This is a genomic window from Streptomyces sp. NBC_00028 (assembly GCF_045041065.1).
Classification (GTDB): Bacteria; Actinomycetota; Actinomycetes; order Streptomycetales; family Streptomycetaceae; genus Streptomyces.
Genome location: NZ_CP108293.1, coordinates 4969156 through 5025473 on the forward strand (window position 1 = coordinate 4969156; position 56318 = coordinate 5025473).

Sequence of the window (56318 nt, forward strand, 5' to 3'; positions counted from 1 at the left end):
GCTACACCGACGAGGCCGCCGCCCGCCGCCTCGGCATCTCACTGCGCAGCGAACGGCGCCTGATCTCCGAGCTGATGGAGAAACTGGACGCGCAGAGCCGCTTCCAGCTGGGCCAACGGGCGGTAGAGCACGGCCTGTTGTAATGCCGTCGCTCAGCAGGCGCAGGCGATACCGCTGACCGGAGCCGTCAGCGGGTCGATCGCCTGCTTGCGGACGCCGGCCGCGTCCTCGACCTCGAAGCCCTCGCGGGACCAGTACTCGAAGCCGCCCAGCATCTCCTTGACCGGGTGGCCGAGGCCCGCGAAGGCGTACGCGGCACGGGTGGCCCCGTTGCAGCCCGGCCCCCAGCAGTAGGTGACGACCATCGCCCCGGCCGGCACCAGCTCGGCGGCCCGCTCGGCGATGTCGTCGGTCGGCAGATGGACGGCACCCGGGATGTGCCCCTGCTCCCACGCCTCCGTGCTGCGCGTGTCGATCAGCACGAACCCCTTCGCGCCGGACTCGATGTCGGCGTGCACGTCGGAGGCGTCGGCCTCGAAGGACAGCCGTCCACGGAAGTGGGCGAGCGCCTCGGCGGGGTCAGCGGCGGGAACGCGCAGCACCTTCGAGGGGGCGGTGGTGGCGGTCGTGGTCATGGGACGTCTCCTTGGGTCGGTTCGTGAGGGTGTGGACGGCGGCACAGGCGACGACCGTGAGGATGGCCGCGGTCGCGGTGCCGGGAAGCAGGAGCAGAACGGCGGTGCTGCCGTCCGCGAGATGGGCGACGGTAAGGGTGACGAGGGCGAGGGTGGCGGCAGCCGCGGCGCCCTCCGCCTGCGGACGGCTGGTCAGTTCGTGCCAACGCGCGCCGGTGGCCTGGAGGTTGGTGCGGCAGTAGAGGGCGAGCGTGAGGGCGCTGAGCGCGGCGAGGGGCGCCAGCGGGAGGTCGGCGAGGGGAGCGGGCGGGCGCAGGAGTACGGCGTACAGGGCGGCGGCGCCGGTGACACCGAGCAGGGTGCCGGCGAGGGCGGCGCGCTGCGGTACCGCGCCCGCGGGCACGGCGCTCTCGACGCCGACCCAGCCGAACAGGAGCGGGAGGACCGCCCACCAGGAGGCGGACGTGTCGGGGACGCCGCCCAGCGCCCACCAGCCGCCGGCCGCGGCCAGGACCGCCGCCAGCCGCAGCCGGCGTACCGGCGTGGACAGCGGGCGGGGCCGGTAGGTGGCCCACGTGGCGGCGGCCAGGAGGACCGCGACGGACCACAGGAAGGCGTCCCCCCACAGCCGGGCCGCGAACCGCCCGGCGGTCAGCGCGACCGCCGCCTGCCCGGTGGCGAACCCGGCGAAGTACAGCCCCGTGACGACCCGCGCGGCCCGGAACCCCAGCCGCCGCCGCACGAAGGCCACGGCCCCGCCCTGCGCGGTGCCCCCGGCGCCCGCGACGAGCAGACACCAGATGATCACCACGAGCGCGACCACCACGGACCACCCGACCGGCACGGGAGCAAGAGCGGCGGGCAACAGCAGGGCACCCGCACCGAGAACGGCGACAAGAGCACGGTTCCCGGCGGCGCCGAGGGTTCGCACCCCGGCCGGGGCGACCGCGTGGCCGCCCGTGGCAGGGGCGGTGGGCGGGGTGGTGAGACCCGCATCGGTGGCCGCCGGGCTGCCCGCTCCCGACACGACGCTCGCCGAGGCATTCGCCCCGGCCGCGGCGTCTCCGGCAGCCGACGGGCCGGCCACGGCACGCGATCCGGCACCGGCCGCCCGCACCCCCGTACCCCCACCCCTCATGACAGCTCGTGGAAGAACAGCGGGGCCGCGTCCGGGAGTTGGGTGCCCGCCGGGACCAACCGGCCGTCCAGGGTCTCCCACTTGGGCATCTGCGTCGTCATGTCCACCGGCACGCCCAGCTGTCCCGCGAGGTGGGCGGACCAGCCCGGCATCAGGGGGGCCGAGGTGACCGCGACCGCCGCGAGGAGTTCGAGGTGGGCGACGAGACGGGCGGCGTACTCCTCGCGGGGGCCCGCGGCGCGTACGAGGGACAGCTGGCGCAGGTCGTCCACGGCGCGGTCGACGACCACGGCCAGTTCGGCGGCGGCCTTCTGCGGGGAGAAGGTCTCCGCGCCGAGCGCGGCGGCGATACGGTCCGGGAGTTCGGCGCGGTCCTCGTCGAGGAAGGTGACGGAGAGGGGCGTGGCGGGGACCGTCGACTGGAAGTCCTGGGAGAACAGGTCGAGGACGGTGTCCGTCCAGCGCTCGATGCCACCGGCGAGGACGGTGCTGACGGTGTCGGCGAACTCCTTCATGGAGAAGTTGTTCTGCTCGCGCTCGGGGCCGGTCAGGGCGAGGTGGAAGCGCAGGGCGTCGGCGTTGACGCGGCGCAGGAACTCGCCGCCCCAGATGGCGTGGCCGCGGCTGGTGGAGAACTTGTCGCCCTCCAGCCGGTAGAACTCGTTGATCACGACCTGGGAGGGCAGGGTCAGCGTGCCCTGGGCGAGGAGCAGGGCCGGCCACAGGACGGCGTGGGAGAAGGAGCAGTCGAAGCCGATGAAGTTGATGATCCTCGTGTCGGGGTTGGTCCACAGGCGCTCCCACTCGCCCTTGTCGCCGTGCGCCTCCGAAAGCCGGGCGGTGGCGGCGGCGTAGCCGAAGATGCCGCTGAACCAGGTGTCGAGGATGTGCCCCTCCCAGCCCTCCAGCGGGACCGGGATGCCGTAGTCGGCCTCGCGGGAGATCGGGGTGTCGGGGAGCGCCCGCTCGAACAGGCCGTCCAGGTAGGAGATCAGGCGCGGGCGCCATTCCGCCTTCGACTGGGCTTCCGTGTAATAGGCCTGGAGGCGGTCGCGGTAGTCGTCGAGCGGGAAGACGATCCGGCGCAGGGTGGTCAGGCCCGGCTCCTGCCAGCAGGACGTGCACTTCGGGTTGGCCACGCCGGCCGGGTCCTGGGCGAGACCGCAGGCCTCGCAGTAGATGCCGTCGGAGGGGTCGGCGCAGAACTGGCACTCGCCGCGCACCTCGGCCTCGTACAGATAGCGGTCGCAGGGCTCGCAGCGGAAGACGGGCAGCTCCTCGACCTTCAGCGCGCCCGCGTTCCACAGCTCCAGGAAGAAGCGCTGGACGAACTCGGTATGCGTGGAGTCGGTCAGCGGGCGGGTGAACCAGTCGTGGTGCATCGAGCCCAGCGACAGCGTCTGCTCCATGCGGTCGCCGAACAGCTTGGCCGTCGGGTACGCGGTGGAGCCGATCTCGGCGGCACGACGCGGGACGTAGCAGGAGTGCTCGTCGGAGTAGCCGACGTAACGGACGTCGTTGCCGCGCTGGCGGAGGTGCCGGCTGAGGATGTCGGCGCCGAGGAACGGGCCGGAGAGATGGCCGAGGTGGAGGTCGCCGTTGGGGTTGGGCGGGGCGCTGGTGACGACGTACGAGGTCATGGTCGTGAAGTCCTTAGAAGGCTTAGGAGGCGAGCTGGTTGAGGGCGGGCTCCGGCACGGCGCCGGTGTCGAGCGCCGGGAGCACCTCGCAGGTCGGGGCCACCACGCGGCTGTGCGGCGGGAGGTCGTCCAGGACGATGGCGTGGGCGCCGACGCGGGAGTCGGAGCCGACGGTGACCGGGCCCAGCACGCTGGCGCCGGTGCCGATGATCACGCGGTCGCCGACGACGGGGTGGCGGCGGGACCCGGCCGGGCGGCGCAGGTCCTTCCACCAGCCGACCGAGCCGAGCGTCACCTGGTGGTACAGCATCACGTCGTCGCCGATGCGGACCGTTTCGCCGATGACGACGGCGGTGCCGTGGTCGACGAAGAAGCGGCGCCCGATCCGCGCCCCCGGGTGGATCTCGATGCCGCTCACCGCGCGGGCCAGCAGCGACAGGGCGCGGGCGGTGAAGCGGTGCCCGCGCCGCCACAGGCGGTGCGCGATCCGGTACGTCCACAGGGCGTGGATGTGCGGGTAGAGCAGCACCTCGGCGCGGGAGGAGGCGGCGGGGTCCTTGGCGAGGACGGTGGCGATGTCCTCGGCGAGCAGCGCCCGCAGCCGCGGCCCTGGCTCACATGTGGTCATACGGCGCCTCCGGTCTGACCGGCCGGCCCGCGAGGAACCGCTGCGGCCGGTAGGGCTCCAGGAGTTCCTGGACCGCCTTGCCGGGTACGGCACCGCCGTCGATGATCTCCCGCGCGGCGAGCTCCGCGACGGCGGGCGCCATCTTGAAGCCGCCGCCGCTGAAGCCGAGGGCGAGGTAGAGCCCGTCGGGCCCGGCGGCGCCCACGACGGGCCGCTTGTCCGGCGTGTAGCCGTCGAGCCCGGAGCGCGTGCCGGCCAGCGGAGCCGTGGCGGCCTGCGGGACCCGGACCGCGATCGCGTTGATCGCCGCCTCCAGCTCGGCCTGCGTCAGCGGCTCCACGTCCCGGCCCAGCTCGGTGTCGGGCTTGCTGGGCACACCGAAGTAGAAGCGGTCCAGGCCGTCGGGCCGGAAGTAGGAGCCGGTGGTGTCGTCGATGCAGGTGGGCACCGAGGCCCGCGAGCCGCGTCGCCCGGCACCCGGCAGCTCGGCCTGCGCGAGGCCGATCCGGCGGGCGGTCACCGGGATGTGCACGCCGAGGTACTCGGCGGGAGCGGACCCCCAGGCGCCGCCTGCGAGGACGACCAGCGGGGAGTCGATGCGGCCGATGGAGGTGAGGACACCGGTGACGACACCGGCGTGCTCCAGGACCTTCATCGCCCGGATGCCCTCGGACGGAGAGACCCCGAGCCGGTAGGCGGCGGCCAGCAGCGCCCCGGAGGCCATCATCGGGTCGGCGTAGCCGCCCTCGGGCTCGTAGGCGGCCAGCGCGATGTTCTCGGTGCTGAGCCCGGGATAGATCTCCTTCAGCTCGCCCGGCTCGACGATCTCGACGCGCCGGTGTCCGGCGGCGTCCGTCGTCGCGTCGGCGTTCTGCTTCAGGTCCTCGGCGTGGTTGTCACCGACGATCATCACGAAGCCGGTGCGCCGGTAGCCGCAGTCCCCGCCGATGACATCGGCCCACTGCTCGAAGACCGGCAGGGAGCGTGCGGCCAGCCGCGTGTCGGCGACCGACGTGTGGTGCAGCCGCAGCAGCCCGCCCGAACGGGACGTGGCGCCCTGGGCGTTGACCCGCCCCTGGTCGCACAGCACGATCCGGCCCAGCCCGGCCAGCGCGAGCTGGTGCGCGATGGCCGCGCCGATCACCCCGCCGCCGACGACCACGGCGTCGGCGTGCGCGTGCACGATGGGACTCATCAGACGGACACCCCTGCCACCACACGGGAGTTGACGGGGCCTGACGGGTCGTCGATCTCGAACACCGAGGCCCACTTGGCGCGTTCGCGGGCGATCGCCTCGGCGCCGCCCCACCAGATGGTGACGAACCGCAGCCGGGTCTCGCCGTCGTTGGTCAGGTCGTGGTCCTGGTACGGCGTGATGAACACCGTCTCCCCGGCCCGCACCCGGCGCGTCTCCTCGCCGATGCGCATGACGCCGCTGCCCTCGGTGATGAAGAACATCTCGTTCTCGTCGTGATGGTGGGCGGTGGACGTCTCACCGGGCGCCACGTCCACCCAGGCGCCGCCCCAGAAGGGCTCCTCGACCGCGCCGGGCCACGGGAAGATGCGCCGGCCGCTGACGTTGTACGGCTCCTCGAAGACCATGTCCTCCTCGTGCGCGGTGAACACGTGCATCAAGCTCTTCTTCTGCTCGCTCTGCTGCTCGCTCATGGGGTCCCCCCGGTTCATGCGGCGACGGGCTGCCGCAGTCGGCTGCGCAGGTCGCGGTGGATGGTGTCGGCCTTGGCGGCCATCTGGCTGAAGGAGGTGGCGGAGCCGATGCCGTGCCGCCACTCGGTGAGGCCGTCGAGGTAGAGACCCACCTCGCAGTCGCCGGTGGTCTCGGCGCGATAGGCGCGGGTCACCTCCGGCCGCCCCTGCGCGTCCAGCTTCAAGTAGGGCTTGAACGACTCCAGTTGGCGGGGGAAGGCGGGCTCGCGGTAGCCGGTGCAGACGATGACGGCGTCGGCCTCGATGACGCCGCGCTCCCCGGTGAAGACCTCTTCTGTCTCCAGGCGTACGGCGTCCCCGACGACGGAAACCTCCCGGACATCGGTCCGCCGGTGCATGTGCAGCCGCTGCCGCCCGGTGAGCCGGTCCTGGTAGACGGCCTGGTACAGCCCGGTCGAGACGTCCGGGTCCACGGCGGCGTAGTTGGTGGCCCGAGCCTGGTTCAGGGCACGCTCGCGCTCGTCGTCGCCGAGGGCGTAGAAGTAGTCGGTCTCGTCGGGGAAGTACACCTCGTTGCTGAAGTGGCCCAGCTCGTACATCCGGAAGCCGGCGTGCCGGACCAGGGAGTGGATGTGGGCGTCGGGGTTCTGCCCGGCGAGGTGCAGCACGATCTCACCGGCGGTCTGCCCGGCGCCGATGACGGCGACGCGGTCCAGGGAGCCGAGGGCGGCGAGCTTGGGCAGCAACTGGGAGGCGTGGAAGACACGTTCGCCGAGCGCCCCCTGGAACACCTCGGGGACGTAGGCCACATGTCCGGTGGCGAGGGCGATGTTGCGCCCCTCGACGCGGTGCACGGACCCGTCGCGAGGATCACGCGACACGACCCGCGCACTGAGCACCCGCCCGCCGTCCCCCACCACGGGCTCCACCGCGAGCACCTCACGGTGGTAGTCGACCTGGCCGCGCACCTGCCCGGCCGCCCACTGCACGTAGTCCGACCACTCCAGACGGCTCGGGTAGCCGCCCATCAGCGTGAACGGGTAGAAGCGGCCGGTCTGGTGGATGTAGCTCGGGAACCCGAAGCGGGAGCGCGGGTCGCGGGGCGTGGCGAAGTCGCGCAGGAAGTGGTGCTGGATGTCGGTGCCGGGCAGGACGAGGTTGGGCTGCCAGGCGGAGTCGCCGGCCTTCTCCAGGTAACGGGCGCTGAGCACCCCGCCGTTGGCGTCGTCGTGGTCCTCGACGGCGGCGGCAAGGGCGATCCCGGAGGGCCCGAACCCGGCGACGACCAGGTCATGGACGTCGTGAGCGCTCATCGGAGGGCCTCCTCGGCGGCGGTGAGGGCCTCGCGCAGGATGCGTCCGGCGATGTCGATCTCCTGCTCGGAGCAGTTCAGGGGCGGCAGCATGCGCACGACGCAGTCGTCACGGCCGCCGAGTTCGAGGATCAGCCCGCGGCTGACGGCCTCCCACTGCACCCGCTTGGCGAGCTCGCTGGCGGGCTGCCCGGTGACGGGGTCGTTGAGCTCGACACCGGTCATCAGTCCGAGGCCGCGCACATCGGCGACGTACGGGCTCACGCCTCGCAGCCCCTGCAGATGAACCATCAGCTGTTCGGCCCGGGCGCGGACGTTCTCCAGCACCCGGTCCCGCGCCACGACCTTGAGGGTGGCGACGGCGGCGGCGAAGGCGGGCTGGTTGCCGCGGAAGGTACCGCTGTGGGCGCCCGGCGCCCAGGCGTCCAGCTTCTCGTCGTAGAGGATCACGGAGGCCGGCAGCCCCATGCCGCTGAGTGCCTTGGAGGCACACACCACATCGGGCTCGATGCCGTACTGCTCGAAGGCGAACCAGGTACCGGTACGCCCGCACCCGCTCTGCACTTCATCCACGATCATCGGAATCCCGAGCCGCCTGGTGACCTCACGCACCCGCCGCACGAACTCCACGTCGGCCGGGATGACACCACCCTCGCCCTGGACCAGCTCCATGATCACGGCGGCGGGAAGCGTGATGCCGCCGTTGACGTCGGTGAGGGCGCGCTCCAGGAAGGTGGCGCAGTTGACCTCGCAGTTCTCCCGCTTCAGCCCCAGCGGGCAGCTGTGGCAGTTGGAGTACGGGAAGAAGTGCACGCCCGGCATCCGGCCGCGTACCGGCTCCTTCTGCTCGACGAGCCCGGTGACGCTCATCGCGGCCATGGTGGCGCCGTGGAACCCGCCCTGGAAGGTGATGATCTCCTCACGGCCGGTGGCGGTCTTGCACAGCTTCAGCGCGGCGTCCACGGCGTTGGCGCCGGTCGGCCCACAGAAGTGGATCTTCGTCCGCTCCCGCATCGGCGTCGGCAGCATCCCGATGGTCAGCGAGGTGAACTCGTCCTTGATCGGGGTGGGGAAATCCAGCCCGTGCACGAACTCGTCCAGCTGACGGTGCGCGGCGGCCAGCGGCTCGGGGTGATTGTGCCCGAGCGAGAGCACCCCGGCCCCGGAGAGAAAGTCCAGGAAGACGTTCCCGTCGAGATCCTCCACATAGCTCCCCTTGCCACGTCGTATGGCTATGGGAAGTTTTCGCGGATAAGACCGTGAGTTGGACTCCCGAGCGGCCTGCCGGTCGAGCAGCTCGGCGCTGCGGGGCCCGGGCAGGGTGCCGGAGACGTAGGGACCGGGGGAGGTGGGGGCTGCGTGATCAATGGTTGCGGTCATAGGGGGCAAGCACTCCAATTACGTGGGGACGACGCACCCAGGGGCGCGGGGAACTGCGCGACCAGCCACAACGGACTGGCAGCCGCACTCAGGCCGCAGCCAAGACGGCGCTCCGGTCGTTACTCGAAAGCACCGCACTCAGCGAATCCGTAAGCGTCGCCGCCCGAAGCGACAGCAAGCTGAACGACCCCGCGTCACCGATCCCATGGCTCGACTCGCACAGCCCGTTGAGGAACAGCGGCGGCGTCCCGTCGGCGACAGCCTTGAGCGCGTAATCGACACCCACCTCAAGCCGCCCGTCCGCCTCCTTGGCGAACAGCCCGGCCAGCCCGGCCATCAGCGGCGGGCACAACTCCTCGTGCGCCCCCGGCCCCATGTTCCGGAACCCGGTGGCCAGCACCGCGAAGTCGACCGAGTCCGTCACCGTCTCCCCGGTGTTGCGCTCCAGGAAGTCGATGTTGACCCGCCCGTCCGCCTCGGCCACCGACACGGCCTCCAGGTTGCCGCGCACGAACAGCCGCTGGTCCCCGTCGAGCTCCTGCTCGTAGATCTCCAGGTACAGCTCACGCAGCACGTCGATGTCGGCGGAGGAGTAGTTCGTCGGGTGCATGAACGCGTCGAGGGCCTTCTTGCCGTCCCGCGAGGCACGGAAGTAGTAGTCGGTGAACTCGGGGAAGTACCCCTCCTCGCTGAACGGGCTGGTGTCCTTCTGCCGCAGCGAGTGCGACCGCGTGTAGGTGGTCACCCGAGCCCGCGGGAAGCGCCGCCCGAGGTCCAGCGCCAGCTCAACGGCGCTCTGGCTGCCGCCGATGACAGCAACCGACGAAGGCTGCCCGGAAGCCGTCAGCGAGGCGAGCTTCGGCAGGTACTGGGTCAGATGGAACACCCGCTCGCCGCGCAGCGAGTCGTACGGTGCCGGGATGTACGGCGTCCGCCCGGGGCCCATGACCAGCGTGCGACCGAGGTACCGCTGCCCCGACATGGTCGTCACCTCGTACAGCCGCTCCCCGTTCTCCTCCACGACCTGGAGGCCCTCGGCCCGCTGGTTGCAGTCGACGAGGTGGGAGAAGAAGCCGGCGGCCCAGCGGATGTACCCGGCGTACTCCTTGCGCAGCGGGAACTCCGAGGGGAGGTTCAGGTGGCGCAGCAGCCGGCCCTGCTCGTGCAGGTAGTTGAGGAAGCTGTAGCGGGAGCGCGGGTTGCGCAGGGTCACCAGGTCGCGGCTGGGGTGGTTCTGGATGTCGGAGCCGTCCAGGAGCATCCCCGGCTGCCACTCCGGGCTCGGGCGGGCCTCCAGGAAGCGTGCGGTCAGCGGGGAGTTCCGCTCCTCCAGGGCGATGGCGAGGGCGAGGTTGGCGGGCCCGAAGCCGATGCCGAGGATGTCGTACACGGGAGTGGTGCTCATCGCTGGGTGCTCCTTGCGATCACGGTCGTGAAGGTCGGGTTGCCGTCGAAGTCGATGCGCAGGCCGCCGATGCGGTCGGCCGCGTACACGCGCTGGTCGGTGCGGTACCAGAGGGGGATGAGGGCGAGGTCGCGGATCGCGATCCGGTCGGCCCGCCGCCAGGCGTCGACGCGTTCGGCGGGGTCGGTGGCGGCGCGGGCGCGGGCCACCAGGGCGTCGAACTCGGCGTCCACGTACCGCCCCTCGTTGTCACCGTGGGCGGTGCCCTCGGCGTCGGGCGCGGTGCACGAGGAGTGCAGCAGCGGGAAGAGCATGTTGTCGGGGGTGGGGTAGTCACAGGCCCACCCGGCCCGGCACAGACCTGCCGCCACCACCGACGTACGGTGGTCGACCAGCCCGCGCGCGTCGGTGCGCAGCAACTCGACCTGCCAGCCGTGGACTTGCGCCAGCCCCTTGGCGAGGGCGATGACCCAGTCGTCGTGCCCGGCACCGGTGTTGTAGGCGAGGTCGACGCGAGTACCGGGACCGAGTCCCGCTCGCGCGGCTGCTTCCCGCGCCCTCTCCGGGTCGTACGCCGTCCAGTCCTCCTCCCCCATCTCCCCGCGCGGGGTGTGCGCCTTGCCGAACCACGGCGACAGCAGCGAGTGCGCGGCCGTACGGCTGCCGTGGAAGTAGGTGTCGATGAGGCCCTGCCGGTCGATGGCGGCCGACACAGCGCGCCGCGCCTCGACCGAGTCCATCGGCGCCTGGTGGCAGAACGGGATGAGGTAGAAGAGCCCGGCGCCCTCCTGCTCCAGGTAGCCGTCCCGCTGTGCCGCCTCCCGCGTCTTCGCCGGGGGAATCCGGGCGTAGTCGTAGGTACCGTCGACGAACCGGGCGTATTCGTCGTCCAGGGCGGTGACCGGGTCGAGGATGTCGAAGTGGATCTCCTCGATCTCCGGCGCCGGACCGAACCACCGCTCGTTGCGCCGCAGCCGGATGGACTCGCCGTGCCGCCAGGGTCCGTCCATGACGAACGGGCCGTTGCCGACGGGGAGGTCGTTGTACGACGTCTCCAGCGCGGCCGGCGTCCAGGACGGCACCGGGAAGAAGATCGGCTGGAGCGTCTTGAGGTCGAACTGGACGTCGGGCTCGGCGAGTTCGACGACCAGCGTGGCGTCGTCCACGGCCGTGAAGTCCCGTACGCCGGCCAGGTGGTAGGCGGTCTCGGTGTTGGCCTGCGGGTCCAGGGCCCGGCGCCAGCCGCGGACGAAGCTGTGCGCGGTGACCGGCTCGCCGTCGCTGAAGACGGTGTCGGTGCGCAGCCGGAACGTCCAGGTGATGGCCGTCGGGTCGGACTCCCACGCGGTCGCCGTGGCCGGGATCAGCTCCCCTGCCTCGTCCAGGGCCAGCAGGCCGGTGAACAGCGCCTTGCAGACCTGGATGCCCTCGCCCTCCTGGGCCTTGTAGGGGTCGATGGCGGTGGGCTCGGTGATGCCCGCACGGAAGATCACGCGGCGCCCCTGACCACGGGCGGCACCATCACGACGTCGAGCTGCTCGTCCAGGTCGGCGGCGATCCGCTCCACCCGGTCGACGTCCTCCACGCCTCGGTAGGGCGCGGCGACGGCGAGCGAGCCGGCGATCTCGTACCAGCCCTCAGGGGCGCGGCGCAGCCGGTCGCCGGGCTTGGAGGCGGGGATGTAGGAGCGGAAGTAGGGGGAGTGGTAGGCGTCGCCGGGATTGTTGCGGACCAGCGTGCCGGTCCGGTAGGCGAACTTGATGCAGGTTGCGGCGCGCGGGGTGGCGGCTCGACGGACCTCGCCATCGAGCACGGCGGCCCGCTTCTCGGCGTCGTCACCGGCCAGCACGGCCTTGGCGTAGAGCCGTACCGCGTCGATGCCGTGCACCTCGCGCAGGTTGCGGTAGTTCTGGCCGCCGCTCATGCGGGTGGCGAACTCCACGACCCGGTAACGGCCCTGGGCGTCCTGCCGGAACTCGGCGTTGAACAGGCAGTTCTTCACCCCGAGTCCGGCGACGATGCCCTCGGCGACCGCGACCAGCTCCGGCTCCTCCTCCGGGGTGCGGAAGGGCAGGGTGTAGAAGTCCTCCTCGAAGTAGGGGCCGGGCATCTGCATCTTGTTGGTGACGCCGACGAGGTGGAACGCGCCGTCGACGACCACACCGTCGAGGGTGACCTCCTTGCCCGGCAGGAACTCCTCGATGAGGGCGATCTCGGGGCCGTCGCTCGGGAAGTAACCGCCCCACTCCTCGGCGAGCCGCGCCACGTCGGTGAGCGCCCGCTCCAGCTCGTCGCGGTCACGGACCAGGCTCACGCCGATGCTCGCGGCGAGCGCGCTGGGCTTGACGATGAAGGGGAAGGAGAAGTCCTCGGCGGCCTTGAGGCCCGTCTCCACGCCGGTCACGCCGGCGAACTGCGGTGCGGGCAGACCGTGTTCGGTGAGGAAATTGCGCTGGAGCTGCTTGTCGCGGGAGATCGCGTCCGCCTCGGGGCGCGGCCAGGAGTGGCCGAGCAGCTGGTTGGCGCGGGAGGTGACGGCGATGTCGCTGTCGTAGAAGGTGATCGCCGTGTCGATGCCCAGCTTGCCGGCCTCCTCGGCGCAGAAGCGGGCCATCGACTCGCCCTCCAGCTCCTCCGGGATCGGCACCACGGAGGCGAAGCGGCCGTCGTCGGCGGCCTGCTTGACGCCGGTGGCCAGGTGGATCTCCAGACCCATCCGCTCCAGCGTCTCGATGTGCTCGCGGTGCCACGCGTAGGTGTTCCGCATGATCAGCAGGATCTTGTTGTTCATGCCGCTGTTGCTCATGCCGCGACCTTCTGCTCCAACTCGACGGTGACTACGGTGACTTGCTCCAGCAGAGCTTCGGCGGTGGCGATCGCCGCCGTGGTGTCCGGGCCGGTGGTGAGGACCTGGCCCGCGCGGTCCCAGTTGCCGCGCAGCTCGCCCAGCACGTCGCCCGGCCTGACGGTGGTCTCGACGTCGATGACGTCGGCCAGCTCCTTGGCCTCCTCGGCGCCCTGCACCTCGACGACCGTGCCGGGGCGGGCGGACAGGAAGCGGGTGGCGGCGGAGCGCTCCGGCACCGGGCGGGCGTCCAGGGCCGGGATCAGCTCGAACTGCCAGGCCACGATCCACTCTTCGATGTCGATGCCGTAGGCGGCGTTGAGCAGGTCGAAGATGCGGTCGCCGCCCATGCGGTTGTGGCTCTCGATGATCTTCGGGCCGGTGGGGGTGAGGCGCAGCTCCGTGTGGGCGGCGCCGTCGGTGAGGCCGAGGGCATCCAGGAAGCGGGCGACCGTGTCCTCGACGCTGCGCTCCTGCTCGGGGGTGAGGCGGGCCGGCAGGGCGTGCCCGAACTCGATGAACCCGTTCTCGCCGCCGGTCAGCTTCTCCGTGATCGCGAGGACCACGTGCCGACCCGCGAAGGAGAAGGACTCCACGCTGAACTCCGGGCCGGAGATGTACTGCTCGACGAGGAAGCGCTCGATGTGGAAGAAGTTCCCCCACTGAAGGTCGGTGCGGGCCCGCAGCGCCTCCACGTTCGCCCACGCGGCGGCGGCCTGCTCGGGGCCGTCGATGCGCTCGACACCGAGGCTGGCGGTGGCGTCGGCCGGCTTGAGCACGAACGGGTAGCCGTGCTCGGCACCGAAGGCGACGAGGTCCTCCGCGCTCGTGACCTCGGCGGCGGCGACCGAGAGGTCCCGGGTGTCCTCCGAGGCGGCCAGCAGATCGCGCATCGCCCGCTTGTCGTGCAGGAGTTCGGCGGTGCGCTCGGTGGTGCCGCCCAGGCCCAGGTGGTCGCTGATCCGCGCGGCCGGCACCAGACCGGGCTCGGTGATCGACACGACCCGGGTGAAGCCGTACGCGACGTGCGCGGCCTCGATCAGCGGGCGGGTGGTCTCCCAGTCGGTGTAGTCGGCGATGATCACGGCCTCGGCGAGCTTGGCCGCCTCCGGCACGAAGTGGTCCTGGTGCTGGATCAGCACGAAGCGGATACCGAGGGCGGCCGCCTTGCGCAGCGTCTGGATCCGGCCGCCCACGACGAGAAGCGTGTGGTCACCGGTGGACCGCGAGGTCGTTGATTGCTGGGTCATGCCGAGAACTCTGTGCCATGAATTCCGGCGGGAAAATACTTTCCGGGTGGCACAAGAATGCCCGGCACAAAAGACGCAGCGAGCCTTCGGAAAAGGGTCGCTGGCACTTTCGTGCCACGCACTTTGGTGCCCGCCCGATCCCCTTCCCCGGCCGCCACCCGGCCGGGAACATCGAGGTCATGCGGCCAATGTACGAGCCCCGCACCCGGGCATTCCTCATCGTTCTCAGCACCATGGCGTTTCTGCTCACGCTCGTCGGCGCGGGGCTGAAGATCACCCTCCAGACCTATTTCGTGGCGGAGACCGACAGCTACGGCTACGCGACCGGCGCGCTCGACCAGCTGACCACGTTCTTCGCCGTCGTCATCGCGGCGCTGTGCGGGGTGCTCGCCTCCGTGCTGGTGGCGGCGCGCCGCGCCCCCCAGCCGGCCGAGACCGCATCCGACCTTCCCTCCTGAACAAGGCAGTTGGCGTCCGCCTGCTGACCGACCCCCCAAGGCCCCCAAGGAGAGCCCCTCATGGCGGACCCCGCCCCCCTGCACCGACGCCTGCGCCAACTGCCCCGCAGCGCCTGGGTGATCTTCGCGGGAATGTTCCTGATCAAGTTCGGGAACTTCCTCAACGTCTTCCTCGTGCTCTTCCTGGTCGCCCAGGGCTTCTCCGCCGCCCAGGCGGGCCTCGCACTGGCCGTGGTCGGACTCGGCACGTTCGTGGGCAACATGATCGGCGGCACGGTCGCCGACAAGTTCGGCCGGCGCAGCGCCATCGCCGTGTCGATGTTCGGCTCGGCGGCGGCCACCGCCGCGGTGCCCTTCACCCACGGCCTCGTCACCACCACCGCGCTGGTCGGCCTGGTCGGCGTCTTCGCCCAGCTCTACCGCCCGGCGGCCGGCGCCCTGCTCGTCGACGTCGTCGAGGGCGAGCAGCGGGTGATGGCCTTCGCGGTGCTGCGCCTCGCCGTCAACGTCGGCATGGCGGTCGGCCCGCTCGTCGGCGGTCTGCTCAGCGCGGCCTCGTACACGTACCTGTTCGCGGGCGACGCCATGTTCTCCTTCGCCTTCGGCACCCTGGCCCTGCTGCTCCTGCCGGCCGGCCGCCCCCCGAAGGCGGCGGTCACCGTCTCCGAGGCGACCGGGAAGGGCGGCTACCGCGAGGTCTTCACCGACCGCCCCTACGTCCTGTTCCTGCTCTCGATGGTCGCCGCGACCTTCGTCTACGGCCAGGCCACCGCGACCCTCCCGCTGCACGTCACCGACGCCGGCCTGTCCAACACGGCCTACGGTCTCCTCCTCGGCCTCAACGCCCTGCTCTGCGTGGTCATCGAGCTGCCCCTGACCAAGCACACCGAGCGCCGCGACCCGCGCCGCGTCATCGCCCTCGGCCTGCTGCTGCTCGGCGCGGGCATGGGCCTGACCGGTGCCGTGAGCGCCGTGTGGCTGCTGGCCCTGACGGTCGTCGTGTGGACCGTCGCCGAGACGATCTACACCCCGATCGCCAACGCCTACCCCGCCGAGTTCTCCCCGGCCCACCTCCGTGGCCGCTACCAGGGCGCCGAGGGCCTCGCCCACACCCTCGGCGGCACCCTCGGCCCGGCCGTCGGCGGTCTGCTCTACGGCATCAACGCCCCGCTGCACTGGATCGTCTGCGCCGCCGTCGCCGCCCTCGGCGCGGCCCTGGTCCTCGGCGCCAAGCCCGGCGTACGGCAGACCGAGGCACCGGCGACCGAGACGCCGGAGCCCGTGGCCGCCGCCTCCAACTGACTTCCGCCCTCCGTCACTTCACACCTGAGAGACCTCAATGACCATCGCCAGCACCGACGTCCCCCGCATCGACATCCCCTCCGCCACCAAGGAACCGGCCGCCTACGTCACCGCACTCCTCGAAGTCGCCGCCGAGCGCGACCCGTTCGACGTCCTCGCCAAGACCCCGGTATGGGCCGCCCGGCTCTTCGCCGACCTGCCGACCGAGCTCGCCGAGACGGTCCCGGAGGAGGGGGAGTGGCCGGCCGCGTTCACCGTCGGGCACCTCTTCGACGTCGACATCGTCTACGGCTTTCGCTGGCGCCTGGTCGCCACCGAGGACGCCCCGGTCTACCCCGGCTACGACGAGGAGAAGTGGGCCCCGCTGCCCCGCCTCCCGTTCCGTCAGATGCTCGACGCCTGGACCGGCCTGCGCGCCTCCAACGTGGCCCTGCTCGCGGCCCTCACCCCGGAGGACTGGCAGCGCACCGGCCACCACGGTGAGCAGGGCGGCGAGACCATGGAGGTCATGATCAAGAAGGTCGTCGGCCACGACATCGCCCACATCAACCAGATCTACCGCGCGATCCGCCTGGTCCGCGAGGCGGCCGGCCTGGAGGTGGCGGAGCTGGACGCGACGTACCTGGCGCTGGGCCTGTAAGGGCTTGCGCGCAAAGGGGCGCCCGGGACTCGACTGTCCCGGGCGCCCTTTCATCTGCTGGGGGTGTCACATCGTGGTGTTGTCGTTCTCCGCGTCCGGGTCGACGCCCATCGTGATCGATCCGACGACGCCCTTGGCGATGTTCTTCTTGCTGTACTTCAGTTTGAGGAGACCGCCCGTGGTGCCGCTCTGGTCGTAGATGGTGTCCTCGGTGAGCGTGGTGCGGGTGGTGGTGCTGGTGGAGTACGGCTCGACCTCGGCGGAGGCGAGCACGGACTCCTCGGAGAAGAAGAACTGGCCGGTGTGGCAGGTGTTGCCGCCCTCGTACCCTGCGTCCGTCCACTCGCCGTTGACATGCACCTTGGTGTGGATGTGCACACAGCGGCCCTGGTACCAGCCCGGGAAGATGGTCCTGAAGGTGACCTTGCCGTGCTTGTCCGTCTTCCAGGTGCCCCGCAGATAGCGCTCGTCGTCGGTGGGCTCCTGGTGGATGGAACCACCGGTGCCGCCGGAGGGCGCCCCGGACGGCGGCTCACCGGTGGGCGTGGCACCGTCGCTGGGGGCGCCGCTCGGTGCGTCCGTCGGGGCCGTGCCTCCCCCTCCGGTCGACATGCTCTCGTACCCCGAGTAGATGCCCAGCGCGTCGCAGTGCCAGATGTCGACGGCCGCGTTCGCGATCGGCTTGCAGGTCTCGGCGTCGATCACCTTGAGGTCCAGGACGAGCGGGATGCCCTCCTTGTCCTCGGTGATGTCCCGGCGGAGCTTGTCGGCGTCGATGTAGTACGGCCCCTCGGTGGTCTCCGAGGTGAGCTTGTAACAGGCCTCCGCACTGGAACTGCTGCTCGCGGAGGCGGTGCTGTCCGTCGCGTCGTCCGCGAAGGCGCCCGAGGCGAGGGTCGCGCCCGCGCCCACGGCCACGGCGGCACCCGCGCCCGCCACGACGACCTTACGGCGCGTCAGATCCTTTTTGTGCTTCGGTTCGTTGCTCTGCAGGTTTCCCGTCATGGGCGACGAACGTAGGTAAGAAAGCTGGGAGGGCCACTGGTGAGAGCTGTGACCCTCCCACAGGAACTCAGAGCCCGTCGTGGGTCGCCTCGGGGTCCACCCCGACCGTGATCGAGCCGCGCACGCCCCTGGCGATGTCGTCCTTGCGGTACTTCAGCCTGAGCAGGCCGCCCTGGGTGCCGCTGCCGTCGTAGATGGTGTCCTCGTCGAGCGTGGTCCGCTCCGCCGCGTTGGAGGCGTACGGCTCCACGGCCGCCGACGCCAGCACCGACTCCTCGTCGAAGAAGAACTGGCCGGTGTGGCAGGTGTTGCCGCCCTCGTACCCGGCGTCCGTCCACGCGCCGTTGACATGCACCTTCACATGGATGTGCACCGTACGGCCCCGGTACCAGCCCGGGAACACCGTCCGGAACGTGACGTGCCCGTGCCGGTCGGTGCGCCAGGTGCCGCGCAGATAGCGGGTGTCGTCGGTCGGCTCCTGATGGCCGCCGCCACCGCCCGGGGGAGGGCCGGTGGGGACGTCGGTCGGGGTACCGGTCGGCGCGTCGGTCGGCGCCGGCCCACCCCCGCCGCCCCCGTTGCCCATCCCCTCGTACCCGGAGTACACGCCCACCGCGTCGCAGTGCCAGATGTCCACGGCCGCGTCGCGGACCGGCCGGCAGGTCTCGTTGTCGATCACCTTGAGGGCGAGGAGCAGCGGGATGCCCTCCCGGTCCTCGGTGACGTCCCGGCGGATCTTGTCCGCGTCGATGTAGTACGGCCCCTCGGTGGTCTCCGAGGTGAGCTTGTAGCAGGCGTCGGCCGCCACCCGCTCCTCACCCGCGGACGCGTTGACGGCGAAGGCGCCGCCCACCCCCACCGCGGTCACCGTGGCACCACCGGCCGCCAGGACCGTACGGCGCCTCAACTGCCCTTTTTCGTCAGCGTTCTGATGTCCCGTCATGTCACGGGACGCTAGGACCGGGGAAACCTGAGAGAACATCGGAATGAGCTGTGAATCGTGATGCGCAAGGGAAAGGGCTCGAAACCGACGCCGGTTTCGAGCCCTCCTACCCCAACTGCCTTACTTGGGCTGCGCCTTGCTTCGGCTGCGCCCTACTTCGGCTGCGGCTTGCGCACCGAGAGGTGCAGCTCCTTCAGCCGCGCCTCCTCCAGCTCCGTCGGTGCGCCCATCATCAGGTCCTGGGCGTTGCCGTTGAGCGGGAAGGCGATGGTCTCGCGGATGTTGGGCTCGTCCGCCAGCAGCATCACGATGCGGTCGACGCCGGGGGCGATGCCGCCGTGCGGCGGGGCGCCGAAGCGGAACGCGCGCAGCATGCCCGCGAACTTGTCCTCGACGGTGTCGCGGTCGTAGCCCGCGATCTCGAAGGCCTTCAGCATGATCTCGGGCTCGTGGTTCCGGATCGCGCCGGAGGACAGCTCCACACCGTTGCAGACGATGTCGTACTGCCAGCCGAGGATGTCCAGCGGGTCCTGGGTCTCCAGGGCCTCAAGGCCGCCCTGCGGCATCGAGAACGGGTTGTGCGAGAAGTCGATCGCGCCGGTGTCCTCGTCCTTCTCGTACATCGGGAAGTCGACGATCCAGCAGAACCGGAAGACGTTCTCCTCGAAGTGCCCGGCACGCTTGGCGGCCTCGACCCGCACCGCGCCCATGATCTTCGAGACCTCGTCGAACTCGCCCGCGCCGAAGAACACCGCGTGCCCGGCGGCCAGCGACAGCCGCTTGGTCAGCTCGCCGACGTTCTCCTCGGTGAGGAACTTGGCGATCGGCCCGGACAGCGAACCGTCCTCGGCCACCCGCACCCAGGCCAGGCCCTTCGCGCCCAGCGTGACGGCGAAGTCACCGAGCTGGTCGAAGAACTTCCGCGGCTGAGCGGCCACGTCCGGCACCGCCAGCGCACGCACGTGCTTGCCGGCGAAGGCCTTGAACTCCGAGCCCTCGAAGACATCGGTGATGTCCACGAGCTCCAGCTGGGCCCGCAGGTCCGGCTTGTCGGAGCCGTACTTCAGCATCGCCTCACGGAACGGGATCCGCGGGAACGGCGAGGTCACATGACGCCCGTTGCCGAACTCCTCGAAGATCTCGGTCATGAGCTTCTCGATCGGCTGGAAGACGTCTTCCTGCTCGACGAAGCTCATCTCGACGTCGAGCTGGTAGAACTCGCCCGGCGAACGGTCCGCACGCGCGTCCTCGTCACGGAAGCAGGGCGCGATCTGGAAGTAGCGGTCGAAGCCCGAGATCATCAGCAGCTGCTTGAACTGCTGCGGCGCCTGGGGGAGGGCGTAGAACTTGCCCGGGTTCAGCCGGGACGGCACGACGAAGTCGCGCGCACCCTCGGGAGAGGTCGCCGACAGGATCGGCGTGGCCATCTCGTTGAACCCGAGAGCCACCATCTTGGAGCGGATCGAGGCGATCACCGACGACCGCAGCATGATGTTCTTGTGCATCCGCTCGCGGCGCAGGTCCAGGAAGCGGTACTCAAGACGCCGCTCCTCGTTGACCCCGTCCTCGGCGTTGATCGTGAACGGCAGCGGGGCGGCGGCGCCGAGCAGCTCGACCTCGCTCACCTCGACCTCGATCTCACCGGTCGGCAGATCCGGGTTCACGTTCTCGGTTCCACGTGAAACAACGCGGCCGTCGATCCGTACCGTCGACTCCTTGGAGACCTTGTCCAGGGCCTCGTAGGCGTCCGTGCCCGGGCGGGCGACCAGCTGCGTGATGCCGTAGTGATCGCGCAGATCGATGAAGAGGATGCCGCCCAGGTCGCGCCGATTGTGCAGCCAGCCACTCAGCCGGACGTCGGTGCCGACGTCAGAGGAGCGGAGCTCGCCGCAGGTGTGGGACCTGTACCGATGCATCGTCGTTCATCGTCCTTACAGTGTGGGCGTGTGCCGAGGGTCACTCCCCGACAGGAACGGGCCATGGTGCCCGGACCTCCCAAGGGTACCGGCCACCCCAAGATCGGCTCTCCACCCTTTACGGCGTATGCATGCATGGGCCATCAGTGGCACGGTGCGATCACCTCTTCTTACAGTGGGGCAATGCGCACTGGTGAGCCCCTGCCCGCCGTGGGGGAGGTACTCGCCGCCCTCGCTACCGGCCTGTGGCACTGGGACACCGCGACGGGCCTGGTCACCGTGGACGCCGAGGCCGCCCGGCTGCTCGGGCTGCGGGCCGAGGCGACCACCCTCACCGAGGTCCAGGCACGCGCCCGGATGCACCCCGTGGACTGGAACGAGATCACCGGCGTCATCCAGCTCGCCGTCGCCGAGGGCACCCTCGCCGAGGTCCGCATCCGGATCATGGACGAGCAGAACCGGGTGGTCCGCGTCGTCCGCAGCCGCTCCAAGCCGTCCTACGACCCCGAGCGCCGCGCCTTCGTCCTGATCGGCGCGATGCAGGAGGTCACCGAACCCTCACCGACCACCGCCGCCGCCCGCAGCAGCACCGCCGTCACCGGCGACTGGCGCCGCTCCCGCGAGGCGTTCCTGCTGGACGCCGGCCGCGCCCTGGCCGAGGCCCGCTCGACGGAAGAGGTCCTGCGCGTCGCCGCCGGCCTGTCCATGCCCGGCTTCTCCCCCGACGGCCTGGCCGTCTTCGGCGTCGAGGGCGACCGTCTGAAGATCATCGGCCACCACGGCCAGCAGCCCGGCGACGAGGGCCCCTTCTCCCACATGTCCCTGGCGACGGACTACCCGGCGGCGGAAGTGGTCCGCACCGGCCGAGCGGTCTACCTCTCCACCCCCGAGCGCTACCGGGACCGCTACCCCGTCACCTGGCCGCTCGCCGCCCACTTCGGCCGCCAGTCCTGGGCGTTCCTGCCGCTCACGGTCGCCGGCCGCACGATGGGCGCCTGGATGGCCGCCTTCGCCTACCCGGTGGCCTTCACCCCCGACGAACGCTCGGTCCTGACCACCGTCGCCCGCATGCTCGCCCAGGCCCTCTCCCGAGCCGAGGCCGCGGAATCCGCCCGCGAGCTCACCGACGGCCTCCAACGCTCCATGCTCCCCAAGCTGGGCCCCGAGATACCCGGCATGAGCGTCGCCGCCCGCTACGTCCCCACCGGCGGCGGCCTCCAGGTCGGCGGCGACTGGTACGACATGATCCCGCTCCCCAACGGCCGCCTCGCCCTCGTCATCGGCGACGTCCAGGGCCACGACGTCCGCGCGGCCGGCCTGATGGGCCAGCTCCGCATCGCCCTGCGCGCCTACGCCTCCGAGGGCCACCGCCCCGACGCGGTCCTCTCCCGCGCCTCCCGCTTCCTGCACGGCATGACGTACGACGACGACCAGGACCCCGGCGACCTGCGCTTCGCGACCTGCCTCTACGCCGAGGTCGACCCCAAGACCGGCGCCCTCGACATCGCCCGCGCCGGCCACCCCGACCCGGCGATCCGCATGGCCGACGGCACGGTCATGGCCCGCCGCACCGACGGCGGCCTCCCCCTCGGCATCGACCCGGACGCCGACTACCCGACCACCCGGCTCACCCTCGAACCCGGCGAGACGATGATGGTCTGCACCGACGGCCTCCTGGAAACCGGCGGACACGACCTCGACACGGGCTGGCAGCGCGTCCGCACCATCCTCGAAGCCCACCGGGGCGACGACCTCGAAGAACTCGCCGACGCCCTGGTCCAGGCGGTCCACGGCCCCTCCTCCCACCACACCCCGGGCCCGCTGGCCGACCGCCGCGAGGACGACATAGCGGTCCTGCTGCTGCACCGCGAGGGAGACGGCTGCGGCTGCGGCGACACCGTCCCCGTGCCCCAGGTCCGCCGCACGATGCTCTCGGTGGCCCAGGCGGAACCGGAGCGCGTGGCCGTGGCCCGTGAACAACTGCGCGACCTCCTCCACGACTGGCCCTCCCCGGACCAGATCGACTCCGCGGTCCTGCTCCTGTCCGAGATGCTGACCAACGTCCTCGTCCACACGGACGCCGACGCGCTGCTCCTCGCGGAGATCCACGGCGAAGGCCCCGGCACCCGCCGTCTGCGCATCGAGGTCACCGACACCAGCGACGACCTCCCCCACAAACGCCGCCCCGGCGAACTCGCCTCCTCCGGCCGCGGCCTGATGCTCATCGAACTCCTCGCGGACGCCTGGGGAGTGGACCCGCGGGGCGAGGGCAAGAGCATCTGGTTCGAGCTCTACGAGTCGGCGACGGACGAGTCCTCCGCTCCCTCATAACGCTCCCGCAACTCGTGCGCGATCCCGAACGCGGCGGCGGTCAGCGGCACGGCGAGCAGCATCCCGAGCACCCCGGAGACGGACGCCCCCGCAGTGATGGCGACCATCACCACCGCCGGATGCATCTGCACGGTCCGACTCTGAATCACGGGCTGCAACACATGCCCTTCGAGCACCTGCACGGCAAGCACGACCCCCAGCGCCCACAGCGCGATGGCGAACCCACGATCAGCCAGCGCGACCAGCACCGCGACAGCCCCCGAGATGAAGGCACCGAGATAGGGAATGTAGGCCCCGACGAACACGAGCGCCCCCAACCCCACGGCCCCCGGAACATCCAGGATCAACAACCCGACGCCGATACAGGTGGCGTCGATGAGAGCGATGATCGTGGTCCCCCGCATGAACCCCTCCACCGCCTCGAAGGCCCGCCGCGCCATGGCCTCCACGAGATCACCGGCCGAGGAGGGCACCAACGCCCGCAACGCCCCGACGGCCCGATAGGAGTCCCGCAGAAAGAAGAAAACAAGAAACAGCGCGAGAACAGCCATGGCGAGCGCCTCCCCCACCACACTCACCCCACTGATGACCCCGGAAGCGGCGGTCCCCCCGAACTTCCCGAGCAGGTCCTTGGCATTGGACGCCAGATCGTCCAACGAGGTCCCGGCAGCCCCGAAGTGATCCGCGATCCCCTGAGCCGCGTCCTTCAGCGAGGCGACGATCTCATCCCCGGTGTCAATGAGCGCGGCGACGACGATGTACACGGCCCCACCCACAACCCCGACAACAGCCACACAGGTAAGCCCGGCGGCCAGCGACCTTCCCACCCCCACCTTGATGAGCCACCGATGCAGCGGCCCGAGCAACGCGGTCCCGAGCAACGCCAGCAACACGGGCACGACAGCGGTCCGAAACTCCGCACACAACCGAATCCCGACGTAGCCGACCCCGGCGACGAGCAACGTCACGGCACACCAGGCGGCGATACGGCGAACGGGGAGGGGGAGGAGCTGCATCCCTTCAGCGGACTACAGGCCAACCGCACCGAGAGCCCGACACCAGCAGTATCGACGCTTCTCTCAGCCTTTCGGATGAACATCTTTGCTATGTACGCGCGTTGCCTTTTTGTCTGTCTAGCTTCCGAGGCGGAGGTGATGCTCGATGGACGAGCAGAACAACGCGGTACGACAGCAGGACGCGATCGACATCAACGACTTCGTGTTCGCGGCCACGGGGGCGCGGGTGCGGAGGCTGACTATGCCGGATGGGACGCATTGGTTCCCGGCGATGGACGTGTGCAAGAGGCTGGGATACACCAACCCCCGAAAGACACTGTCGGACCATGTCCCTGACGACCACCGAGACATGCTCGAGAACGTAACTGGAAGTTACGCTCTCAGCGTTCCCGCAGGTCGAGAGTGGCGACGAGACATGAACGTCATCGATCTCCAGGGCCTGATCCGGTTGGTCAACGGCTGCACGAAACCGGAGGCTCAACCCTTCAAGGCATGGGTCTCCGAGGTCATTGCCACCATCCAACGCGAGGGTTCCTACTCCCTGGAACCCTCTCCCGCGCAAACCCCCGCCGTCGGCCCCACCGCCTACGTCATGCCCAAGCAGGTCGCCGACGCCATCGTGCGACTCGAAGTGAGGAACATCCAGGCCGACGAGGTGATGGCGGCCTTCCAGCGGGAGCAGACCGAGCTGATGCGGCAGATGAGCGACACTCAGACCACGATCGCCCGCAGCCACAGTGCCATCGCCCGCAGCCAGAACCTGATCGCCGAGGCCCTTCAGGACATCGCCCACACGCTCCGGCTCCGCCATCCCGAACCGGAGCTGACGCCCCAACAACTCCTCGCCGCCTGGAAGACGAAGAACCTCGTCTTCACCGACGACATCCACGCGGTGGCCGCCTACCTGGCACCCGCACTCGTCCGGGGCGAGGCCAGCTACCGCCTGGAAGAGATCGCCACGCGCACCGGGCTCTCCCATGCGCGCGTCCACGACAGCGTCCGCACCCTGCTCAAGCGCGGCTGCATGCGGCAGACGGGGTGCGCCGCGGACGGGGCACCCATCTACGTGCTGCCGTAAGCCGGTAGCGCAGACGCAGAACAGGCCCGAAGCCGCAACCCAAACTTGCGGCTTCGGGCCTCGTCGTACCGTACCCGTGCCCCGAGGGCCTTACAGGCCACCCTCCGACATTCCATGCACCGCGGGGATCGTCCCCAGCCGGCCCTTCTGGAAGTCGTCGAACGCCTGCTGGAGTTCCTCACGGGTGTTCATGACGAACGGGCCGTAGTGGGCCATGGGCTCACGGATCGGCTGTCCGCCGAGGATGACGACCTCGAGGTCCGGGGTGTGGGAGTCCTGCTTCTCGTCCGCGCGGACCGTCAGGGAACCGCCGGTGCCGAAGACCGCCGTCTGACCCAGGTGGATCGGACGCCGCTCGGCACCCACCGCGCCGCGCCCCGCCAGCACGTACGCGAGGCCGTTGAAGTCCTCACGCCACGGCAGCGTGATCTCCGCGCCCGGCGCGAGCGTCGCATGGATCATCGTGATCGGGGTGTGGGTGATACCGGGGCCCTGGTGACCGTCCAGCTCACCGGCGATGACACGGAGCAGCGCGCCACCGTCGGGCGTGGTCAGCAGCTGGACGTTGCCCCCGCGGATGTCCTGGTATCGCGGAGCCATCATCTTGTCCTTGGCCGGGAGGTTCACCCAGAGCTGGAGACCGTGGAACAGCCCTCCGGACATGACCAGCGACTCCGGCGGCGCCTCGATGTGGAGGAGGCCCGAGCCGGCGGTCATCCACTGGGTGTCGCCGTTGGTGATGGTGCCGCCACCGCCCTGGCTGTCCTGGTGGTCGAAGATCCCGTCGATGATGTAAGTGACGGTCTCGAAGCCCCGGTGCGGGTGCCACGGGGTCCCCTTCGGTTCGCCGGCACCGTAGTCCACCTCCCCCATCTGATCCATCATGATGAACGGATCCAGATGCCGGTAATTGATCCCGGCGAACGCACGGCGCACCGGGAAGCCCTCGCCCTCGAAGCCGCTCGGTGCGGTCGTGACGGTGAGTACGGGACGGGCCACGGCGTCTGCCGGTGCGGCGACGCGGGGCAGTGTCAGCGGGTTCTCGACGGTCACTGCAGGCATGTCGGTACCTCCTTGGTGCGTCCAGTTTAGTTGAGCATTGAACTTCCTGCCACCCCTAACGGCAGAAGCCCGGAGGGCATTCCCTCCGGGCTCCGCCGCACGGGTCCGCCCCGCGTCAGTTGCTGAAGTACAGGTACTTCCAGGATCCGTACGTCGTCGAGTTCACCGTGTCACCGGACGAGCTGTTGACGTACACCGACCGCATCCGCGCCCGGATGCCCGACTCGCCGGGCGCCCCGAGGGAGACCGCCGACTTGCCGTTCGAGCCGAGCGGGAAGTACTCCGAGTCCGTCGAGTACCACGAGCCCTGGTAGTAGACCTGGAGGTCGAAGCGCTGCTCACGGCCCGGGTAGTAGGTCATCGTCGTGGTGAGCAGCGGGTCGGTGTTCTTGTGGAACCAGTAGTACGACGTCGAGCCGATCTTCGCCGTCTTGTAGTGCTTGGAGACGGCGGTGGAGATCTTGACCTTGGCGTAGGCCGTGGACTTGACCGTCTTCGGCTTGTAGCGGGCGTCGCCCGAGAAGACCGCGGTGACGGCCGTGTCCCGGGTCATGTCGACCCAGGCGCTGATGTTGCCGTCGGCGTTGACCGTGCCGGCCTTGATCAGCTTCTTGCCCTTGTCGCTGCCGAAGGGGTCGGCGTAGATCGAGACCGAGCGGCCCTTGTAGGTCGTACCGAGGTGCGCCGTGAACTTCACGTCGGTGCCGTACGAGTAGAGCTTGCCGTTGTTGTTCAGGCTCAGGGACGTGGAGGCGCGGGAGACCTCGACGGTGTCGGAGGCGGTCGCCGCGGTGTGCTCGGTGTCGCCCGCGTACTTCACCGTGTACTTCACCTTGCCGCCTGCGGGCGGGGTGTTGGTGAAGGAGTAGGTGCCGTCGGACTTGACCGTGACGGAGGCCAGCGCCTTGCCGTTCGGGCTCTCCAGGTCGGTGCGGGTGACCGACAGCTTGGCGCCGGCCGGCAGCGGCACGGTCGCCGAGATCTTGCCGGTGACGGTGAGCTGCTTGGCGCGGGTGGCCGTGGCGGGGGCGTTGACGGTGAGGGTCGGGACGCTGAGCGTGGGCTGGGTCAGCGCCTTGAGCGTGTAGCCGTTGCTGAAGTTGACCAGGGCGAAGACGCGTGAGGCGTCCGGGGCCCAGGCCACGTCGTTGACGGGTCCGGTGCCCGGCGTGTAGGTGCGGACCGGCCGGGTGGTGTCGGGTCGGTAGATCGCGACCTGGGTGCCGGAGGTCTGGGCGATCAGGCCGCCGGGCCCGATGTCCGCTCCCTGCCCGGTGGGGTAGGCGCCGGCCTTGGTGAAGGTGCCGTTCGCGAAGGCATCCCGGTCGGTGCCGTTGACGAGGACCTGGTCGCCGCCCGTGACGAGGTCGACGTCGTAGACGCCGTTGGTCAGGGCGTACGAGGTGTCGTGCCAGGCGGTGACCTTGGGGGTCGCGCCCGAGACGTCGAGGACGGCGAGGGTGCCGGAGGAGTCACCGGTCTCGCCGACGGCCAGCAGGCCGGGGCGCTGCGGGTCGGTGTCGAGGAGGGCCTGGCCCCACAGCCCGGAGCCGGTGCCCTCGGTCGGGAGTTGGGTGAGCGCCACCGGGTCGATGCCGCTCGCGGGGTCCACGGCGGGGTCCACGGAGCCCAGGTCGCCGTCCCACTGGTCGCCGTAGGAGAACCAGACCTTGCCGCCGGCGAACGCGATGTGCGCGGGACCCGTGCCGGTGGCGACGGGGTAGCGGGTCTTGATGTCCAGGGTGGCGGGGTCGAGCGCCACGATCTCGTGGGTGCCGCGCAGGGCGGCGTACAGGGTGTTGCCGTCGTCGGAGAGCGCCAGTTCGGAGACGCCTTCGACGCCGGTCACGGAGTCGACCTGGTTGCCGTTGTAGTCGGCGGCGAAGATCCGGCCGTTGGCGCCGTCGCCGACGAAGACCCGCTTGAGCGAGTCGCTGACGGCGAGGCCGCCGGGCGAGCCGACCGTGGTGGTGACGGCCGAGGCCGTCCCGGCCGTCACGGCCGTCAGCGCGACGGAGCTGAAGAGGACCGCGAGTGCCGTCGCGGTGGATGTGCTGCGCATGCGCACAGGTGTGAACCCCCACAAGAGATCCCGGGGTCGCCGGGAGACTGAGAGCGCCGCGCGGCACCCGGACGCGACGTGGCGTGCGGGGCGCGGCTGCCAAGGGGGAACTCTATGGCATGGCTGTGACAATCAGGTGAGGATTTTCCGGCCGCCGGGCACCGGTCAGCCGTACATCCTTCGCATCGCGAACTCGACCATCTGCTCGACCGCCTTCGCGTCGAACACCATCCGGTGTTCGCCCTCCATGTCGAGGACGAAGCCGTATCCGGTCGGCAGGAGGTCGATGACCTCGGCGCCGGTGATGACGAAGTACTTGGACTCCTTGCCCGCGTACCGGCGCAGTTCCTTCAGCGAGGTGAACATCGGGATCACCGGCTGCTGGGTGTTGTGGAGGGCGAGGAAGCCGGGGTTGTCGCCGCGCGGGCAGTACACCTTCGACGTGGCGAAGACCTGCTGGAAGTCCTCGGCGGCGAGCTGTCCGGTGGTGAAGGCGCGCACCGCGTCCGCGAGGGACGGCGGGGACGGCTCGGGGTACAGCGGCGGCTGCTGGCCGTACCCGCCCGGCATCTGCTGCTGTGGCGTGGCGTACTGCTGCTGCGTACCCGCGCTCTGGTCGTAGCCGTACATGGGCGCAAGCGTACCGAGCGGGGCGGGGGCGGTGGGCGGCTATGGGTGCTTGGGAAACCGACAGGGACTCGACAGCGGTCGGCCGTGGCTTCGGGCGGTCGGCGCTCATAGCGTCTGCGACATGCGCGACCACCAAGGCCATGAGGCCCATGAGGCCCATGAGGCCCATGAGCATGACCGAGGGCTCTCCCACGATCTCCCCGTCCTCGCCCGTCGCCGGATGATCCGGCTGATGGCGGGGGCGGCTCTGGTGCCGCTGGTCGGCTGCTCCGCCGAGGACGGTTCCACCGACTCCGCGTGCGCCACCATCCCCGAGGAGACCGCCGGCCCCTACCCGGGTGACGGTTCGAACGGGGTGAACGTCCTCAAGGAGAGCGGTGTCGTGCGCGGCGACCTCCGGCGGAGCTTCGGCGATTCCGCGGGCGGTACGGCCGAGGGGGTCCCGTTGACCGTCACCCTCACCGTCGTCGACGCGGACTCCGGCTGCGGTACGCCGAGGAAGGGCGCCGCGGTGTATCTGTGGCACTGCGACCGGGAGGGCCGCTACTCCCTCTATACGGAGGGGGTCACGGGCGAGAACTATCTGCGGGGTGTGCAGGAGACCGACGAGAGGGGCCAGGTCACGTTCACCAGTGTCTTCCCGGGCTGCTACACGGGCCGCTGGCCGCACATCCACTTCGAGGTCTACGGCAGCCTCGCGGACGCGACCGCCGCGACCGACATCACCAGCACCTCGCAGCTGGCCTTCCCGAAGGACGTCTGCGACACGGTGTACGCCACCGAGGGCTACGAGGCGAGTGTGAGCAACCTCGGCAGCCTCTCCCTGGAGAGCGACAGCATCTTCAGCGACGGGTACGACCGGCAGCTCGCGACCATGAAGGGCAGCGTGGACGCGGGATACACCGCCACCCTCACCGTTCCGGTGTGAACCGTCACAGATTGGGGGATCGGGGTTGCGGCTTATTACCGGCGGGTAGCATCATCGTATAGAAGCTACTTGTCGGTACGTGAACTAGCGCGAGGATCCAGTGCCTCGCCCGTCTCTCCAGGGAGCCGTCGCCATGGGGCACTACAAGTCGAATCTCCGCGACATCGAGTTCAACCTCTTCGAAGTACTCGGCCGCGACAAGGTGTACGGCACGGGCCCCTTCGAGGAGACGGACGTCGAGACCGCGAAGAGCATCCTCGACGAGCTGACCCGGCTCGCGGAGAACGAGCTGGCGGAGTCCTTCGCGGACGCCGACCGCAACCCGCCGGTCTTCGACCCGGAGACCAACACCGCGCCGGTCCCCGCGTCCTTCAAGAAGAGCTACAAGGCCTTCATGGACTCCGAGTACTGGCGCCTCGGCCTGCCCGAGGAGATCGGCGGCACCACCTCGCCCCGCTCCCTGATCTGGGCCTTCGCCGAGCTGATCCTGGGCGCCAACCCGGCCGTCTGGATGTACTCCTCGGGCCCCGCCTTCGCCGGCATCCTCTTCGAGGAGGGCAACGAGGTCCAGAAGCACATCGCCAAGGTCGCCGTGGAGAAGCAGTGGGGCTCCACGATGGTCCTCACCGAGCCCGACGCGGGCTCCGACGTCGGCGCCGGCCGCACCAAGGCGGTCCAGCAGGAGGACGGCTCCTGGCACATCGAGGGCGTCAAGCGCTTCATCACCTCCGGTGAGCACGACATGGAGGAGAACATCCTTCACTACGTGCTGGCCCGTCCCGAGGGCCACGGCCCGGGCACCAAGGGGCTGTCCCTCTTCCTCGTCCCGAAGTACCTCTTCGACTTCGAGACCGGCGAGCTGGGCGAGCGCAACGGCGTGTACGCGACGAACGTCGAGCACAAGATGGGCCTGAAGGCCTCCAACACCTGCGAGATGACCTTCGGCGACCAGCACCCCGCCAAGGGCTGGCTGATCGGCGACAAGCACGACGGCATCCGCCAGATGTTCCGGATCATCGAGTTCGCCCGCATGATGGTCGGCACGAAGGCCATCTCGACGCTGTCGACCGGCTACCTGAACGCGCTGGAGTACGCCAAGGAGCGCGTCCAGGGCACCGACCTCGCCGCCTTCGGTGACAAGGCCGCGCCCAAGGTCACCATCACGCACCACCCGGACGTCCGCCGCTCGCTGATGACGCAGAAGGCGTACGCGGAGGGCATGCGCGCCCTGGTGCTGTACACCGCGTCGATCCAGGACGCGATCGCCGTCAAGGAGGCCGCGGGCGAGGACGCCAAGGCCGAGCACGCGCTCAACGACCTGCTCCTGCCCATCGTGAAGGGCTACGGCTCCGAGAAGGGCTACGAGCAGCTCGCCCAGTCGCTCCAGACCTTCGGCGGCTCCGGCTTCCTCCAGGAGTACCCGATCGAGCAGTACATCCGGGACGCCAAGATCGACACCCTGTACGAGGGCACGACCGCGATCCAGGGCCAGGACTTCTTCTTCCGGAAGATCGTCCGCAACCAGGGCGCCGCCCTGAACAGCCTCGCCGAGGACATCAAGAAGTTCCTGGCGCTCGGCACCGGCGGCGAGGAGCTCTCCGGCGCCCGTGAGCACCTCGCCAAGGCCGCCGTCGAGCTGGAGGCCATCGTCGGTCTGATGCTGACCGACCTCGCGGCCACCGAGCAGGACGTCAAGAACATCTACAAGGTCGGCCTCAACACGACCCGGCTGCTGCTCGCCTCCGGTGACGTGGTCGTCGGCTATCTGCTCCTCAAGGGTGCCGCGGTCGCGGCCGAGAAGCTGGAGACGGCCTCCGCCAAGGACAAGGCGTTCTACACGGGCAAGATCGCGGCGGCGAAGTTCTTCGCGGCCAACGTCCTGCCGGGTGTCACGGGTGCGCGCAAGCTCGCCCAGGGCGTCGAGCTGGACCTGATGGAACTGGACGAGGCCGCGTTCTAGGACACATCAGCACAGCTCTCCCGAGGGCCCGCTTCCATCGCCGGGAGCGGGCCCTCGTACGTCGTCTAGGTGAACCCCTTCGTCGTTAAGGTGAACCCCATGAGCGAACCCTCCCGCTTCGACCGCGGCCACACCGACGACCTCATGTCCTTCCTGGCGGCCAGCCCCTCGCCGTACCACGCCGTGGCGAACGCCGCCGAGCGGCTGGAGAAGGCAGGGTTCCGGCAGGTCGCCGAGACGGACGCCTGGGACGGGACGAGCGGCGGCAAGTACGTGCTGCGCGGTGGCGCGATCGTGGCCTGGTACGTCCCCGAGGGCGCCGAGGCGCACACGCCGTTCCGCGTCGTCGGCGCGCACACCGACTCCCCCAACCTGCGGGTCAAGCCGCTGCCCGACGCGGGGGCGCACGGCTGGCGGCAGGTGGCGGTGGAGATCTACGGCGGGCCGCTGCTGAACTCCTGGCTCGACCGTGACCTGGGCCTGGCGGGCCGGCTGACCCTGCGGGACGGTTCGACGCGGCTGGTGAACGTGGGCCGGCCGCTGCTGAGGGTCCCTCAGCTCGCCATCCACCTGGACCGCTCGGTGTCGGCGGAGGGTCTCAAGCTCGACAAGCAGCGGCATCTTCAGCCCATCTGGGGGCTCGGCGACGACGTCCGCGAGGGCGATCTGATCGCGTTCCTGGAGGAGGAGGAAGGGCTCGCCGCGGGTGAGGTCACCGGCTGGGACCTGATGGTCCACTCCGTCGAACCGCCCGCCTACCTGGGCCGCGACCAGGAGCTGGTGGCCGGTCCGCGCATGGACAACCTGCTGTCCGTGCACGCCGGGGTGGCCGCGCTGACCGCCGTCTCGGCCGGCTCGGACCTCGGCTGCATCCCCGTACTCGCCGCCTTCGACCACGAGGAGAACGGCTCGCAGTCCGACACCGGCGCGGACGGGCCGCTGCTCGGCAGTGTGCTGGAGCGTTCGGTGTTCGCGCGCGGAGGGTCGTACGAGGACCGGGCGAGGGCGTTCGCGGGCACCGTCTGTCTGTCCTCCGACACGGGCCACGCGGTCCACCCCAACTACGCCGAGCGCCACGACCCGACGCACCACCCGCGTGTCAACGGCGGCCCGATCCTCAAGGTCAACGTCAACAACCGGTACGCCACCGACGGTTCGGGGCGTGCGGTGTTCGCCGCCGCCTGCGAGCGGGCCGACGTGCCCTTCCAGTCCTTCGTCTCCAACAACTCCATGCCGTGCGGCACCACCATCGGCCCGATCACCGCGGCCCGGCACGGCATCAAGACGGTCGACATCGGGGTGGCCATCCTGTCGATGCACAGCGCCCGCGAGCTGTGCGGCGCGGACGACCCGCATCTGTTGGCCAACGCACTGGTGGCGTTCCTGGAGGGATAGTTTCCGCGCGCCTGGTTACCCGCCCCTGACGGAAACTTCATTCAGGGGAGGCGACACTCATGGGCCTCGGCGGATGCATCATCCTCATCGCCGCGGGAGCCATCCTCACGTTCGCGACCGACTGGGACATGCAGGGGGTCAACCTCGATCTGGTCGGGATCATCCTGATGATCGTCGGACTGATCGGGGTCAGCACCTTCAGCAGCATCGCGCGGCGCAGGCGGGTCGTGGTGCCGCCCACCACGCCGGTCATCGACGAAGAGGGGCGTCAGCGCAGGGATTTCTGACAGCTCGTCACCAATTGGACTCACAGGAAATATCCAGACAACCGTGAGCAGTCCGTTACACCGGACTGCTTGTCGGCTTGTATGGGTTTCGTGAAGACTTGTGAGGACTTGGAGGCCCGGGGGGTGAGTGGTACCGGGCCCCTTCCTCGCAAGACTTCGCACCAGGGGGCCCGCCGTGCTCGACCTCGCGGCGCCCAGCGGTCGCCACGCGGCCCGTCGCGCCCACGCGGCCCCCGAGGAACCGGCGACCCGTCCCCGGCTCGCCGTGCTGATCCCGGCGCACAACGAGGCGGACCGCATCGGCGCCGCCATCGACGGCCTGCGCGACCAGACCCGGCGGCCCGACCTCGTCGTCGTGGTCTGCGACAACTGCACCGACGACACCGCCGAGATCGCCGTCGCGCACGGCGCCCAGGTGTTCCACACCCAGGGCAACACCCACAAGAAGGCCGGCGCCCTCAACCAGGCCATCGCCTGGATGCTGCCCCATCTCGACGACCGTGACCTGCTGCTGGTCCAGGACGCCGACACCGTCCTCGACCCCTCCTTCGCCCAGACCGCCCTCGCCACCTTCAACCGCAAGGTCGGCGCCGTCGGCGGGGTCTTCTACGGCGAGGAGGGCGGCGGACTCCTCGGGCTGCTCCAGCGCATGGAGTTCCACCGCTACGCCTGGGAACTGGAGCGCACCGGCGGCAAGGCCCAGGTCCTCACCGGAACCGGCACCATGTTCCGTGCCCGGGTGCTGCGCGAGGTGCGGGCGGCCCGCCGCGCGGGGGTGATCGGCGGCGGCAGCGGCTACTACAGCCTCGCCTCGCTCACCGAGGACGACGAGATGACCAAGGCGGTCAAGACCCTCGGCTACCGGGCCATGTCCCCGGCCGGCTGCGCGGTCACCACCGAGGTCATGCCGACGCTGGGCAAGCTCTGGCACCAGCGGCTGCGCTGGCAGCGCGGCGCCCTGGAGAACCTGCGCGACTACGGCTGGACCAAGGTCACCGCCCGCTACTTCGCCCAGCAGTTCCTGATGGGCTTCGGCGCGCTGTCGTTCCTGGTCTACCTCGTCTACATGACCACGTTCACCACGCTGTACGGCTGGCCGGGCTTCTCCCCGTTCTGGACGGGGATCGGCCTGATCTTCGTCGTCGAGAAGACGGTCTCCGTACGGCGGGCCGGCCCGAAGGCCGTCCTGCTCGCGGCGCTGATGGTCCCGGAGATGCTCTACGACCTCTTCCAGCACGCCGTCTACTTCACCTCGCTGTGGGGGATGTTGCGCCGCAGCGAGGAGAAGTGGGTCGCCACATGATCCCCAACTAGGAGAAGCACGATGTACGGACGAGTGATCGGCGCGGGCACCACCGGTGCCGGAGGTGCCACCCTGGCCGCGACCGGCCTGTGGATGAACAGCATGGCCCTGGTCGTCACGGCCACCACCCTGGCCGCCGCGGGCGTGGCACTGTACAAGCTGGCCCCGCGCCCGCGTCGCCGGTAGTCCCTTCACTGCGCGGGCAGTCCCTTATTGCGTGGGCTGGTCGGGTCCCATCCCGGCCAGCACCAGGGGCGGCTGACCACCCGCGCGAGCTCACCCAGGCGTGTCCGCAGCTGCCGGTTTCGCCCACTGGATGTGGACGCGCTGCTCAGGGATGATCCTCTGGCCTCGAACTCCCTTGGTCACCTCCACCCGATCGATGGCGAGAGACAACCGATCGCGCCGGTCTTCGTTTGTTGCCTCCGTCCACGCTTCGCGCAAGGTGCGTCCGTCGAGCATCGGAGACACGTCCACGGACGGCACGGGCAGCTTGTAGAGCTCTCTACGCAGACCGTCGATGCGCATGCTCAGCCGCTCTGCAAGTCGGTTGTATCGCTCAACGGCCTCAGGGCCCTTGAACTCACCACGCAGGTAGCGTGCGTCCTCAAGATCCGCCAACCGGGCTTTCTCATCCTGGATCTCAGCGTTGAGAGCATCACGCTTGGCGAATGTCTCCGGATCAATCCGGTGGGCCCAGCGGTCAGCGATCGCGACAAGCAACGGGTCGTCCGGTTCGAGCACCGGAAGCTTGGTGAGGAACTGTTCCGTCACGTACTGATCAACCGCTTCAGCCAACGCTGACGCTCCGATGCACTGGTTGCCCGCGCGACGAGCCATGCACTGATAGCTGCCGCCCACACGATGCATCCGGCGACCGCAGCCGGGAACCGCGCAGTAGACGAGTCCCGTGAGCAGCGCCGTCCCCTCGGGCTTCGGCCGCCGCTTTCCTGCGTGCACAAACGTTCTGGATTCCAGGATGCGGATGATCTGATCACGCTCTCCGACCGTGATGATCCCCTCGCCGATCTCGACAGTGTCCAGCGTCTCGGGATCGCGGTACGGGAAGACCCTCCCCGTGTACTTCCGCTCGCCGTCATCCATCTCGACGCTCTCGGTCTCCGGCATGAGGCCGGCGAACGCAGGGGACCGGAGGAGCTGCATGACGCTGGCCGCGTTCCATTGCCCGCCCCTCGGCGAGAGGATCTCGTACTCGTTGAGGAGTCGGGCGATCTTGACCAGCGATGTTCCGGCGAGCGCTTCATCCGCGATCAAACGGGCGTAATCGGCGTGCTCCGGGTCGTGGACGAGCTTCTTCGTCGTCGGGTCGATGAGCAGTCCGTACGGAGGCTGTCCGCCGATCCACTGGCCCTTGCTGCGCAGGTAGCGCTTGGCATGGCCGACACGCGTACCGAGATTCTTGGACTCTGATCGAGCCAGCTCAGCGAGCATGGCGACGACCATGCGCGCCGAGTCGTTCGACGTGTCGAGACCGTCCACGACTGAGACGAGACGGCCACCCGCCTTCTCGATCGCGTCCAGCACCTTGCCCACCTGGCCGATGCCCTTGCGGGACAGGCGGTCGAGTTTCCAGACGATCAGCGTGCCGACAACGCCCGCCGTGACGGCCGCCAGCGCGGCGTCGAAGCCCTTGCGCTCAACGGTCTTATAGCCCGAGCGCCCTCTGTCTATGTGGACCTTGCGGACGGTCAGCCCGTTACGTTCGGCCCAGACACGGCAGTCGGCTTCCTGCCGCTCGATGGCGGTTTTACCGTCCCTGTCGAGGGACAGCCGGAGATACAGATCACAGATTGTGTCTTGGTGCACACACTCAGTGTGGCGAAGAGTTCGGTGCTCTGTTGTCTATCTCCAGAAGTCGAAAAGGATTACATAAGGGTGCCACCCGCCACCGGCAGTCACCTCAGCGCATGCCCGGTCGTCGCGTCCACATGGTCCGGTACGTCGTCATGGCGGTCGCCGACGGTGAGGGTGCCGGTGGGTTCGAAGAGGAGGATCGCGGTGGGGACGGGGGCGTAGGGCTTGTGCTCGGTGCCGCGCGGGACCGTGAAGACCGAACCCTTCGGCAGCACCACCGTGCGCTCAACGGCCTGCTCCCGCAGGGAGATGTGCAGTTCGCCCTCCAGGACCAGGAAGAACTCGTCGGTGTGGTCATGGACGTGCCAGACGTGGTCGCCCTCGACCTTGGCGATTCGGACGTCGTAGTCGTTGACGGCCGTGACGATGCGGGGGCTCCACTGCTCGGTGAAGGAGGCGAGGGCGGCGGAGAGCGCGATGGGTTCCATGAGGTCATCGTGCGGGGTACCGCCGACGGTTCACGAGTGCTAGGAATCGCGTATGCCGCAAGAATCCTCTCAGCGCCCGCACCGGGTGGTCCTCGTCGTCGACGAGAACTCCAACCCGTTCGAAATGAGCTGCGCCATCGAGATCTTCGGTCTGCGCCGACCCGAACTGGGGCGGACGCTCTACGACTTCGCCCTGTGCGCCGCCGGACCGCGCACCCGGATGCGGGACGGCTTCTTCACCCTCACCGAGGTCGCCGGGCTGGAGGCGGCCGAGGAGGCGGACACCCTGATCGTGCCGAACCGGCCCGACACCGACACCCCTCGCTCACCCCGGGTGCTGGACGCCGTACGCCGGGCACACGCGCGTGGCGCCCGGCTGCTCGGCTTCTGCTCGGGCGCGTTCACGATGGCGGAGGCCGGACTGCTGGACGGGCGCAGGGCGGCCTGCCACTGGATGTGGGCGGAGTCGTTCCGGACCCGGTTCCCCCAGGTGCGCCTTGAGCCGGACGTGCTCTTCGTGGACGACGGCGACATCCTCACGGCGTCCGGCAGCGCCTCCGCGCTCGACCTGGGCCTGCATGTCGTACGGCGTGACCATGGCGCCGAGATCGCCAACGCGGTGTCGCGTCGGCTGGTCTTCGCCGCCCACCGCGACGGCGGGCAACGCCAGTTCGTGGAGCGCCCGGTGCCGGAGGTGCCGGACGAGTCCCTCGGCCCGCTGCTGGCCTGGGCGCAGGAGCGGGTGGGCGAGCCACTGACCGTGGCCGACCTCGCGGCCCGCGCGGCGGTCTCGCCCGCCACCCTGCACCGCCGCTTCCGGGCCCAGTTGGGGACGACACCACTCGCCTGGCTGACCGGGGAACGGGTGGCGCTGGCCTGCCGGCTGATCGAGCGCGGCGAGGAGCGGCTCGACGTGGTGGCCGCGCGGAGCGGACTCGGCACCGCCGCGAACCTTCGCGCGCGCGTGCGACGCGAGACCGGCCTCAGCCCGTCGGCCTACCGGCGGCGTTTCGGACCGGCTGCCGGGGAAGCGGTCATGGCATGAGATTCCTCGTACGCGACCGGCTGCTCGGCTTCGGTGACGACTACTGGATCGAGGACGACCAGGGCAACAAGGTCTTCCTCGTCGACGGCAAGGCCATGCGGCTGCGCGACACCTTCGAGCTGAAGGACACGCGCGGGCGCGTCCTGATCGACATCCGGCAGAAGATGTTCGCCCTGCGCGACACCATGCTCGTCGAGCGGGACGGCGAGCCGCTGGCCACCATCAAGCGCAAGCGTCTGTCCCTGCTGCGCAACCACTACCGCGTCGCCCTCGCCGACGGCAGCACCGAACTCGACGTGAGCGGCAAGATCCTCGACCGGGAGTTCGCCGTCGAGTACGACGGTGAGCTCCTCGCCGTCGTCTCCCGCCGCTGGCTGCACGTCCGGGAGACGTACGGCGTGGACGTCGTGCGCGAGGACGCGGACCCGGCGCTGCTGATCGCGGTGGCGGTGTGCGTGATCCACCTCGCGGAGAAGGAACGCGAGGAGGACTGAGGAACGCGAGGAGGACTGACGGCCGTCGGCTACGGCCTGCGCGGGGGTTCCAGGCCCAGGACGCGGTCCTTGAGCGCGGGGAACTGTTCGCGGGTGGCCGCGACCTTCCCGGGGTCGAACTCGACCGTGAGGATCTCCTCGCCGGCCCCCGCCTGGGCCAGCACCTCGCCCCAGGGGTCGACCACGATCGAGTGACCGGCCTGCGGAACTCCCGCGTGGGTCCCGGCCGTTCCACACGCGAGCACGAACGCCTGGTTCTCCACCGCCCGCGCCTGGGCCAGCAGCGTCCAGTGCGCCCGGCGGCGCTCCGGCCAGCCCGCGGGGAGGACCAGGGTCTCAGCGCCGGCGTCGACGAGGCCGCGGAAGAGTTCGGGGAAACGGAGGTCGTAACAGGTGCCCAGGCCCAGGGTCGTCCCGGGCAGACGGACCGTCACCAGCTCCTGGCCCGCGCCCATCAGCACGGCCTCGCCCTTGTCGAAGCCGAAGCGATGGATCTTGCGGTAGGCGGCGATCAGATCACCGGAGGGGGAGAAGACGAGAGAGGTGTTGTAGAGCGCCCCGTCCTCGGCGCGCTCGGGAATCGAGCCCGCGTGCAGCCACACGCCCGCGTCGCTCGCGGCCTTCGCCATCGCCTCGTGCGTCGGCCCGTCCACCGGCTCGGCCTCGCCGGCGAACCCCTCGTAGGCGAACGCGCCCGTGGTCCACAGCTCGGGGAGGACGACGAGATCGGCGCCCGCCTGCTCCCGTACCAGCGAGGCCACCCGCAGCCGACGTGACTCGACCGATTCGTCCTCGTTCACGTCGATCTGGATCAGAGAGGCGCGCACACTACCACCGTCCTGGCATTCGAGCCGTCCACACGGGCCTACGATCGTCACACGAAAGCACTGCCGGGGTGCCTCACAGCAGCGTAACTTAGCGTTTCGAGACACCCGCCGAGTGCAGCCACCTCCCGCTGGCAACGCCGCCACCACCTGCCCGTGTACCGACCGCCGAGGGGTCCCGTTCCGTGAGTCTGCATCCCACCCTCCAGCCCTACGCCGACGCCTGGACCCACTCCATCGAAGCGATATCCGAGCTGGTGACCCCGCTCGTGGAAGGAGAGTGGAACCGGCGTACGCCGTGCCCGGGCTGGTCGGTCCGTGACGTGGTGTCCCATGTCATCGGTCTGGACTGCGAGATGCTCGGCGACCCGCGCCCGATCCACACGCTCCCGCGCGACCTCTACCACGTGACGAACGAACAGCAGCGGTACACGGAGATGCAGGTCGACGTCCGCCGCCATCACACCGCGCCTGAGATGACGTCCGAGCTGGAGTACGTGATCATCCGCCGCAACCGGCAGCTGCGCAACGAGTCGCGCGACCCGGGGGCGAAGGTGCGCGGCCCCTACGGCACCGAGCTGACGCTCGAGGAGTCCATGCGTCGGCACGCCTTCGACGTCTGGGTCCATGAGCAGGACCTGCGCGCCGCGCTCGGCCGCCCGGGCAATCTGGACTCGCCCGGCGCGCACATCGCCAGGGACTATCTGCTGGCCGAACTCCCCGCCGTGGTCGCGGAGAAGGCCGACGCCCCGCGCAGTTCGGCCGTCGTGTTCGACGTCCACGGCCCCATCGAGTTCCTGCGCACGATCCGCGTGGACATCCAGGGCCGCGGCACCCTCGAAACGGCCCCCGCACTCGGCCCCGCCGCCACCCTCACCCTCGACTGGGAGACCTACGTCCGCCTGGCCTGCGGCCGGGTGACCCCGGACGCGGTGGCGGACCGGGTGAAGGCGGAGGGCGAACCCCAGCTGACGGCGGCGATTTTGAGCAACTTCTCGGTGACGCCGTAGGTAGGGATCTGGGGGCGAGAGCCCCCAGCTCTACGCCGGTACGTGGACCGTCTCCACCCGGCTCGCCACCAACCGCTCCCGCTCCCTGCGAATCGCCCGCTTCCGCAGCCGCAGGATCTGACTGACCCCCACCGCCTGCAACACGAACACCACGGAGAACGCGATCCGGTAGTTGTCCCCGGTCGCGTCCAGCAGCACGCCCACCGCGAACAGCGTCGTCATCGAGGCGACGAACCCGCCCATGTTGGTGATCCCGGACGCCGTCCCCTGCCGCTCCGGCGGATTCGCAGGGCGCGCGAAGTCGAAGCCCAGCATCGAGGCCGGCCCACAGGCCCCGAGCACCGCGCACAACACCACCAGCAGCCACATCGGCGCGTGCGCGCCGGGGTACGCCAGCGTCACCGCCCACACCAGCCCCGTCGCGCCCACGGTCCCGAGCGCCAGCGGCAGCCGCGCCTCGTGGTGCCGGGCGACGACCTGGCCGTAGACGAGCCCGACGAGCATGTTGGACAGCACGACCAGGGTCAGCAGCTCGCCCGCGGTCGCCCGGGACACCCCCTGCGCCTCGACCAGGAACGGCAGGCCCCACAGCAGCAGGAACACCATCGCCGGGAACTGGGTCGTGAAGTGCACCCAGAGCCCGAGCCGTGTCCCCGGCTCCCGCCAGGACGCGGCGATCTGGCGTCGTACGTAGGCCGCGCCCTGGTGGGGAAGCGGCTCGGGCTCGTGGCCCTCGGGGTGGTCCTTGAGGAAGAGGAGCAGCAGCACCAGCACCACCACGCCCGCGAGCGCGCTGCCCGCGAAGGCGGCGGTCCAGCCGACGCCGTGCAGCAGCCGGGCCAGCACGAGGGTGGAGACGAGGTTGCCGGCCATGCCCGCGAGCCCGGCGAGCTGGGCGACCATCGGCCCGCGCCGGGCGGGGAACCAGCGGCCGCCGAGCCGCAGCACGCTGATGAACGTCATCGCGTCACCGCAGCCGAGCAGCGCGCGCGAGGCGAGGGCCATGCCGTACGAGGGGGAGAAGGCGAAGCCGAGCTGTCCCGCCGTGAACAGCACGACCCCGATGGTGAGCACCTTCTTGGTGCCGAGCCGGTCGACGAGCAGGCCGACGGGTATCTGCATGCCCGCGTAGACCAGCAGTTGGAGGATCGAGAAGGTCGACAGCGCGGAGGCGTTGACGTGGAAGCGGTCGGCGGCGTCGAGGCCGGCCACCCCCAGCGAGGTACGGAAGATGACGGCGACGAAGTAGACGGAGACGCCGATGCCCCAGACGGCCATGGCACGTCGGCCGCCGGGAGGATCGGCGGGCAGGGCCGTGGACCTCATCGGACCTCACCCCGCGCGAGGTGGGAGAACCACTCCACGTGCCCGTGGATCAGTCCGACGACGGCCTCCGCGTCGCCGGAGCGCAGCGCGTCGAGGATCTGCTCGTGCTCGGCGAGGGTCTTGGTGATGCGGTCGGGGTGGGCGTGCATGACGGCGACGCCCATCCGCAGCTGCCGGTCGCGGAGTTGGTCGTAGAGCCGGGAGAGGATCTCGTTGCCGCCGCTGCGGACGATCTCGGCGTGGAAGCAGCGGTCGGTGACGGCGGCGCCGGCGAGGTCCCCGGCGGCGGCCTGCTCCTTCTGCCGCGCGAGCAGCTCCTCCAGGCGGGCGATGAGCTGCGGGGACGCCGGTACGGCCTTGCGCGCGGCGTGCTCCTCGACCAGCTGGCGGGTCTCGACCACGTCCGCGATCTCCTGTGCGGAGACCGGCAGGACCAGCGCGCCCTTCTTCGGGTAGAGCTTGATCAGCCCTTCCACCTGCAACCGCAGCAACGCCTCCCGCACCGGGGTCCGCGACACCCCGACGGCCTCGGCGAGCTCGCCCTCGGTGAGGAGCGTGCCTCCTTCGTAGCGGCGCTCCAGGACACCCTGCTTGACGTGGTCGTAGACACGGTCGGCGGCGGGGGGCTGCTTGGCGGGGGTGGGCACGTCGGTGGGGACGGTGGCGGCGGGCGGGGCGGAAGGCATGTGCACAGCATAGATACAACACGTACGCATAAGAGATCCGTTCCACCATGCGGACCTCAACAATTACCCCAGCCGCCGCACAACCTTCTGTGCTACTTACGTGTCACACACATGCGGCCCCTTCGTCTTCCCCTCCAACTCGGCCGCATCACAGGCGAATTCGACGTATTCGGGGTATTTCAGTTGACAACCGCTACCAAGGGCCTCCGTGTCCGCAGAGCCGCAGCCGTCGCCCTCACGACCGGCGCGATGCTCGCCACCGGAGCTCTCACCGCGGCGCCGGCGCAGGCTGTGACCACGCCGACCATCACCGCCAAGGGCGGGTACCTGATGAACGGCGCCACGGGTAAGACGCTGTTCACCAAGTCCGCCGACACCAAGCGGCTCACCGCGTCCACGACCAAGGTCATGACGGCGAAGGTCGTGCTGTCGCAGTCAAACCTGAACCTGGACGCCAAGGTCACGATCAAGAAGGCGTACAGCGACTACATCGTCGCCAACGGCGCCTCGTCCGCGGGCCTGATCGTCGGTGACAAGGTCACCGTCCGTCAGCTCCTCTACGGGATGATGCTGAAGTCCGGCTGCGACGCGGCGATGGCGCTGGCCGACAAGTACGGCTCCGGCACCACGGTCGCCGCCCGCACCAAGAACTTCATCGGCAAGATGAACACCATGGCCAAGAGCCTGGGCATGGCGAACACGCACTTCGACTCGTTCGACGGCATCAGCAAGGGTTCCAACGCCTCGACGCCGCGTGACCTGACGAAGGTCGCCCGCAGCGCGCTGAAGAGCTCCACCTTCAAGACCGTCGTCAAGACCAAGTCGTACACGGCCAAGACGATCACGAAGACCGGTTCCACCCGCACCATGGCGGCGTGGAAGAACACCAACGCCCTGCTCGGCTGGAACGGCACGCTCGGCGTGAAGACCGGCTCCGGCACCGAGGCCAAGTACTGCCTCGTCTTCGCCGCCACGCTCAACGGCGAGTCGGTGATCGGCGCGGTCCTCACCGCGCCCAACGAGGCCAGCCGCACGGCGGACGTGAAGAAGCTGATCAACTACGGCTACGCGAAGATCAGCTGACGCGTAGACGTGGAGTGGGAGGGGGCCTGCGGCGGCGGGCCCCTTTCTCATGTCCCGGGGTCGCTCAGCCGGCCGCCGGCCAGAAGAACCGCCGCTTGTCCTTGGACGTGGCGCCGATCCGCGCGTAGAACCGGATCGCCCCGTCGTTCCACACCGGCGTCTGCCACTGCACATGCCCGAGCCCGAGCCGCCGCGCCTCCCCGCGCACGGCGTCCATCAGCGACTCCCCGATACCGAGCCCCCGATGCCCGTCCCGCAGGAACAGACAGTCCATGTGGAGGTACTCGACCCCGTCCCAGGTGGACACCTCGGCGGAACAGGTGGCGTACCCGACGACGGGCCCACCCTCCTCCAACTCGGCGACCAGCCCGATCAGTCGAGGCTCCGGCTCCCCGAACAACAAGGGCCCCAGCCGCTCGGCCAGCCCCTCGGCAGGCGGATCGGCCTTCTCGTAGACGGCATGCTCGGCGATGAGGGCGACAAGCTCCGGAAGATCCCCGACACGCACCCGTCTGACGTTGGTCATCGGACCATGATGCCTGGTCGCGCTCAGGCCGGGTTGCCCGTGGAGATGTCGAACTGGATGTCCACGTCCTTCGGGTCGACGTCCGTACCGGCCTTGGGGGACTGCCGGATCACGATGCCCTCGCCCCATGTGTTCTCGTCCACGGCGTTCTTGTCGTAGTGCCAGCCGACGGACTTCAGGCAGGAGAGGACCGAGTCCCAGTTCTTGTAGGTGAAGTCCGGCACCTGGATCTTGTCCGGGTCGTCGTACGACTCCTGCGGGTCGGTGCACTCGGTCTTCTCGATCGTCCGGTTCGGGTCACCCTTGCGGTACCCCGTCGGATGCGAGGAAGCCGACGTGCTCGCGCCGTCGCTGCCCTTGGCGTCGTCGTCCGAGCCGCCGTTCATCAGCAGGGCCGCGATGAGGCCGCCGACCGCGATGACGGAGACGATGATCGAGCCGAGGATCACCGGCTTGTTGTTCTTGCCGCCGGAGGACGCCGCCGGGGCCTGCTGGGGCGTGATGTTGTACGGCGGCGGGGTGCTCGACGCGTAGGCGTTGGGGGCCGGGGTCTGGTAGCCGGCCTGCTGCGGGTAGCCGTAGGCGGGCGCCGGGGTCGGGGTGCCGTACGGGTTCGGGGTGGGGGCCGGCTGGTACGGCGTCTGGACGTTGTTCGTGGCCGGCGGGGGCGTCTGGCCGACCGGCGGGAAGACCGCCGAGCCGACACCCGCGCCGCTCGCGGTCTGGGCGCCCGGGACGATGCTCGGCGGGGCCGCCTGGAAGGAGGCCGCGACCCGCAGGCACTCGTCGCGCATGGCCTCGGCGCTGGGGAAGCGCTCGTTCGGGTTCTTCTTCAGGGCGCGGGCGATCAGGGCGTCCACGGCGGGCGGGAGCGCTCTGTTGATCGAGGAGGGGGCGACCGGCTCCTCCTGCACATGCGCGTACGCGATCGCCAGCGGCGAGTCCGCCTCGAACGGGAGGCGCCCGGTGACCAGTTGGAACAGCATGATGCCGACCGAGTAGAGGTCGGAGCGGGCGTCCACCCCGCGGCCCAGGGCCTGCTCGGGCGACAGATACTGGGGAGTACCCACCACCATGCCGGTCTGCGTCATCGACGTGACACCCGACTGCATGGCGCGCGCGATGCCGAAGTCCATGACCTTGACCACGCCGCGCTTGGTCATCATCACGTTGCCCGGCTTGATGTCGCGGTGGACCAGGCCCATCTCGTGGCTGATCTCAAGCGCCGCCAGCACATCCGCGGTGATCTTCAGCGCCTTGTCTGCGGGCATCGCGCCGAACTGCCGTACGTCCTCGTCGAGCACCGAGCCCAGCGGGCGGCCCTCGACGTACTCCATGACGATGTACGGCATCGTCATGCCGTCGAGGCTGTCCTCGCCGGTGTCGAAGACGGAGACGATGTTGGTGTGCGTGAGCTTGGCCACGGCCTGGGCCTCGCGGCGGAAACGCTCGCGGAACGCCTGTTCCCGGCCCAGCTCGGTGTGCAGGGTCTTGATCGCGACGGGGCGGTCGAGCATGGTGTCGTGCGCCAGGTGCACCGAGGCCATGCCGCCTTCGCCGAGCAAGTCACGCAGCTGATAGCGGTTGTTGGCGAGTGCCCGCCCCGCGTACCGGCCGTGCGCGCCGTCCTGGCTCATGTTCTGCGTCCCCCATCGGCCTTCAGGCGCCGGCCCGACTGTCGTTGATCGAATCGTCGTTGATCGAATGGCTCATTCCCGGCCAAGTCTGCCGCACGGCACTGACAGGTCAAGCCGGGTGCCCGTTCCGTGACCGTACGCGAAAGAAGCGTCGCGGAAGCGTTACAGGTGCCGTACGGCCGGTACACAGAATTTGCACGACAGCGCGTGCTACCGCTTTTATGACCGGTCCGTCTCGGACCGGCCCCCGGGGTCTTCCCGGACCGGAGGCTTGCGCGGAGGCTGTAGCGTGGCCGACGGAGACCGTAACAACACCGCGCGCACCGCGGGCAGAAACGACGGCGAGGACTGATGGCACAGCAGCAGCGCGCTCAGGGCCCGTCCGACCCCGAGGCGACTGGCGGCGGGATGTCGGATGCGCCGGAGCTGTGGGGTAACGGCGGACTGGTGGGGGACGGCCGCTATCGGCTGACCCGCAGACTCGGCCGGGGCGGCATGGCCGAGGTGTTCGCGGCCGAGGACGTACGCCTTGGCCGCACCGTCGCGGTCAAGCTGCTCCGCGCCGACCTCGCCGAGGACCCCGTCTCCAAGGCCCGCTTCACGCGCGAGGCCCAGTCGGTGGCCGGTCTCAACCACCACGCGATCGTCGCCGTGTACGACTCGGGCGAGGACTACGTGAACGGCCAGGCCGTTCCGTACATCGTCATGGAGATCGTCGAAGGCCGCACGATCCGGGACCTGTTGATCAACGCCGAGGCGCCCGGGCCCGAGCAGGCCCTGATCATCGTCTCCGGTGTCCTGGAGGCGCTCGCCTACTCGCACCAGCACGGCATCGTGCACCGTGACATCAAGCCGGCCAACGTGATCATCACGCACAACGGCGCGGTGAAGGTCATGGACTTCGGCATCGCCCGCGCGCTGCACGGCGCGCAGTCGACGATGACGCAGACCGGCATGGTCATGGGCACGCCCCAGTACCTGTCGCCGGAGCAGGCCCTCGGCAAGGCCGTCGACCACCGCTCCGACCTGTACGCCACGGGCTGCCTGCTCTACGAACTCCTCGCGCTGCGGCCCCCGTTCACGGGTGAGACCCCGCTGTCGGTGGTCTACCAGCACGTCCAGGACATCCCGACCCCGCCGTCCGAGGCCTCCGACGCCTCGCCGCCGGAGCTCGACGGCCTGGTCATGCGCTCGCTCGCCAAGGAGCCGGACGACCGGTTCCAGACGGCCGAGGAGATGCGCGGTCTCGTCCAGTACGGGCTGCAGATGCTGTACGAGCAGGGCGGCCACACCGGCACCTGGAACACCGGCCCGGTCGCGATGCACGAGGGCCGGCACACCCCGGCCGCGGGCTTCGCGAACACCACGGTCATGGGGCACCCCGACCCTGCCTCCGGTACGACACAGATCCCGCAGCAGATCCTGCCCCAGGGCTACGGCGGCGGGGACGACGGCGGCTTCGAGGGGCACGGCAACCGGGGCAGCGGCCGCGGCAAGCTGTGGATCCTCGCGGTGTTCGCGGTGATCGCCATCGCGGCGGGCGTCGCGCTGGCCCTGAACGGCGGCGGCGACAAGGGCGGGGGCGGCACCACGCAGTCACCGACCACCTCGCAGACCAAGGACGACGAGACGGCCAGCGAGTCGCCGAGCGACGAGCCGACGGACGAGGCCACCGAGGAGCAGACCGACGACGGCACGAGCAACGGCGGCTCCTCCTGGACCCCGTCGTCGACGCCGTCGTACACACCGTCGTACACACCCTCGGAGACGGCCACGGAGCCGACGGACGAGCCGACGACCGAGGAGCCGACGGACGAGCCGACGGACACCGCCGAGCCCACCGACACGGCGGAGCCGACGGACACCAGCGGCGGCGACACGGGCGACCCCGACGGCACTTGAAGGCCAGGCCTGCCGACCGGCGGCCTCTGACCTGACCTCCACGCGCGCGTACGGACCGGAGACGGACCCTACGCGCGCGTGCTGTTTCCCGGGTCTGCGGGCCCTCACCCCGCGAACGCGTCGCACACGGCCTCGTACTCCCGCGTCCACCACACGGCCAGCGCCGACGACGCCGGGAACTGGGGGTCCGCGCGGGTGTCGCCGCGCTCGTAGTGCCAGCGCAGCATCCAGAAGTCGTTGAGCCGCTCCCACCACACCCGGTGCACGGCCGCCGCCAGCTCCGAGGGCGCGGCCCCGGCCGCGCGCCGGTACGCGTGCGCGTACGCCCGTACCTTCGGCAGGTCGAGCGCCCCCGCGGGCCGTACGAAGAAGATCGCGGCGGCGCGTACGACCTCCTCCGCGCGGGGCTGCACGCCGAGCCGGTCCCAGTCGACGATCGCGGCGGGCGCGTCCCCCTTGTAGAGCAGGTTGAACGGGTGGAAGTCGCCGTGCACCCAGCCCGTGGCGGCCCCGCGCGGCGGCCTGCGGTGGGCGTGCCGCTCCAGGAGGGCGCGCCGTTCCAGGAGACGGTGGCGGGCCAGCTCGTCGAAGGAGTCGGCGGGGCGGTGACGGCGTACGCGGGTGAGCAGGTCGTCGATGACGGCGAAGGTGTCGGTGGGGTCCGCGCTGCGCACGGGGTGGGGGCTCGTGGCCGGACGCGTGCGCGCCTTGGGTGGCATGACGCGCTCCAGGGCGGCGTGCACGGCCCCCAGCAGGGCGCCCAGGCGTGCGCACTGCTCCGGGGTGAGCTGGCCGCCGTGACGGTGGCGGCCCTCGACCCAGGGGTGCAGGGCGTAGGCGTGGCCGCCGACGACGGCGACCGTACGGCCGTCGCGGCCGGCCAGCGGAGGGGCCACGGGGACGCCGAGGTCGGCCAGGCGCTGGGTGGCGCGGTGCCGGCGTTCGATGGCGGCGGGGTCGGCGGTGTCGGGGTCGAAGTGGTGCTTGAGGAAGTAGCGGCCGCGGGTCGTGCGGAGCCGGTAGCCGCGGTTCAGCAGCCCTTGTTCGACGGGTTCGCAGGTGACGGCGGAGCCGGCGGTGTAACGGCTCAACAGGGCGCTCAGCGGGGGCGCGTGGGAAACGGGGGGTGGTACACAAGGGCGCGGCACGCGCCAGATGCTAGGGCACCGAACGAGGCTGTGAGCTGGGCGTTGTCACAGACAGTCGCTTTCGATCACGGCAGGTGCGCGAAGTGACTTTCCAGGGCGCCGTCGGTGGAGTGCACGGTCCCGAACTGTGGCTCGACGCGCAGATAGACGGGCTCGTACGGCTCGCCGTCGACGACCCGGGGCTCCGGGCCGAACCGTTCGAGTTCTGCGGGCGTCGGCTCGTGCGCGGTGCACTCCCCGACGATCTGCGCCGACCACAGCCCCTCCCCGGGCCGGGCCGTGCTCAGGTTGTCCGCCCCGTAGGCGACGACGTGCCCGGTGCACGCACGGTGGTAGCCGCAGCTCCTGGGCAGCCGCAGCAGCACCCGGCCGTCGGCCACGAGGTGGCGGGCGAAGGCGAGGAAGGGCAGGGCGCGCATGCTGGTGGCCACCCGGCCGTAGTCGGTGCGGGCGAGCAGGGCGACGGCGCGCTGTTCGTCGGAGGGCATACGACCACTGTCGGCCGCGGACGCCTCCCAGGACAGAGGTCTTTGGTCCCTGATGCCGCCGCGGCCTCAGCGCCGCTCCCGCTCCACCTGCATCCGCGCCACGTACGCCGCCGCCTGCGACCGCCGCTCCATGCCGAGTTTGGAGAGCAGACCGGACACATAGTTCTTGATCGTCTTCTCGGCGAGGTGCAGCCGCTCGCCGATCACGCGGTTGGTGAGGCCCTCACCGATCAGGTCGAGGATCCTGCGCTCCTGCTCGGTGAGGTGCGCGAGCCGGTCGTCGCTCCTGGCGCCGCCGCCGTCCCGCAGTCGCTCCAGCACGCGCGCGGTGGCCACCGGGTCGAGCAGGGACCTGCCGGCCGCGACGTCCCGTACGGCGGAGAGCAGCTCGTTGCCCCGGATGGCCTTGAGGACGTATCCGGCGGCGCCCGCCATGATCGCGTCGAAGAGCGCCTCGTCGTCGGCGAACGACGTCAGCATCAGGCACCTGATGTCCTCGTCGCGCGAGCGGATCTCCCGGCAGACCTCCACCCCGCTGCCGTCCGGCAGGCGCACGTCCAGGACGGCGACGTCGGGCCGGGTGGCCGGGATCCGCACCAGCGCGTCGGCCGCCGTACCGGCCTCGCCGACCACCTCGATGTCGTCCTCGACGGAGAGCAGTTCATGGACGCCCCGGCGGACCACTTCATGGTCGTCGAGCAGAAATACGGTGATTTTTCCGTCTTCGCGCACGCGGCAAGTCAAACACAGAAAGTCTTCCGGTGACCTGGGTCGCCGGGATAACGTGCCGTTGCTCCGGCCTCCTGCAAGGCTGTGACCAGCAGCTGTTCCCGAATTCCGCGACTAGTAGGAAATCCAAGCATCGACTTACTTGGAAATCCAAGCAAAATCGCAGGTCAGAAGGGGTTTCACAGAAATGTGCAGCACTGGGTAACGTGCCTTTTGCAGGGCGCTCGCCGGGGCACCTTGTCACGCCTGATCCCGACCGGTCCGCACCCACCCCGTGCGTCCGCAGGGCCTCAGGTGAGCCGCACTGGCACCCGGCGAACCCGGATGCCGGACCGACGGAGGAGCACACGTGACCGTGGAGAGCACTGCCGCGCGCAAACCGCGACGCAGCGCCGGGACCAGGAAGTCCCCGAGCACCGAGCCCGAACTGGTTCAGCTGCTGACGCCCGAGGGCAAGCGCGTCAAGAACGCCGCGTACGACAAGTACGTCGCCGGTATCACCCCCGAAGAGCTCCGTGGTCTGTACCGCGACATGGTGCTCACCCGCCGTTTCGACGCCGAGGCCACCTCCCTTCAGCGCCAGGGCGAGCTGGGCCTGTGGGCCTCGCTGCTCGGCCAGGAGGCCGCCCAGATCGGCTCCGGGCGGGCCACCCGCGAGGACGACTACGTCTTCCCGACCTACCGCGAGCACGGCGTCGCCTGGTGCCGCGGCGTCCCGCCGGAGAACCTGCTGGGCATGTTCCGCGGCGTGAACAACGGCGGCTGGGACCCCAACAGCAACAACTTCCAGCTCTACACGATCGTCATCGGCTCCCAGACCCTGCACGCCACGGGCTACGCGATGGGCATCACCAAGGACGGCGCCGACAGCGCGGTCATCGCGTACTTCGGTGACGGCGCCTCCAGCCAGGGCGATGTCGCCGAGTCCTTCACCTTCTCCGCGGTCTACAACGCCCCTGTGGTGTTCTTCTGCCAGAACAACCAGTGGGCGATCTCCGAGCCCACCGAGAAGCAGACCCGCGTCCCGCTCTACCAGCGCGCGCAGGGCTTCGGCTTCCCGGGCGTCCGGGTCGACGGCAACGACGTGCTGGCCTGCCTCGCGGTGACGAAGTGGGCGCTGGAGCGCGCCCGCAGCGGCGAGGGCCCCACCCTGGTCGAGGCGTTCACCTACCGGATGGGTGCCCACACCACCTCCGACGACCCGACCCGCTACCGCGGTGACGAGGAGCGCCAGGCCTGGGAGGCCAAGGACCCGATCCTGCGCCTGCGCCAGTACCTGGAGGCCTCAAACCACGCGGACGAGGGATTTTTCGCGGAACTGGAGGCCGAGAGCGAGGCGTTGGGCAAACGAGTGCGCGAAGCGGTCCGTGCCATGCCGGACCCGGACCGCTTCGCCCTCTTCGAGCACGCGTATGCGGACGGACACGCGCTGGTCGACGAGGAGCGAGCCCAGTTCGCCGCCTACCAGGCGTCGTTCGCCGACGGAGAGGGGGCCTGACATGGCGACCGAGACTTCCACGAAGATGGCGCTGGCCAAGGCGATCAACGAATCGCTGCGCCGCGCCCTGGAGACCGACCCCAAGGTCCTGGTCATGGGCGAGGACGTCGGCAAGCTCGGCGGCGTCTTCCGTGTGACGGACGGCCTGCAGAAGGACTTCGGCGAGAGCCGCGTCATCGACACCCCGCTCGCCGAGTCGGGCATCGTCGGCACCGCGATCGGCCTCGCGCTGCGCGGCTACCGCCCGGTGGTGGAGATCCAGTTCGACGGCTTCGTCTTCCCGGCCTACGACCAGATCGTCACCCAGCTCGCGAAGATGCACGCCCGCTCGCTGGGCAAGGTCAAGCTCCCCGTCGTCATCCGCATCCCCTACGGCGGCGGTATCGGCGCGGTCGAGCACCACTCGGAGTCGCCGGAGGCGCTCTTCGCGCACGTGGCGGGCCTGAAGATCGTCACGCCCTCCAACTCCTCCGACGCGTACTGGATGATGCAGCAGGCCATCCAGAGCGACGACCCGGTGATCTTCTTCGAGCCCAAGCGGCGCTACTGGGACAAGGGCGAGGTCAACACCGAGGCCATCCCGGGCCCGCTGCACAAGGCCAAGGTGGTCCGCGAGGGCACCGACCTGAGCCTGGTGGCCTACGGCCCGATGGTGAAGACCTGCCTGGAGGTCGCGGACGCCGCGGCCGAGGAAGGCCGCAACCTGGAGGTCCTGGACCTGCGCTCGGTGTCCCCGCTGGACTTCGACGCGATCCAGGCCTCGGTGGAGAAGACCCGTCGTCTGGTCGTGGTCCACGAGGCGCCGGTGTTCTTCGGCTCGGGCGCCGAGATCGCCGCCCGCATCACGGAGCGCTGCTTCTACCACCTGGAGGCCCCGGTGCTCCGGGTCGGCGGCTACCACGCCCCCTACCCGCCGGCCCGCATCGAGGAGGAGTACCTGCCGGGCCTGGACCGGGTACTCGACGCCGTCGACCGTGCCCTGGCGTACTGAGGAGAGGGTCGTGACGACGATGACTGAAGCGTCCGTACGCGAGTTCAAGATGCCCGACGTGGGCGAGGGACTCACCGAGGCCGAGATCCTCAAGTGGTACGTCCAGCCCGGTGACACGGTCACCGACGGCCAGGTGGTGTGCGAGGTCGAGACCGCCAAGGCGGCCGTCGAGCTGCCCATCCCCTACGACGGTGTCGTCCGGGAACTCCACTTCCCCGAGGGCACCACGGTCGACGTGGGCACGTCGATCATCGCGGTGGACGTGTCGGGCGGGGCGGCTGCCCCGGCCCCTGAGGCGGCCCCCGTGACCTCTGCGGCTCCCGAGCCCGAGAAGAAGCCCGAGGGACGCCAGCCCGTCCTCGTCGGATACGGCGTCGCCGCGTCCTCGACCAAGCGCCGCCCCCGCAAGGGCCCCCAGATCCCGGTCCAGGAGGCCTCGGCGGCGATCCAGAGCGAGCTGAACGGCCACGGGGGCGCGGTGACGGAAGCCGCCCAGGCGGTGGCCCCGGCCGTCCAGGCGGTGGCCCCGGCCGTCCAGGAGCGCCCGCTGGCGAAGCCCCCGGTGCGCAAGCTGGCCAAGGACCTCGGCGTCGACCTGACGACGGTCGTCCCGTCCGGCCCGGACGGCATCATCACGCGCGAGGACGTCCACGCGGCGGCGGCCCCGGCCCCGGAGGTCGTAGCGGCACCGGCGCCTGTCCAGGCTCCCGCGCCCGTGCCGACGTACGACACCGCGCGCGAGACGCGTGTCCCGGTCAAGGGCGTGCGCAAGGCGACCGCGGCGGCGATGGTCGGCTCGGCGTTCACCGCCCCGCATGTCACGGAGTTCGTGACCGTCGACGTGACCCGGACGATGAAGCTGGTCGAGGAGCTCAAGCAGGACAAGGAGATGGCAGGGCTGCGGGTCAACCCGCTCCTCCTCATCGCCAAGGCCCTGCTGGTCGCGATCAGGCGCAACCCCGAGGTCAACGCCTCCTGGGACGAGGCCAACCAGGAGATCGTGCTCAAGCACTATGTGAACCTGGGCATCGCCGCGGCCACCCCGCGCGGCCTGATCGTCCCGAACATCAAGGACGCCCACACCAAGACGCTGCCGCAACTGGCGCAATCGCTCGGCGAGTTGGTGTCGACGGCGCGGGACGGCAAGACCTCCCCGGCCGCGATGCAGGGCGGCACGGTGACGATCACCAACGTCGGCGTCTTCGGCGTCGACACCGGTACGCCCATCCTCAACCCCGGCGAGTCCGCGATCCTCGCGGTCGGCGCGATCAAGCTCCAGCCGTGGGTCCACAAGGGCAAGGTGAAGCCGCGTCAGGTCACCACGCTGGCGCTCAGCTTCGACCACCGTCTGGTGGACGGGGAGCTGGGCTCCAAGGTGCTGGCGGACGTGGCCGCGATCCTGGAGCAGCCCAAGCGGCTGATCACCTGGGCGTGAGACATGAGTGAAGGGGGCCGGCGTCCACGGACGCCGGCCCCCTTCTCGCTGACTGTCTCGTCGCTGAGTGCCTATTCGCCGACTGTCTGTTCGCTGACCGTCTAGAGGTACGGCCCGCCGGTGCGTGCGCCCGGGTGCCCGTCCTCGCCGTCATGGCCCACGCCCGGCGGCAGCGCCCGGCGCATCTGCTCCAACTGGGCCCGCGCGGCCATCTGCTGGGCGAACAGCGTGGTCTGGATGCCGTGGAAGAGGCCCTCCAGCCAGCCGACCAACTGGGCCTGCGCGATCCGCAGTTCGGCGTCGCTCGGGGTCGCCCCGTCCGAGAAGGGCAGGGAGAGCCGTTCCAGCTCCTCGACGAGCTCCGGCGCCAGACCGTCCTCCAGCTCCTTGACGGAGCTGCGGTGGATCTCCTTCAGCCGGACCCGGCTCGCCTCGTCGAGAGGAGCCGCGCGCACCTCCTCCAGCAGCTGCTTGATCATGCTGCCGATCCGCATGACCTTGGCGGGCTGCTCCACCATCTCCGTCACCGGAAGCTCGCGGGAGTCCTCGTCCCCGGTGCCGCCGAGCGCCATCCCGTCCTGGCCCACGACCAGGATCTGCGGCTGTTCGGACGACCGTTCGTTCCTCGGCATCTCCATGCCGCCATTCTCTCGCACCCGTACACCTCATCACTGGGGTGCCCCCGGTGGAGGGTGATCCACCGTTTACAGTGCGGCCGATTCCGTGGGGGTCGGACCCGGCGGCGGTACCCGTGATGCCGGAATCGTGGGGCGATGTGACGCTGGTCCTGTGACGCGATGGCTGCGCACCGTGCGCACTACCGGACTGGTGATCGCCCTGGGAACGGGTGGGGCGGTGCTGCTGCCGTACGACGCGATGGCGGCGGTGGTGGCGATGAGCGCCGGGCCGACGCCGGGGGTGCGCGCGTCGGAGGGTGCCGCCACCCGCGTACCCGAACGGGCCACCACCCGCGCACCCGAAGGGGCCGCCACCGACGTACCGCATTCACCTCGGGAAACGGCCTCCCCGGCACCATCCGCGGCATCCCCGCGCCCCGGCCGGCCCGCTCCCGCCCCGCACGCCGAGCCGTCCCGGGCCGGGAGCCGGGCGGGCGAGGGGCGCGAGCGCCCGGGACGGCGGGTGGAGGACGACGGGGCGACAGAGGAGGCGGACAGCGGGACGGAGGACACGGGAGCAGAGGACACGGGAGCGGAGGACACAGGGGCGGAGGACTCGGCGGCGACGGACGAAGGCGCTGAGCATGCGGCCGACGGCGCCGCCACCGCCGTACCGGAGGCGTCGCGGCGGCCCGTCGCGCCGTCGCGGCAGCCGATCGAGCAGGCCGTCACCGAGGCCACGCCCCCCGCCCAGCCCGTCCTGCGCATCCTGCCGCTCGGCAGCGGACTGGTCCTGATCGGCCTGGGCCTCGCGCTCGCCCTGCTGGGCGTGCGCCTACGCCGCAGCTGACAACCAATACCCGTCGGTTACTCCACCACCAGCAGCACCTTGCCCACGTGGCCGCTCTCCTCCACCACCCGGTGGGCCAGCGCCGCGTCGCTCATGGGGATCTGCCGGTCGACGACCGGGCGGACGTGGCCGCCGTCGAGGAGGGGCCAGACGTGTTCGCGTACGGCCGCCACGATCGACGTCTTCTCGCTCAGCGGGCGGGCGCGCAGCGAGGTCGCGCTGACGGCGGCGCGCTTGGAGAGGAGCATGGCGATGTTCAGCTCGCCCTTGATGCCGCCCTGCATGCCGATGATCGCGAGGCGGCCGTTGACCGCGAGGGCCCTGACGTTGCGGTCCAGGTACTTGGCGCCCATGTTGTCGAGGATGACGTCGGCGCCCGCGCCGTCCGTGGCCTTCCTGATCTCCTCGACGAAGTCCTGCTCCTTGTAGTTGACCAGGATGTCCGCGCCCAGCTCGGCACACCGGTCGAGCTTGGCCCGAGTGCCCGCCGTCACGGCGACCTTCGCGCCGACGGCCTTCGCGAGCTGGATCGCCATCGTGCCGATGCCGCTGGAGCCGCCGTGCACGAGCAGGGTCTCGCCGGGGCGCAGATGGGAGACCATGAAGACGTTGGACCAGACCGTGCAGGTCACCTCGGGCAGCGCGGCGGCCTCCCGCAGGTCGAGCCCCTTGGGCACGGGCAGCAGCTGACCGGCCGGGACGACGACCTTCTCGGCGTAACCGCCGCCCGCCAGCAGCGCGCACACCTCGTCGCCGACGGCCCAGCCGGAGACGCCGGTGCCGATCGCGGCGACCCGGCCGGAGCACTCCAGGCCGGGGTAGGGGGAGGCGCCGGGCGGAGGGTCATAGAAGCCCTGCCGTTGCAGGATGTCGGCCCGGTTGACGGCACTGGCCACCACCTCGACCAGCACCTCGCCCTCGCCGGGCACCGGATCGGGGACCTCGCTCCAGACCAACGCCTCGGGCCCACCGGGTTCGGGAATCGTGATCGCTCGCATGGGGGCGACGCTACTCCTCGGTCTCCGGTCCCCTGCCGATCGGCCTTTGGACGGGGCCGCATCGGTCTCAGGCCGGGGCCGCATCGGCCGTTGGCCTGGGCCGCATCCGCCTTTGGGCAGGGCCGCCCGGAAATTCCTGTGCGCCACCGATGAGTTTGCGCGACGGTAAAGGTCTCCCCATGCGTAGCCCAGGAACGCGCACGCGACCCGCACGCGGAAGGACACCCCGCCATGAGCCCCACCCCGAGCCGGAGCACCTCCGGCCTGGCCATCGAGACCGCGGGACTGGTGAAGACGTTCGGCGAGACCCGGGCCGTGGACGGAGTCGACCTCGCCGTCCCGGCGGGGACGGTCTACGGCGTCCTCGGACCGAACGGCGCCGGCAAGACCACCACCGTGAAGATGCTCGCCACCCTGCTGCGCCCCGACGGCGGCGAAGCCCATGTCTTCGGCCACGACGTCGTCCGCGAGGCCGACGAGGTACGCGGCCGGGTGAGCCTCACCGGCCAGT

53 protein-coding genes (2 of these 53 only partly in view) are annotated in these 56318 nt (G+C 70.1%); 22 read left to right on the forward strand and 31 right to left on the reverse strand.

Annotated features, from left to right (window positions below; all coding sequences use genetic code 11):
- Positions 1-143, forward strand: the end of a protein-coding gene (locus OG885_RS22290; protein WP_405734322.1) for a DUF6879 family protein. Its footprint begins 841 nt before the window's first position; 143 of the gene's 984 nt are visible here — the last part of the coding sequence; its start codon lies off the left edge, out of view; it ends in the stop codon at positions 141-143.
- 9 nt (positions 144-152) lie between these two features.
- Here the strand turns inward: OG885_RS22290 and OG885_RS22295 are convergent, their stop codons facing one another.
- The 12 genes from OG885_RS22295 to OG885_RS22350 all read right to left on the reverse strand — a co-directional run bounded on the left by OG885_RS22295 (position 153) and on the right by OG885_RS22350 (position 13901).
- Positions 153-635: a rhodanese-like domain-containing protein gene (locus OG885_RS22295; protein WP_329336914.1), complete on the reverse strand. Its 483-nt coding sequence runs from the start codon at positions 633-635 to the stop codon at positions 153-155.
- Positions 580-1722 carry a hypothetical protein gene (locus OG885_RS22300; protein WP_405734324.1) on the reverse strand — a complete coding sequence of 381 codons (1143 nt, stop codon included), beginning with the start codon at positions 1720-1722 and terminating at the stop codon, positions 580-582. The genes OG885_RS22295 and OG885_RS22300 overlap by 56 nt, the downstream gene beginning before the upstream one ends.
- 47 nt (positions 1723-1769) lie before the next feature.
- A complete protein-coding gene (locus tag OG885_RS22305) occupies positions 1770-3413 on the reverse strand; it encodes a methionine--tRNA ligase (RefSeq protein ID WP_405734326.1) in 1644 nt (547 codons plus the stop codon).
- A gap of 22 nt (positions 3414-3435) precedes the next feature.
- Positions 3436-4041: a serine O-acetyltransferase EpsC gene (epsC, locus tag OG885_RS22310; protein ID WP_399953020.1), complete on the reverse strand. Its 606-nt coding sequence runs from the start codon at positions 4039-4041 to the stop codon at positions 3436-3438.
- On the reverse strand, positions 4028-5236 hold the full coding sequence (locus OG885_RS22315) for an NAD(P)/FAD-dependent oxidoreductase (RefSeq protein WP_405734328.1): 1209 nt from the start codon (positions 5234-5236) through the stop codon (positions 4028-4030). The genes epsC and OG885_RS22315 overlap by 14 nt, the downstream gene beginning before the upstream one ends.
- A complete protein-coding gene (locus OG885_RS22320; RefSeq protein ID WP_405734330.1) occupies positions 5236-5709 on the reverse strand; it encodes a cupin domain-containing protein in 474 nt (157 codons plus the stop codon). The genes OG885_RS22315 and OG885_RS22320 overlap by 1 nt, the downstream gene beginning before the upstream one ends.
- Positions 5710-5723: 14 nt before the next feature.
- Entirely contained in the window at positions 5724-7022 is a 1299-nt protein-coding gene (locus tag OG885_RS22325) for a SidA/IucD/PvdA family monooxygenase (protein ID WP_405734332.1), read from the reverse strand.
- Entirely contained in the window at positions 7019-8401 is a 1383-nt protein-coding gene (locus tag OG885_RS22330) for a diaminobutyrate--2-oxoglutarate transaminase family protein (protein ID WP_405734334.1), read from the reverse strand. Before OG885_RS22330 ends, OG885_RS22325 begins: the two co-directional genes overlap by 4 nt.
- Before the next feature lie 88 nt (positions 8402-8489).
- Positions 8490-9806 carry a lysine N(6)-hydroxylase/L-ornithine N(5)-oxygenase family protein gene (locus OG885_RS22335; protein ID WP_405734336.1) on the reverse strand — a complete coding sequence of 439 codons (1317 nt, stop codon included), beginning with the start codon at positions 9804-9806 and terminating at the stop codon, positions 8490-8492.
- Entirely contained in the window at positions 9803-11299 is a 1497-nt protein-coding gene (locus OG885_RS22340; protein ID WP_405734338.1) for an ABC transporter substrate-binding protein, read from the reverse strand. The genes OG885_RS22335 and OG885_RS22340 overlap by 4 nt, the downstream gene beginning before the upstream one ends.
- Positions 11296-12612: an acetyl-CoA carboxylase biotin carboxylase subunit family protein gene (locus tag OG885_RS22345; RefSeq protein WP_405734340.1), complete on the reverse strand. Its 1317-nt coding sequence runs from the start codon at positions 12610-12612 to the stop codon at positions 11296-11298. The genes OG885_RS22340 and OG885_RS22345 overlap by 4 nt, the downstream gene beginning before the upstream one ends.
- Positions 12609-13901, reverse strand: coding sequence for an ATP-grasp domain-containing protein (locus OG885_RS22350; protein ID WP_405734342.1), 1293 nt, complete (start codon positions 13899-13901; stop codon positions 12609-12611). Before OG885_RS22350 ends, OG885_RS22345 begins: the two co-directional genes overlap by 4 nt.
- A 233-nt stretch (positions 13902-14134) precedes the next feature.
- Between OG885_RS22350 and OG885_RS22355 the strand changes: the two genes are divergently transcribed.
- From OG885_RS22355 to OG885_RS22365, 3 genes are read left to right on the forward strand one after another with little or no spacing between them, the layout of a single operon-like run.
- Positions 14135-14359, forward strand: a complete 225-nt coding sequence (locus tag OG885_RS22355) for a hypothetical protein (protein WP_405734344.1) — start codon at positions 14135-14137, stop codon at positions 14357-14359.
- A 60-nt stretch (positions 14360-14419) separates the two neighbouring features.
- Positions 14420-15661, forward strand: a complete 1242-nt coding sequence (locus tag OG885_RS22360; protein WP_405734346.1) for an MDR family MFS transporter — start codon at positions 14420-14422, stop codon at positions 15659-15661.
- 37 nt (positions 15662-15698) lie between these two features.
- Positions 15699-16301: a DinB family protein gene (locus tag OG885_RS22365; protein ID WP_405734348.1), complete on the forward strand. Its 603-nt coding sequence runs from the start codon at positions 15699-15701 to the stop codon at positions 16299-16301.
- 66 nt (positions 16302-16367) lie between these two features.
- On the opposite strand, the gene OG885_RS22370 is transcribed toward OG885_RS22365, so the two are convergent.
- The 3 genes from OG885_RS22370 to aspS all read right to left on the reverse strand — a co-directional run bounded on the left by OG885_RS22370 (position 16368) and on the right by aspS (position 20165).
- Entirely contained in the window at positions 16368-17306 is a 939-nt protein-coding gene (locus OG885_RS22370; RefSeq protein WP_405734350.1) for an intradiol ring-cleavage dioxygenase, read from the reverse strand.
- Positions 17307-17373: 67 nt separating this feature from the next.
- Positions 17374-18249 (reverse strand): intradiol ring-cleavage dioxygenase, encoded by an 876-nt coding sequence (locus OG885_RS22375; protein WP_405734352.1) that lies wholly within the window; start codon positions 18247-18249, stop codon positions 17374-17376.
- Between the two features lie 152 nt (positions 18250-18401).
- Complete coding sequence (aspS, locus tag OG885_RS22380) at positions 18402-20165, reverse strand: aspartate--tRNA ligase (protein ID WP_405734354.1); 1764 nt, start codon at positions 20163-20165, stop codon at positions 18402-18404.
- Positions 20166-20348: 183 nt separating this feature from the next.
- Here aspS and OG885_RS22385 point away from each other — a divergent pair, with 183 nt between their 5' ends.
- Positions 20349-22496, forward strand: coding sequence for a SpoIIE family protein phosphatase (locus tag OG885_RS22385; RefSeq protein ID WP_405734356.1), 2148 nt, complete (start codon positions 20349-20351; stop codon positions 22494-22496).
- Here the strand turns inward: OG885_RS22385 and OG885_RS22390 are convergent.
- A complete protein-coding gene (locus OG885_RS22390; protein WP_405734358.1) occupies positions 22457-23512 on the reverse strand; it encodes an AI-2E family transporter in 1056 nt (351 codons plus the stop codon). The genes OG885_RS22385 and OG885_RS22390 overlap by 40 nt on opposite strands.
- Before the next feature lie 271 nt (positions 23513-23783).
- On the opposite strand from OG885_RS22390, the gene OG885_RS22395 reads away from it, so the two are divergent.
- Positions 23784-24590, forward strand: coding sequence for a Bro-N domain-containing protein (locus tag OG885_RS22395; protein ID WP_405742818.1), 807 nt, complete (start codon positions 23784-23786; stop codon positions 24588-24590).
- 90 nt (positions 24591-24680) lie between these two features.
- Here the strand turns inward: OG885_RS22395 and OG885_RS22400 are convergent, their stop codons facing one another.
- The 3 genes from OG885_RS22400 to OG885_RS22410 form a co-directional block, all read right to left on the reverse strand.
- The gene (locus OG885_RS22400) at positions 24681-25652 is read right to left on the reverse strand and encodes a pirin family protein (protein WP_405734360.1); all 972 of its coding nucleotides are present in this window, start codon (positions 25650-25652) and stop codon (positions 24681-24683) included.
- 115 nt (positions 25653-25767) lie between these two features.
- On the reverse strand, positions 25768-27714 hold the full coding sequence (locus OG885_RS22405) for an Ig-like domain repeat protein (protein WP_405734362.1): 1947 nt from the start codon (positions 27712-27714) through the stop codon (positions 25768-25770).
- 165 nt (positions 27715-27879) lie between these two features.
- Positions 27880-28344 (reverse strand): SseB family protein, encoded by a 465-nt coding sequence (locus OG885_RS22410; RefSeq protein ID WP_059194285.1) that lies wholly within the window; start codon positions 28342-28344, stop codon positions 27880-27882.
- Between the two features lie 121 nt (positions 28345-28465).
- Here OG885_RS22410 and OG885_RS22415 point away from each other — a divergent pair, with 121 nt between their 5' ends.
- From OG885_RS22415 to OG885_RS22440, 6 genes are all read left to right on the forward strand, one after another.
- Positions 28466-29272 carry an intradiol ring-cleavage dioxygenase gene (locus OG885_RS22415; protein WP_405734364.1) on the forward strand — a complete coding sequence of 269 codons (807 nt, stop codon included), beginning with the start codon at positions 28466-28468 and terminating at the stop codon, positions 29270-29272.
- A gap of 133 nt (positions 29273-29405) precedes the next feature.
- Positions 29406-31232: an acyl-CoA dehydrogenase gene (locus OG885_RS22420; RefSeq protein ID WP_405734366.1), complete on the forward strand. Its 1827-nt coding sequence runs from the start codon at positions 29406-29408 to the stop codon at positions 31230-31232.
- 99 nt (positions 31233-31331) lie between these two features.
- Positions 31332-32627, forward strand: coding sequence for a M18 family aminopeptidase (locus tag OG885_RS22425; RefSeq protein ID WP_405734368.1), 1296 nt, complete (start codon positions 31332-31334; stop codon positions 32625-32627).
- A 59-nt stretch (positions 32628-32686) separates the two neighbouring features.
- Positions 32687-32914 (forward strand): DUF6458 family protein, encoded by a 228-nt coding sequence (locus OG885_RS22430; RefSeq protein ID WP_329336944.1) that lies wholly within the window; start codon positions 32687-32689, stop codon positions 32912-32914.
- Between the two features lie 265 nt (positions 32915-33179).
- Positions 33180-34217 (forward strand): glycosyltransferase, encoded by a 1038-nt coding sequence (locus tag OG885_RS22435; RefSeq protein ID WP_405742820.1) that lies wholly within the window; start codon positions 33180-33182, stop codon positions 34215-34217.
- Positions 34218-34238: 21 nt separating this feature from the next.
- Positions 34239-34403, forward strand: a complete 165-nt coding sequence (locus OG885_RS22440; RefSeq protein WP_165951232.1) for a hypothetical protein — start codon at positions 34239-34241, stop codon at positions 34401-34403.
- Positions 34404-34493: 90 nt separating this feature from the next.
- Here the strand turns inward: OG885_RS22440 and OG885_RS22445 are convergent, their stop codons facing one another.
- Entirely contained in the window at positions 34494-36044 is a 1551-nt protein-coding gene (locus OG885_RS22445; RefSeq protein WP_405734371.1) for a recombinase family protein, read from the reverse strand.
- A gap of 89 nt (positions 36045-36133) precedes the next feature.
- Positions 36134-36520, reverse strand: a complete 387-nt coding sequence (locus tag OG885_RS22450; RefSeq protein ID WP_405734372.1) for a cupin domain-containing protein — start codon at positions 36518-36520, stop codon at positions 36134-36136.
- Positions 36521-36572: 52 nt separating this feature from the next.
- Between OG885_RS22450 and OG885_RS22455 the strand changes: the two genes are divergently transcribed.
- Together OG885_RS22455 and OG885_RS22460 are read left to right on the forward strand one after the other, a co-directional pair.
- Positions 36573-37565: a helix-turn-helix domain-containing protein gene (locus tag OG885_RS22455; protein WP_405734374.1), complete on the forward strand. Its 993-nt coding sequence runs from the start codon at positions 36573-36575 to the stop codon at positions 37563-37565.
- Positions 37562-38059, forward strand: coding sequence for an LURP-one-related/scramblase family protein (locus tag OG885_RS22460; protein ID WP_405734376.1), 498 nt, complete (start codon positions 37562-37564; stop codon positions 38057-38059). Before OG885_RS22455 ends, OG885_RS22460 begins: the two co-directional genes overlap by 4 nt.
- Positions 38060-38088: 29 nt before the next feature.
- Here the strand turns inward: OG885_RS22460 and OG885_RS22465 are convergent, their stop codons facing one another.
- Positions 38089-38886 (reverse strand): carbon-nitrogen family hydrolase, encoded by a 798-nt coding sequence (locus OG885_RS22465; protein ID WP_405734378.1) that lies wholly within the window; start codon positions 38884-38886, stop codon positions 38089-38091.
- A gap of 182 nt (positions 38887-39068) precedes the next feature.
- Here OG885_RS22465 and OG885_RS22470 point away from each other — a divergent pair, with 182 nt between their 5' ends.
- Complete coding sequence (locus OG885_RS22470) at positions 39069-39893, forward strand: maleylpyruvate isomerase family mycothiol-dependent enzyme (protein WP_405734380.1); 825 nt, start codon at positions 39069-39071, stop codon at positions 39891-39893.
- Positions 39894-39923: 30 nt separating this feature from the next.
- On the opposite strand, the gene OG885_RS22475 is transcribed toward OG885_RS22470, so the two are convergent.
- Together OG885_RS22475 and OG885_RS22480 are read right to left on the reverse strand one after the other, a co-directional pair.
- Positions 39924-41219, reverse strand: a complete 1296-nt coding sequence (locus OG885_RS22475; protein WP_405734382.1) for a nitrate/nitrite transporter — start codon at positions 41217-41219, stop codon at positions 39924-39926.
- On the reverse strand, positions 41216-41905 hold the full coding sequence (locus OG885_RS22480) for a GntR family transcriptional regulator (protein ID WP_405734384.1): 690 nt from the start codon (positions 41903-41905) through the stop codon (positions 41216-41218). The genes OG885_RS22475 and OG885_RS22480 overlap by 4 nt, the downstream gene beginning before the upstream one ends.
- Positions 41906-42088: 183 nt before the next feature.
- On the opposite strand from OG885_RS22480, the gene OG885_RS22485 reads away from it, so the two are divergent.
- Positions 42089-42988, forward strand: coding sequence for a D-alanyl-D-alanine carboxypeptidase family protein (locus OG885_RS22485; protein ID WP_405734386.1), 900 nt, complete (start codon positions 42089-42091; stop codon positions 42986-42988).
- 64 nt (positions 42989-43052) lie between these two features.
- Here the strand turns inward: OG885_RS22485 and OG885_RS22490 are convergent, their stop codons facing one another.
- Both OG885_RS22490 and OG885_RS22495 read right to left on the reverse strand, forming a co-directional pair.
- Positions 43053-43514, reverse strand: a complete 462-nt coding sequence (locus tag OG885_RS22490) for a GNAT family N-acetyltransferase (RefSeq protein ID WP_405734388.1) — start codon at positions 43512-43514, stop codon at positions 43053-43055.
- Between the two features lie 23 nt (positions 43515-43537).
- Entirely contained in the window at positions 43538-45151 is a 1614-nt protein-coding gene (locus tag OG885_RS22495) for a protein kinase domain-containing protein (protein WP_405734390.1), read from the reverse strand.
- 351 nt (positions 45152-45502) lie between these two features.
- Here OG885_RS22495 and OG885_RS22500 point away from each other — a divergent pair, with 351 nt between their 5' ends.
- Complete coding sequence (locus OG885_RS22500) at positions 45503-47053, forward strand: protein kinase domain-containing protein (RefSeq protein ID WP_405734392.1); 1551 nt, start codon at positions 45503-45505, stop codon at positions 47051-47053.
- A 104-nt stretch (positions 47054-47157) separates the two neighbouring features.
- Here the strand turns inward: OG885_RS22500 and OG885_RS22505 are convergent, their stop codons facing one another.
- The 3 genes from OG885_RS22505 to OG885_RS22515 form a co-directional block, all read right to left on the reverse strand.
- Positions 47158-48201: a phosphotransferase gene (locus OG885_RS22505; RefSeq protein WP_405734394.1), complete on the reverse strand. Its 1044-nt coding sequence runs from the start codon at positions 48199-48201 to the stop codon at positions 47158-47160.
- Positions 48202-48266: 65 nt separating this feature from the next.
- A complete protein-coding gene (locus OG885_RS22510; RefSeq protein ID WP_405734396.1) occupies positions 48267-48689 on the reverse strand; it encodes a pyridoxamine 5'-phosphate oxidase family protein in 423 nt (140 codons plus the stop codon).
- Positions 48690-48755: 66 nt separating this feature from the next.
- Positions 48756-49421: a response regulator gene (locus OG885_RS22515; protein WP_405734398.1), complete on the reverse strand. Its 666-nt coding sequence runs from the start codon at positions 49419-49421 to the stop codon at positions 48756-48758.
- A gap of 346 nt (positions 49422-49767) precedes the next feature.
- Here OG885_RS22515 and pdhA point away from each other — a divergent pair, with 346 nt between their 5' ends.
- Genes pdhA through OG885_RS22530 form a run of 3 tightly spaced genes read left to right on the forward strand, consistent with a single transcriptional unit; the run spans position 49768 to position 53342 of the window.
- Complete coding sequence (pdhA, locus tag OG885_RS22520) at positions 49768-50916, forward strand: pyruvate dehydrogenase (acetyl-transferring) E1 component subunit alpha (RefSeq protein WP_405734400.1); 1149 nt, start codon at positions 49768-49770, stop codon at positions 50914-50916.
- A 1-nt stretch (position 50917) separates the two neighbouring features.
- On the forward strand, positions 50918-51907 hold the full coding sequence (locus tag OG885_RS22525) for an alpha-ketoacid dehydrogenase subunit beta (RefSeq protein WP_405734402.1): 990 nt from the start codon (positions 50918-50920) through the stop codon (positions 51905-51907).
- A 10-nt stretch (positions 51908-51917) separates the two neighbouring features.
- Positions 51918-53342, forward strand: a complete 1425-nt coding sequence (locus tag OG885_RS22530; RefSeq protein ID WP_405734404.1) for a dihydrolipoamide acetyltransferase family protein — start codon at positions 51918-51920, stop codon at positions 53340-53342.
- A gap of 101 nt (positions 53343-53443) precedes the next feature.
- Here OG885_RS22530 and OG885_RS22535 read toward each other — a convergent pair whose 3' ends face one another.
- Positions 53444-53980, reverse strand: a complete 537-nt coding sequence (locus OG885_RS22535) for a bacterial proteasome activator family protein (protein WP_405734406.1) — start codon at positions 53978-53980, stop codon at positions 53444-53446.
- A gap of 151 nt (positions 53981-54131) precedes the next feature.
- On the opposite strand from OG885_RS22535, the gene OG885_RS22540 reads away from it, so the two are divergent.
- The gene (locus OG885_RS22540; protein ID WP_405734408.1) at positions 54132-54809 is read left to right on the forward strand and encodes a hypothetical protein; all 678 of its coding nucleotides are present in this window, start codon (positions 54132-54134) and stop codon (positions 54807-54809) included.
- Between the two features lie 17 nt (positions 54810-54826).
- Here the strand turns inward: OG885_RS22540 and OG885_RS22545 are convergent, their stop codons facing one another.
- Entirely contained in the window at positions 54827-55807 is a 981-nt protein-coding gene (locus tag OG885_RS22545; RefSeq protein ID WP_405734410.1) for an NAD(P)H-quinone oxidoreductase, read from the reverse strand.
- A 231-nt stretch (positions 55808-56038) separates the two neighbouring features.
- Between OG885_RS22545 and OG885_RS22550 the strand changes: the two genes are divergently transcribed.
- Positions 56039-56318, forward strand: partial view of an ATP-binding cassette domain-containing protein gene (locus tag OG885_RS22550; RefSeq protein WP_405734412.1) — the start only. It continues 734 nt past the right edge of the window; 280 of the gene's 1014 nt are visible here — the first part of the coding sequence; it begins with the start codon at positions 56039-56041; its stop codon lies off the right edge, out of view.

What these genes read in the sequence shown, in the direction of transcription:
- OG885_RS22295 (WP_329336914.1), bottom strand. Translation starts at nt 635, where the DNA reads ATGACCACGACCGCCACCACCGCCCCCTCGAAGGTGCTGCGCGTTCCC.
- OG885_RS22305 (WP_405734326.1), bottom strand. Translation starts at nt 3,413, where the DNA reads ATGACCTCGTACGTCGTCACCAGCGCCCCGCCCAACCCCAACGGCGAC.
- epsC (WP_399953020.1), bottom strand. Translation starts at nt 4,041, where the DNA reads ATGACCACATGTGAGCCAGGGCCGCGGCTGCGGGCGCTGCTCGCCGAG.
- OG885_RS22315 (WP_405734328.1), bottom strand. Translation starts at nt 5,236, where the DNA reads ATGAGTCCCATCGTGCACGCGCACGCCGACGCCGTGGTCGTCGGCGGC.
- OG885_RS22320 (WP_405734330.1), bottom strand. Translation starts at nt 5,709, where the DNA reads ATGAGCGAGCAGCAGAGCGAGCAGAAGAAGAGCTTGATGCACGTGTTC.
- OG885_RS22325 (WP_405734332.1), bottom strand. Translation starts at nt 7,022, where the DNA reads ATGAGCGCTCACGACGTCCATGACCTGGTCGTCGCCGGGTTCGGGCCC.
- OG885_RS22330 (WP_405734334.1), bottom strand. Translation starts at nt 8,401, where the DNA reads ATGACCGCAACCATTGATCACGCAGCCCCCACCTCCCCCGGTCCCTAC.
- OG885_RS22335 (WP_405734336.1), bottom strand. Translation starts at nt 9,806, where the DNA reads ATGAGCACCACTCCCGTGTACGACATCCTCGGCATCGGCTTCGGGCCC.
- OG885_RS22345 (WP_405734340.1), bottom strand. Translation starts at nt 12,612, where the DNA reads ATGAGCAACAGCGGCATGAACAACAAGATCCTGCTGATCATGCGGAAC.
- OG885_RS22350 (WP_405734342.1), bottom strand. Translation starts at nt 13,901, where the DNA reads ATGACCCAGCAATCAACGACCTCGCGGTCCACCGGTGACCACACGCTT.
- OG885_RS22355 (WP_405734344.1), top strand. Translation starts at nt 14,135, where the DNA reads ATGGCGTTTCTGCTCACGCTCGTCGGCGCGGGGCTGAAGATCACCCTC.
- OG885_RS22360 (WP_405734346.1), top strand. Translation starts at nt 14,420, where the DNA reads ATGGCGGACCCCGCCCCCCTGCACCGACGCCTGCGCCAACTGCCCCGC.
- OG885_RS22365 (WP_405734348.1), top strand. Translation starts at nt 15,699, where the DNA reads ATGACCATCGCCAGCACCGACGTCCCCCGCATCGACATCCCCTCCGCC.
- OG885_RS22370 (WP_405734350.1), bottom strand. Translation starts at nt 17,306, where the DNA reads ATGACGGGAAACCTGCAGAGCAACGAACCGAAGCACAAAAAGGATCTG.
- OG885_RS22375 (WP_405734352.1), bottom strand. Translation starts at nt 18,249, where the DNA reads ATGACGGGACATCAGAACGCTGACGAAAAAGGGCAGTTGAGGCGCCGT.
- aspS (WP_405734354.1), bottom strand. Translation starts at nt 20,165, where the DNA reads ATGCATCGGTACAGGTCCCACACCTGCGGCGAGCTCCGCTCCTCTGAC.
- OG885_RS22385 (WP_405734356.1), top strand. Translation starts at nt 20,349, where the DNA reads ATGCGCACTGGTGAGCCCCTGCCCGCCGTGGGGGAGGTACTCGCCGCC.
- OG885_RS22390 (WP_405734358.1), bottom strand. Translation starts at nt 23,512, where the DNA reads ATGCAGCTCCTCCCCCTCCCCGTTCGCCGTATCGCCGCCTGGTGTGCC.
- OG885_RS22395 (WP_405742818.1), top strand. Translation starts at nt 23,784, where the DNA reads ATGGACGTGTGCAAGAGGCTGGGATACACCAACCCCCGAAAGACACTG.
- OG885_RS22400 (WP_405734360.1), bottom strand. Translation starts at nt 25,652, where the DNA reads ATGCCTGCAGTGACCGTCGAGAACCCGCTGACACTGCCCCGCGTCGCC.
- OG885_RS22405 (WP_405734362.1), bottom strand. Translation starts at nt 27,714, where the DNA reads ATGCGCAGCACATCCACCGCGACGGCACTCGCGGTCCTCTTCAGCTCC.
- OG885_RS22410 (WP_059194285.1), bottom strand. Translation starts at nt 28,344, where the DNA reads ATGTACGGCTACGACCAGAGCGCGGGTACGCAGCAGCAGTACGCCACG.
- OG885_RS22415 (WP_405734364.1), top strand. Translation starts at nt 28,466, where the DNA reads ATGCGCGACCACCAAGGCCATGAGGCCCATGAGGCCCATGAGGCCCAT.
- OG885_RS22420 (WP_405734366.1), top strand. Translation starts at nt 29,406, where the DNA reads ATGGGGCACTACAAGTCGAATCTCCGCGACATCGAGTTCAACCTCTTC.
- OG885_RS22425 (WP_405734368.1), top strand. Translation starts at nt 31,332, where the DNA reads ATGAGCGAACCCTCCCGCTTCGACCGCGGCCACACCGACGACCTCATG.
- OG885_RS22430 (WP_329336944.1), top strand. Translation starts at nt 32,687, where the DNA reads ATGGGCCTCGGCGGATGCATCATCCTCATCGCCGCGGGAGCCATCCTC.
- OG885_RS22440 (WP_165951232.1), top strand. Translation starts at nt 34,239, where the DNA reads ATGTACGGACGAGTGATCGGCGCGGGCACCACCGGTGCCGGAGGTGCC.
- OG885_RS22450 (WP_405734372.1), bottom strand. Translation starts at nt 36,520, where the DNA reads ATGGAACCCATCGCGCTCTCCGCCGCCCTCGCCTCCTTCACCGAGCAG.
- OG885_RS22455 (WP_405734374.1), top strand. Translation starts at nt 36,573, where the DNA reads ATGCCGCAAGAATCCTCTCAGCGCCCGCACCGGGTGGTCCTCGTCGTC.
- OG885_RS22460 (WP_405734376.1), top strand. Translation starts at nt 37,562, where the DNA reads ATGAGATTCCTCGTACGCGACCGGCTGCTCGGCTTCGGTGACGACTAC.
- OG885_RS22475 (WP_405734382.1), bottom strand. Translation starts at nt 41,219, where the DNA reads ATGAGGTCCACGGCCCTGCCCGCCGATCCTCCCGGCGGCCGACGTGCC.
- OG885_RS22480 (WP_405734384.1), bottom strand. Translation starts at nt 41,905, where the DNA reads ATGCCTTCCGCCCCGCCCGCCGCCACCGTCCCCACCGACGTGCCCACC.
- OG885_RS22490 (WP_405734388.1), bottom strand. Translation starts at nt 43,514, where the DNA reads ATGACCAACGTCAGACGGGTGCGTGTCGGGGATCTTCCGGAGCTTGTC.
- OG885_RS22495 (WP_405734390.1), bottom strand. Translation starts at nt 45,151, where the DNA reads ATGAGCCAGGACGGCGCGCACGGCCGGTACGCGGGGCGGGCACTCGCC.
- OG885_RS22500 (WP_405734392.1), top strand. Translation starts at nt 45,503, where the DNA reads ATGGCACAGCAGCAGCGCGCTCAGGGCCCGTCCGACCCCGAGGCGACT.
- OG885_RS22510 (WP_405734396.1), bottom strand. Translation starts at nt 48,689, where the DNA reads ATGCCCTCCGACGAACAGCGCGCCGTCGCCCTGCTCGCCCGCACCGAC.
- OG885_RS22525 (WP_405734402.1), top strand. Translation starts at nt 50,918, where the DNA reads ATGGCGACCGAGACTTCCACGAAGATGGCGCTGGCCAAGGCGATCAAC.
- OG885_RS22535 (WP_405734406.1), bottom strand. Translation starts at nt 53,980, where the DNA reads ATGGAGATGCCGAGGAACGAACGGTCGTCCGAACAGCCGCAGATCCTG.
- OG885_RS22545 (WP_405734410.1), bottom strand. Translation starts at nt 55,807, where the DNA reads ATGCGAGCGATCACGATTCCCGAACCCGGTGGGCCCGAGGCGTTGGTC.